Source organism: Burkholderia sp. MSMB617WGS, from assembly GCF_001532025.2.
GTDB lineage: Bacteria > Pseudomonadota > Gammaproteobacteria > Burkholderiales > Burkholderiaceae > Burkholderia > Burkholderia savannae.
Genome location: NZ_CP013457.1, coordinates 3,547,694 through 3,603,825, shown reverse-complemented (window position 1 = coordinate 3,603,825; position 56,132 = coordinate 3,547,694). Strand labels below are relative to the sequence as shown.

Genomic DNA, 56,132 nt, shown 5'->3' with positions numbered 1-56,132 from the left:
TCGCGCCGGTCGGGGCGGCGACGGCGCGCGGGCGTGCGCGTGCTCATGCACGACGTGCGGCCGCGCAGCCGCGGGACGCGAGGCTTGCCGCGATGACGAAGGCTTCGAGCGCGAGATGCGCGCGCCGCGCGGCGCGCGCCGCCGACGATGCGGGACGCACTGCCGGCGAGCGTGCGGCGGCATGGGGTCGAGTGGCGGCGCGCGAATCGAAGCGACGCGCGCGGGCCCGCCCGAACGGGGTGGCAGCGACGATGCCGGCCAAACGGAAACGGGGATTCTTCATGTCTCCTCCACCGGTGTGGATGCGGCCTGTGAGCGACCGTGTGAAAAGATCTTATGAAACCTTCGATTGGTGTTCAAGTGGTATCAATTTGGAATCGGATTGGCATTGAGTTTGATAAAAAGGGGGGGATTGAACGGCGTGTTGGCGGGCGCGTTCGGCGCGCCTGAAACGCATGCGCCGGCATACGCCGGCATGCGCCGTCGCGTTGCGGCGAAGGCAGGCAGATTGCCGACGAAGCGCCGTTCAGGTCAGCCGGTGAAGGGAAGGGGGCGGCGCAGGACGAAGGCGGGAACGGCATGCGTGCGGACAGGAAGCCGATGCGCGGTTCGTCCGCCGCAAGAAAATAGCCGGAAAGCGACGCGCCGGAACGCGCGGCGTCGCGTCGCCGCGGGCCGCGAGCGGTGGGCGCGACGAAGACGTCGTCAGCCCATACGCGCCGCGGCCGACGCGCGGCGACGATTCGCGCCGAGGGCGTATTTTTCGTGCGCGCACGGCAAGAAACAAAAAGCCCTCGCACGAGGCGAGGGCGTGTCCTGCTTCATGGCGACGCGCGCTTTGCATCCGGAGCGAACCAGCGCCGGACGCACGACGCACGACGAACGACGAACGACGCACGACGAACGACGACATCCGCTCGCGTCCGCCGCACCGCCGCGTCGCCGCCGCGCTGAACCGGCCCGACGCGCGCGCGGCGCTCAAGCGTCGCGTTTCTGCCGCGCTTCGAGCCACATCGCATTGATGATGCCGAACGCGAGCGCGACGCCGATGCCGAGAATCCAACTGAAGTACCACATGATCCGACTCCTTCGAAACTTGCGACAATCTTGCGAAAAGCCGGCCGCACGATGCGGCGCACGCGGCGGCCGGCCGGACATCAATACATCGAGTGCCGGTTTTCCTCGAGCGCGCGCGGCGTCACCTTGCCGCGCAGCACGCGATACACCCAGCCGGTGTAGAGCAGGACGATCGGCAGGAACACGATCACCGCGACGAGCATCACTTCGAGCGTGAGCCGGCTCGACGTCGAATCCCAGACCGTCAGGCTGCTCTTCGGATCGAGCGACGACGGCATGATGAACGGGAACATCGAGAAGCCCGCCGTCAGGATCACGCCGGTGATCATGAGGCCCGTGCAGATGAACGCGGTCTTCTCGAGCTTCGAGCCGGCGAGCAGCATCGCGAGCACGCCGCCCGCGATGCCGACGACGGGCGCGGCGATCATCCACGGATACAGGCCGTAGTTCACGAGCCAGAGGCCCGGGGCCGCGGAAACCTGCTTGAGGAGCGGATTCGCGACGGTGTCGACGGGCGCCGCCTGCGTGATCTCGAAGCCGCCGATGAACGATGCGATCAGCGCGCCCGCAAGCGCGAACAGCACGACGGCGACGAGCGACGACACGCGCAGCGCGATCGACGCGCGCTTCGCGATCGCGCCGTCCGTCTTCATCTTGACGAACGCGGCGCCGTGCGCGACGAGCATCGTGAGGCTCACGAGCCCGCAGAGCAGTGCGAACGGATTCAGCAGCGCCCAGAAGCTGCCGTGATAGGTGACGCGCATGTCGGTGTCGAACGCGAACGGCACGCCTTGCAGCAGGTTGCCGAACGCGACGCCGAACACGAGCGCGGGCACGAAGCCGCCCACGAAGAGCGCCCAGTCCCACCCCGCGCGCCAGCGCGGATCGTCGCGCTTGCTGCGGTAGTCGAAGCCGACGGGCCGGAAGAACAGCGCGAACAGCACGAGCAGCATCGCGAAGTAGAAGCCCGAGAACGACGCCGCGTAGACGAGCGGCCACGCGGCGAACATCGCGCCGCCCGCGGTGATGAGCCAGACCTGATTGCCTTCCCAGGTCGCGCCGACCGTGTTGACGATGATGCGGCGCTCGTCGTCGGTCTTGCCGAGGAACGGCAGGAGCGCGGCCGCGCCCATGTCGAAGCCGTCCGTCAGCGCGAAGCCGACGAGCAGTATGCCGACGAGCAGCCACCAGATCACTTTGAGAGTTGCATAGTCCATGACGATTCCTTGTGCGAATTCGATGGCGGCGTCAGGCGGCCGAGCCGGCGACGGCCTGGTCGAGCCGGCGCTTCTCCTGTTCGTGGTGATAGCGGCCGGTGTGCAGCGACGACGGGCCGAGCCGCGCGTACTTGAACATCAGCGTGATCTCGATGATGAAGAGCGCCGTGTAGAACACGATGAAGCCCGCGAGGCTCAGGTACAGATCGGTTGCGGTGAGGCTCGACGCGGACAGGTGCGTCGGCAGGATGCCCGCGATCGTCCACGGCTGGCGGCCCACTTCGGCGACGACCCAGCCGAACTCGGCGGCGAGCCACGGCAGCGGAATCGCCCACACCGCGTAGCGCAGGAACCAGCGGCGGTTGTCCTGCAGCAGCTCGCGGCGCGCGCAGAACCAGAACGCGGCGATGAAGGTCGCGAGGAACAGGAAGCCGAGGAACACCATGATCCGGAACGAGAAGAACACGGGCGCCACGGGCGGAATCGTCTGCTTGGCCGCGGCCTTGATCTGCTCGGGCGTCGCATCGGTCACGTTCGGCGTGAACTGCTTGAGCATCAGGCCATAGCCGAGATATTGCTTGTGCTGGTCGAAGGTCGACTTCGTCTCGGCGCTCGTGTCGCCCGCCTTCAGCTTCTGCAGCGCGCCGTACGCGATCATCCCGCTCTGGATGTGCTCTTCGCTGCGCTTGGCGAGCTCGCGCAGGCCGATCACCGGCTCGTCGATCGAACGCGTCGCGATGAGGCCGAGCGCATACGGGATCTTGATCGCGTAGTCGGTGCGCTCCTCGGCCTGGTTCGGCAGGCCGATCAGCGTGAACGACGCGGGCGCCGGCTGCGTTTCCCATTCGGATTCGATCGCGGCGAGCTTGATCTTCTGCACTTCGCCCGTCGTGTAGCCGGATTCGTCGCCGAGCACGATCACGCACAGCGTCGACGCGAGGCCGAAGCCCGCGGCGACCGCGAACGAGCGCAGCGCGAAGTCGGTGTCGCGCTTCTTCAGCAGATACCACGCGGACACGCCGAGCACGAACATCGCGGCCGTCACGTAGCCGGCCGACACCGTGTGCACGAACTTCACCTGCGCCACCGGGTTGAAGATCACGTCGAAGAGGTTCGACAGCTCCATGCGCATCGTCTGGTAGTTGAACTCGGCGCCGACCGGGTTGTTCATCCAGCCGTTGGCGACGAGAATCCACAGCGCGGACAGGTTCGAGCCGAGCGCGACGAGGAACGTGACGATCAGGTGCTGGACCTTCGACAGGCGGTTCCAGCCGAAGAAGAACAGGCCGACGAACGTCGATTCGAGGAAGAACGCCATCAGCCCTTCGACGGCGAGCGGCACGCCGAAGATGTCGCCGACGTAGTGCGAGTAGTACGACCAGTTCGTGCCGAACTGGAATTCGAGCGTGATCCCCGTCGTCACGCCCATCGCGAAGTTGATCCCGAAGAGCTTGCCCCAGAACTGCGTCATGTCCTTGTAGACCTGCTTGCCGGTCATCACGTAGACGGACTCCATGATGACGAGCAGCCAGGACATGCCGAGCGTGAGCGGGACGAAGAGGAAATGGTAGAGCGCTGTGATGCCGAACTGCAGACGCGACAGATCGACGACTTCGCTACTTATCATGGCGGTCTCCCTGAGTGGGTGCGTATGGCGTCGCCGACAGCAGCTTTGCTGCGACGACGGCAGGCGGCAACGACATGTGCTCGGCCTGCGGATGGTTGAAGAATGCGTACTTGAGCGCGACGAGCAGGATCAGCTTGAAGAGCAGCACGATCGAGAGGTCGCGCGCGAGGGTCGGGCCACGGGCCCAGGCGGCGACCCGAGCGCGCCAACCCGCCCGAGGGGCGGGCGGCGTGTCGTGGGGCGACGCCTTTTTGTTGACGAGAGTCAAAGCCATGATGTCCGGGATAACGCGGTTGGCGCAAAACTGGCCGGTCTCGTGACGCGTTTCGCATACGCGCTGCATCTGTTGGCCGGTCCTCCCAATTGTAGGAGGCGTCCCGGAAAACCCTTAGTGCCGCGCTGCGGCACTCCGTCGCGAAGCGATCGCAGAAACTTGAGCTGGCTCAAGATCTGCGCGAATCGCGATGCGCCGGATGAAATTTTTCATAATGTTGGTCAAGCATGCGCGCGTCGCGCACGGTTTCGCGGCGCACAAAAAAAGCCCGCTGTCGTCGGACAGCGGGCTTTTTCATTTCGGGCGGCCGCGGCGGGCCGGATGTTCGGGCTTGAGCGCGCTTACGCGTACGCGGCGAGCGCCGTGCGCATCTTCTTCATCGCGCTCGCTTCGATCTGGCGGATGCGCTCCGCCGATACGCCGAATTCGGCGGCGAGGTCGTGCAGCGTCGAGCCGCCCGAGCCGTCGTCGTCGACGTTCAGCCAGCGCGCCTCGATGATCCGGCGGCTGCGCGCGTCGAGCGATTCGAGCGCGCGCGCGATGCCGTCCGTCTGCAGCATGTCGCGCTGACGCGCGGCGAGCACGGCGGTCGGCTCGTTGTGCGAATCGGCGAGATAGGCGATCGGCGCGTACGACTCCTCGCCGTCGTCGATCTGGCCCTCGAGCGCGACGTCGCCGCCCGACAGGCGGGTTTCCATCTCGGCCACTTCCTCGCGCTTGACGTTCAGCTCCTGCGCGAGGCCGTCGATTTCCTCCGGCGTGAACGCCTGCGTGCCCTTCTTGTGGCTGCGCAGGTTGAAGAACAGCTTGCGCTGCGCCTTCGTCGTCGCGACCTTCACCGTGCGCCAGTTGCGCAGGATGTATTCGTGAATCTCGGCCTTGATCCAGTGGATCGCGTACGACACGAGGCGCACGTTCTGGGCGGGATCGAAACGCTTGACCGCCTTCATCAGGCCGATGTTGCCTTCCTGGATCAGGTCGCCGTGCGGCAGGCCGTAGCCGAGATAGTTGCGCGCGATCGACACGACGAGCCGCAGGTGCGACAGCACGAGCCGGCGCGCGGCGTCGAGGTTGTTGTCCTCGTGGTATTCGGTCGCGTACTGACGCTCTTCCTCCGCCGTCAGCAGCGGAATCCGGTTCACGGCCTGAATATAGGCGTCGATGTTGCCCAGCTGGCCGGGCAGCATCGAGTGGGATGCGAGCGCCAGCGAGCCTGCCGATGCGGCCTTAGCGGACGCCGGGCGCAAAGTGTTCGGAAGGGTCAATGCGTTGCTCACGTAGAAAACTCCTTTGGAATCAGGGACGAGCCCCATTGCCGGGGCGATTCCTCGATGAATCTTAGCACTCCATCTAGCGGAGTGCTAATCCTTAGAAGGAACAGGGTCGTCGGAGTTCCCGAATTGCTATCGCTTTTGAGGGGGCGATAGCTCTTTCTGCGGCACTGCCCGCGCCCGCTGTCCGTAAGTGTTTGTTTTACGGGCATTTCAGGTAAAGGTTCCTGATTCTTGTCAATTCGGCAGAAAACCATTTCGTCAGACGGTGCCGATCGAAAAAGTCCTTTACCATAAGATGCTGTTCTCTCGAGCCCTAGCGTGTGAATTGCGGCGAGGCTCTATTCAACCAGAGAAGTTGGAGAAAGAGATGAACGATAAGAACGGCGGTCGGGCGGGGCGGATCATCGTGCAGATCGCAGTGGCAACGGCGCTCGCCGGCGGTTCCGGGGCCGCCTTCGCGGATCGCTGGGGATTGCAGCTCGGCGGCGGCGTCGCCGATCACGACATGAAGAAGGGCGACATCGGCGTGGTCTGGGACCCGAACTGGACCTGGTGGGAAATCGGCGGCTGGCACTTCGCGTTCGTCGCCGAGGGGCACGTGTCTTACTGGCGCTATACCGGCGATCACGCGATCAACGACAGCGTCTGGGAAGTCGGCGCGACGCCGATCATACGATTCATCAAGAGCGCGGGCTACGTGCGGCCGTTCGTCGAGGTGGGCGCCGGCGTGCGCTTCCTGTCGCATCCGACGATCTCCCAGAACTATTCGATGTCGACGTCGTTCCAGTTCGCCGACATGGTCGGCATCGGCGCGCAATTCGGCAATCGTCAGCAGTATCAAGCGGGTGTCCGTTTACAGCACGTGTCGAACGCGGGTATCAAAGACCCGAATCCTGGTATAAATTTCAGCCAGCTCTACGTGCAATACAACTTCTGATCGGCGCGCCGGACGCGCGCATGCAGTCGAGGAGCATGGCGATGGCGGCAAAGGTGATCGATGCGATTCGCGCGCTCGAGCGCGACCGGTTTCGTGCGATGGTCGACGGCGACGGCGAGGCGCTCGACGCATTGCTGTCCGACAACGTCTATTACGTGCACACCAACGGCAAACGCGAGACCAAGCAGCAGTTCATCGACGCGATCACGGCAGGGCGCCGTCGCTATCGGCAGATCGAGATCCAGTCGCAGGACGTGCTGCCCGTCGGCGATGCCACGTGCGTCGTCGCGGGGCGCGCGCTGATCGAGATGGAGACGAACAACGGCGGCCTCGTGTTCCCGATCGCCTACACCGCGATTCAGACGCAGGAAAGCGGCCGCTGGCGGCTGCTCGCATGGCAGGCGACGCGCTGCGCGACCGAGAGCTAAGGCCCCGTTTATTGCCGTTTCTTCGCCCTGCTATCGGCGTGAACGGGCCATGGGCGCGAAGCACGCGTTCGTCCGCCAGCCCGCACGCAACTGCCGCTTGCAATCGCCGCCTGCAATCGCCGCCTGCAATCGCCGCCTGCTTTTGCGCCTCTTTCCTGGTCCTTTCTCGACCGTTTTTCTCAGCCGTCGCTCTCAGCCGTCGTTCTCGGCCGTTCTTCCGGCCCCTCGTCGGGGCCCTTCGTCGCCGTGCGGTTTCGTGAGCCGCCCGGCGTGCGCCGGCGCGCCGCGGATCGCGCGTCGCACCGGTTGTCGCGCGGCGGCGTGCGCCGCGCGAGGTTCGTCCTGTCGTTCGCCCGCCGTTGCGCGCGGCGTCAGGCGGCCGCGCGCCGCTCGTCGCAGCTCCACGCCGAGCGGTTGATCGCGCTCGCGACCGCATCCGTCGCGGCCGCGACCGGATCGCGATGCACGCCGGCGCCGTGGCGCAGCGCGGCGTCGCCGACCTTCGCGCCGACGAACACCACGGTGTCGCCGCTCGCGGTGCGCTCGACTTCGCACGACGCGACGCCGATCGCGACGCCCGCCGCCGCGGCGAACGCGGCCGCGGCCTGCCGCGCCGCGCCTGGCGCGTCGTCCGCGCGAGCGAGCGCGATTTCGCGGTCATGCCAGCTCGCCGACGCGCCCGCGCGCGCGGCGGGGCCCATCGTCCGCAGGTATTCGCGCGTGAAGAGCTCGCAGATCGCGTCGCCCGTCACTTCTTCGCCCGAAGCGTCGGCGAGCGCCTGCACCGCATGGCTGAATTCGATCTGCACGCGGCGCGGCGGCGCGAAGCCCATGCCGCGCTCGAGCAGGTACGTCGCGCCGCCCTTGCCGGACTGGCTGTTGACGCGGATCACCGCGTCGTAGCTGCGGCCGAGATCGGCGGGATCGATCGGCAGATACGGCACTTCCCAGATCGCGTCGGGCTTTTGCTGCGCGAGGCCCTTGCGGATCGCGTCCTGATGCGAGCCGGAGAACGCGGTGAAGACGAGGTCGCCCGCGTACGGGTGGCGCGGATGCACGGGAATCTGGTTGCAGCGCTCGACGACGCGGCGCACCGCGTCGATGTCCGAGAAATCGAGCCCCGGATCGATCCCCTGCGTGTAGAGGTTCAGCGCGAGCGTGACGAGATCGACGTTGCCCGTGCGCTCGCCGTTGCCGAACAGGCACCCCTCGATGCGGTCCGCGCCCGCGAGCAGCGCGAGCTCGGCCGCCGCGACCGCGGTGCCGCGATCGTTGTGCGGATGCACCGACAGCACGATGCTGTCGCGGTAGCCGAGATTGCGGTCCATCCATTCGATCTGGTCGGCGAACACGTTCGGCGTCGCGGCCTCGACGGTCGCGGGCAGGTTCACGATCATCTTGTGATCGCGCGTGGGCCGCCAAGTCTGCGCGACCGCGTCGCAGACCTCGCGCGCGAACGACAGCTCGGTCATGCTGAACGTCTCGGGCGAGTACTGGAACGTCCAGTGCGTGCCGGGGCGCGCCTGCGCGTGCGCCTTGATGATGCGCGTGCCCTCGACCGCCAGCGCCTTCACGTCGTCCTTCGACATTCCGAACACGATGCGGCGGAACGACGGGCAGATCGCGTTGTACAGGTGCACGATCGCGCGCGGCGCGCCTTCGAGCGCATCGAACGTGCGCGCGATCAGATCCTCGCGCGACTGCACGAGCACTTCGATCGTCACGTCGTCGGGAATGCGCCGCTCGTCGATCAGCTTGCGCACGAAATCGAAGTCGGTTTGCGACGCCGACGGAAAACCGACTTCGATCTCCTTGAAGCCGATCGCGACGAGCATCTCGAAGAACTCGAGCTTCTGCTCGATCGTCATCGGCTCGATCAGCGACTGGTTGCCGTCGCGCAGATCGGTGCTCATCCAGATCGGCGCGCGCTCGATCGTGCGGCTCGGCCATCGGCGTCCGTTGATGCGGACGGGTTCGAACGGTCGGTATTTGTCGGCGGGGTTGCGCTTCATCGTTGCCTCGGGCGGTCAAGTCGCGAGCGAAGACGGACGGCATGACGCGCCGGTGGGCGCCGCCTGCGCACGTGCATGCCCGATGGCACGACGACGCGGAATCTTCGCGATTCGCCCGTCGGATCGACGAACGAAAGCTGACGACTACGGGTTGTAAAAAACTGCGAGAAAGAAACTGCGGGGAACTGCTAGGGGAGGGACCGCGCCGGGACGACGCGGCGCCACGACAGCTTTACGCTAGTCGTAGCGATAGCGGCCGCGCTAGGCGGCCGGAGGTAATTCGGAGGGTGTTCTGGAAGGAACGCATGACGACAACTCTATGCGAAGTCGACGGCGGCTGTCAATCGTCGGGGTATTCGAAGGCGGCGGGCGGCATGTCCGGGGGCGGCGCGCCGCCCGCCGGCGCTCCGAGGCTCATTCGGCTCATTCGACGATCCGCGCGAGCCGCACGATCGTCTCGACCTGCGTCGCGACCGCGTCCGGAATCGGGATCTCGCCGCGCATCACGGCGTCGGTCCACGCGGCCGTCGTTGCCGCGTCGCGCGACGCGGGCAGCTCGACGGGCGGCGCGTCGGGCGACGAGCGCACCGGTTCGACGACCGTCTCGCAACGGCCGTCGTGCAGCCAGTCGACCTGCACCTGGCGGCGCGTGTCGGCGACCGCCTCGCCCTCGGTGCCGCGCGCGAGCAGCGCGCCGCCCGCGCCGGCCGCCGGGTGTTCGCGGAACAGCTCGACGAGGCTGTCGCGATACGGCGGATGCGTGTAGTTCACGAGCCGTAGCCCGGCGGGCTCGAACGGCTGCAGCAGCTTGACGACCGTGTGCGTCGAGTTGCGCACGCCGAGCACGCGCCGCAGCGCGAGGAGCCGCGCGAGCTTCGGCGCGAGCACGTCGATCGGCGCGAACGCGGCGCGGCGCTCGGCGAGCGTGTCCTCGATTTCGTCGTGCGACCCGCCGGGCGCAATCGCCAGCTCGGTGAAGATCTCCGCGCTCGTCACGCGGCCCGGGTCTTCCGTCACGCCGTGCACGAGCACCGGCACGCCCTCGCGCGCGAGCAGCAGCGCGAGCAGCGGCACGAGATTCGGCTGCCTGCGCGCGCCGTTGTAGCTCGGGATCGATACCGTGTGGAACGCGGCGTCCTGCACGTGCAGCGGCTCGAACGACGCCTGCGCGGCGGCGAGCATCGCCGCGAGCTCGGCGGCCGTCTCGCCCTTGAGCCGGTACGCGATCAGGATCGCGCCGAGCTCGACGTCGGATACGTGCCCGTCGAGCATCGCGCGGTAGAGCGCCAACGCGTCGTCGTACGGCAGCGCGCGTGCGCCGTTCGGTCCGCGCCCGATCTCCTTGATGAAGCGGGCGCACGGGAAGTGGTCGGGCAGGGCGGCGTTGGCGTCGGTTTCGGTCATCGAGGGGAAGGGGCCGCGGCCGTCGCGGTTTCGGCGATCAGGCGGCGCAGCTCGGGTATGCAGGAACCACACTGAGTACCGCATTTGAGCCGTTCTTGCAAGTTCGCGAGCCGCTCGCCGGGCGCCGCGGACGGCGCATCGGCCGTCAGCACGGCGCCGATCTCGCGCTCGCTCACGCCCACGCAGTTGCAGATCGTGCGGCCGCGCGCGGGCGCCGTTTGCAGCGGCACGCGGCCCGCGAACAGCAGCAGGCGGCCGAGCGCGCCGACGCCCGCGCCGCTCTCGACGTACTCGCGCAGTGCGGCCGCGCCGTCCTCGGTCGCGCCCGCCGCGCCGGCGACCGAGAACGCGACGAGCGCGCCGTCGACGATTCGCACGCGCCGGCCGGTGCCGCGCCGCGCGTCGCCGTAGCTCATCACGTCGGCCGCTTGCGCGGGCAATTCGAAGAGCGCCTCGATTTCGCGTTGCAGCTCGGCGGGCGCGGGCTCGTACGCGGCGACGCGCCACGCGAGCCCCGTGTAGCCGTCGGTGCCGAACGGCACGCAGCTCGCATACGGGAAGCGCGCGAAGAACGCGCGCGCGGCCCGCTGGCGAGCGAGCATCGCGTCGGCCGGCACGCGCGCGGCGATCAGCCAGCGCCACGGCAGGTCGGCCTTCAGCAGCTTGATCGCCGCGTGCTTGAGCTCGGGCTGCTGCGAGTACGGATCGCGCGCGGGCGTCGTGAGCGCGTTGATGCCCATCGCCGCGCGATTGCCCGCGACGCCCGACACGTATTCGTCGCCCCAGTGCATCGGCGCGAACGCCTGACCGGGGACGATCGCGTCGTCGGCGCGCGCGGGCAGGAGCGCGCTGCCGCGCCGCGACGTCAGATGGACGAAGTCGTGCGGGCCGAGCGCGAGCCGGGCGCAATCGCCGGGATTGAGCTCGACGCAAGGCTGCGGCGCGTGTGCGAACAGTTTCGCGACCGAGCCGGTGCGGCTGCCGCCGTGCCATTGGTCGCGCAGGCGGCCCGTCGTCAGCGCGAAGCGGTAGCGCGCGTCGAGCGCCTCGGCGACCGGCTGATACGGCGCGGGCACGAAGCGCGCGCGGCCGTCGGCGGTCGGAAAGCGGCCGTCCGCGTACAGGCGCGCGAGCCCGCGCTCGGCGCCCGCCGGAAACGGCCATTGCTGCGGGCCGTCGCGCGCGAGCAGCGGCCACGACAGCCCGCCGATGTCGCAATCGCGGCCGACCGTCGTCGCGCGGTGTTCGTTCCACACGGCTTCGGCGTGCGCATGCGCAAAGAGGGTCGGGCGGCCGGGCGCGAGCCGCGCTTCGAGCCGGCGGCCCACGTCGGCGGCGATTTGCCAGTCGGCGCGCGCGTCGCCGTACGGCTGCGTCGCCGCGCGCACGCGTGAAATGCGCCGCTCGGAGTTCGTCACCGTGCCTTCCTTCTCGCCCCACGTGGCCGCGGGCAGCAGCACGTCGGCGTAAGGCGCGGTGCCCGTGTGCGCGTACGCGTCCTGCAGCACGACGAACTCCGCGCGTTCGAGCCCCGCGCGCGTGACCGTCTGGCTCGGGATCGAGTGCGCGGGGTTCGTGCAGACGATCCAGATCGCCTTCAGCGTGCCCTCGGCGAGCCGCTCGAACATCTCGACCGCGGTGAGGCCCGGCTTCGCCGGCAGATCGGGCACGCCCCAGAGGCGCGCGATTTCCGCGCGGTCGGCCGGGTTCGCGAGATCGCGGTGCGCGGACGCGAGCGTCGCCATGCCGCCCACCTCGCGGCCGCCCATCGCGTTCGGCTGGCCCGTCAGCGAGAACGGCCCCGCGCCAGGCTTGCCGATCTGGCCCGTCGCGAGATGCAGGTTGATGAGCGCGACGTTCTTCGTCGTGCCGGTCGCCGACTGGTTGAGCCCCTGGCAGTACAGCGACAGCGACGGCCCCGCGCCGAACCAGCGCGCGGCCTGCACGATGTCGTCCGCGCGCAGCCCGCAAACCTGCGCGGCCGCGGCGGGCGTCGCGTCGCGCACCGAGTCGCGCAATGCGTCGAAGCCTTGCGTGTGCGCGCCGATGAACGCGGAATCGAGCGCGCCGTCCCAGATCAGCACGTGCAGCATCGCGTTGAACAGCATCGTGTCGGTGCCGGGCTGCAGCGCGAGATGCAGCGTCGCGTCGCTCGCCGAATCGGTGCGGCGCGGATCGGCGACGATCACCTTCATCTGCGGATTGCGCGCGCGCGCGGCTTCGAGCCGCCGGTACAGGATCGGATGCGCGTACGCGGGATTCGCGCCCGCGATCAGCACGGTGCCCGCATGATCGAGGTCCTCGTAGCTGCACGGCGGCGCGTCTGCGCCGAGCGTCTTCTTGTAGCCGACGACGGCCGAGCTCATGCAAAGGCGCGAGTTCGAATCGATGTTGTTCGTGCCGACGAGCCCCTTCGCGAGCTTGTTGAAGACGTAGTAGTCCTCGGTCAGCAGCTGGCCGGAGATGTAGAAGCCGACCGCGTCCGGCCCGTGCTGCTCGACGATGCGCGCGAAGCGCAGCGCGACGTGATCGAGCGCGTCGTCCCACGACACGCGCGTGCGCGCCGCGTCGCGCGACAGGCGCAGCTCGGGATGCGTCGCGCGCGTCTGCGCGTAGCGCTCGGGCGTCGCCGTCAGATGCAGCGTGCTGCCCTTCGAGCACAGGCGCCCGAAGTTCGCCGGATGCTCGGGGTCGCCGCGCACGCCGACGATCCGGTCGCGGCCGTCGGCGTCGCGCCGGGTCTCGATCACGACGCCGCAGCCGACGCCGCAATAGCAGCACGTCGAGCGCGTTTCGCGCACGGCGTCGGGCGTGTCTTGCGCGGCGGGCTGCGCGAGCGTCTCGATCGTCATGCGGCGGCGCCCGGCGACACGAGCGCGACTGGCTGCGGCGCGCTGTCGATGCCGAGCGTCGCGAGCTCGGCGCGATCGAGCAGCACCGCGTCGCCGTCGCGCTTCACGCTGAAGACGGTCGTGCAGCCGTCGTCGGGCGGCAGCGCGCAGCCGCTCGCGAACGCGAGGTTCAGGCCGTGCAGCGGACACGTGACCTGCTCGCCGTGGACGATGCCTTGCGACAGCGGGCCGCCCTTGTGCGGGCAGCGGTCGAGCAGCGCGAACACCGCGTCGCTCGCGGTGCGAAAGAGGGCGATCGGCGCGCCGGCGTCACGCGTGAGAACGCGTGCGCCGAGCGGCGGGATGTCGTCGAGCCGGCAGACGGCGATCCATTCGGGTTGCGTGGCGGACATGATTCGAATTCCTTGCTGATTGACTGGGCTCGGATGCGGCGCGATGCGCGGCGTCTCACGCATCGGCGGGCGCGACCGCGATCGGGATGAACTGGCGCAGATCGACCCGCGCGTCGTTCGTGTCGTGCCACGGATCGGGCTCGTCCTTCAACGCGAACTGCAGGCGCTCCCAGAGCGCGCGGCGGTTGTCGGCGTCGTCGAGCACGCGCGCCTTCACGTGATCGATGCCGACGCGCTCGAGATAGTGCACGGTGCGCTCGAGATACCAGCCTTCCTCGCGATAGAGCTGCAGGAACGCACCCGCGTATTCGAGCACTTCCTCGTGCGTCTTCACCTTGCAGAAGAACTGCGCGACCTCGGTCTTGATGCCGCCGTTGCCGCCGACATAGATCTCCCAGCCCGAATCGACGCCGATCACGCCGACGTCCTTGATCCCCGATTCCGCGCAGTTGCGCGGGCAGCCGGACACCGCGAGCTTCACCTTGTGCGGCGCGTACATCCGCCACAGCGCGCGTTCGAGCTGCTGGCCCATCAGCGTCGAATCCTGCGTGCCGAAGCGGCACCATTCGGAGCCGACGCAGGTCTTCACCGTGCGCAGCGCCTTCGCGTACGCGTGGCCGCTCGGCATGCCGAGATCGCGCCACACGCCGGGCAGATCCTCCTTCTTCACGCCGAGCAGGTCGATGCGCTGCCCGCCCGTCACCTTGACGGTCGGGATCGCGTACTTGTCGACGACGTCCGCGATCCGGCGCAGCTCGCTAGCGGTCGTCACGCCGCCCCACATCCGCGGCACGACCGAATACGTGCCGTCCTTCTGGATGTTCGCGTGCGCGCGTTCGTTGATGAAGCGCGACTGCGGATCGTCCTTCGCGTCGTGCGGCCAGGTGCTGATGCAGTAATAGTTGAGCGCCGGGCGGCAGCTCGCGCAGCCGTTCGGCGTGCGCCATTCGAGAAAGCGCATCGCGTCGGGCACCGACAGCAGCTTGTGCTCGCGAATCGCCGTGCGTACTTCGGCATGCGTATGATCGGTGCAGCCGCATATGGGCTTCGCCTTCGGCGACGCCGAGTAGTCGCCGCCCAGCGTCGACATCAGGATCTGCTCGACCAGGCCCGTGCACGAGCCGCACGATGCGGACGCCTTCGTGTGCTTGCGCACGTCGTCGAGCGTGAAGAGGCCCTTTTCCTTGATCGCCGAGACGATCGTGCCCTTGCACACGCCGTTGCAGCCGCACACCTCGGCGTCGTCGGCCATCGACATCGCGCGCGTCGCGCCGCTGTGGCCGGTGTCGCCCAGGCTCGTTTCGCCGAACATCAGCGTGTCGCGGATGTCGGCGATGTTGCGGCCTTCGCGCAGCAGCCTGAAGTACCACGCGCCGTCCGCCGTGTCGCCGTACAGGCACGCGCCGACGATCTTGTCGTCCTTGACCACGAGCTTCTTGTAGACGCCCGCGATCGGGTCCGACAACGTGATGTCTTCCGTGTCGCCGCCGCCGAGGAAGTCGCCCGCGGAGAAGAGATCGATGCCCGTGACCTTGAGCTTCGTCGACGTGACCGAGCCGGCGTAGCGCCCGATGCCGAACTGCGCGAGATGGTTCGCCGCGACCTTCGCCTGCTCGAAGAGGGGCGCGACGAGGCCGTACGCGATGCCGCGATGGCTCACGCATTCGCCGACCGCGTAGATGCGCGGGTCGTAGGTCTGCATCGTGTCGCTGACGACGATTCCGCGGTTGCAATAGAGCCCCGCGCTTTCGGCGAGCGCCGTGTTCGGGCGGATGCCGACCGCCATCACGACTAGGTCGGCCTTGCATTCGCCGCCGTCCTTGAAGCGCACCGCGCGCACGCGGCCGCTTTCGTCGCCGACGAGCGCCTGCGTTTCCTTCGGCATCAGAAACGTCAGGCCGCGCGCCTCGAGCGACGCGCGCAACAGGCTGCCCGCGGTCGCGTCGAGCTGGCGCTCGAGCAGCGTCGGCGCGAGGTGAACGACCGTCACGTCCATCCCGCGCAGCTTCAGGCCGTTCGCCGCTTCGAGGCCGAGCAGGCCGCCGCCGATCACCACCGCGTGCGTGTGCCGTGCGGCGGCGTCGATCATCGCCTGCGTGTCGGCGATGTCGCGATAGCCGAGCACGCCGTCGAGATCCGCGCCCGGGATCGGCAGCATGAACGGATTCGAGCCGGTCGCGAGCAGCAGCCGGTCGTACGCGGCCTCGGTGCCGTCCTCGGCGATCACGGCGCGCTTCACGCGATCGATCTTCACGATCTTCTTGCCGACGTGGAGCGTGATGCCGTGCGATTCGTACCACGCGTAATCGTTGAGGACGATCTGCTCGAGCGTCTGCTCGCCCGCGAGCACGGGCGACAGCAGAATCCGGTTGTAGTTCGGATGCGGCTCGGCGCCGAACACCGTTATGTCATACAGATCGGGCGCCAGCTTGAGCAATTCTTCGAGCGTGCGCACTCCGGCCATGCCGTTGCCGACCATCACCAGCTTCATCTTCCGCATCGGGGATCTCCTGACTGGGCCGCTTGTCGTGGGGGCCCGTGATCGATTCACGGAAAATAGCAATCGCCATGCCACTTTTTATTTGGCCGCTATTTAAAAGGAAGGCGGGGGATCGGGCGGCGATCGCGCGCGTGCGCGTGGTGCGCCGGCGCACGGCTGGCGAGCCGTTTCGCACGCGAAGCGTGCATCGCGGCGGCGACGCACCAGCAAAGTGCCGCCGGATCGGCGGCGCGAAACCGGCGCGGCGCGAGCCGCGTTACACTTTCGGCCGTTGCCGCGGCGTTCGGCTCGACGACGCCGGCGGGCGCCCGCAACGCGGCGGCGCGTTGCCCGCCGCCCGTCGCGCGCGAACGCCGGCGAGAAGATCGACGATCGAGACTATGAGGGACACTGATGAAGCTCTATAGCTATTTCCGCAGTTCGGCGGCGTTTCGCGTGCGTATCGCGCTGCATCTGAAGAAGCTGCCGTTCGACTACGTGCCGGTGCATCTGCTGCGCGACGGCGGCCAGCAATTGACGGACGAATATCGCGCGCTCAACCCCGACGCGCTCGTGCCGACGCTCATCGACGGCGATTCGCCGCTGCAGCAGTCGCTCGCGATCGTCGAATATCTCGACGAAGCGTATCCGGACGTGCCGCTGCTGCCGAAGGCGCCCGTCGACCGCGCGTACGTGCGCGCGATCGCGCTGCAGGTCGCCTGCGAGATTCACCCGCTCAACAATCTGCGCGTGCTGAAGTACCTGAAGCACACGCTGAAGGTCGACGACTACGCGAAGGACGCGTGGTATCGCCACTGGATCGAGGACGGCTTCAAGACGCTCGAGACGCGTCTTTCGAGCGACCCGCGCACGGGCAAGCTGTGCTTCGGCGATACGCCGACGCTCGCCGATCTCTGCATCGTGCCGCAGGTGTTCAATGCGCAGCGCTTCTCGATCGGCCTCGAGCGGTTCCCGACGATTCGGCGCATCCACGATCACGCGATGACGCTCGACGCTTTCAGGGCGGCCGCGCCCGCCGCGCAGCCGGACGCCGAGTGAGCGCGGCGTCGGCCGCGCGCCCATGAAAAACGGGCGCCTCGGGGCGCCCGTTTCGTTGCGTGGCGGGCCGGATCGCCGGAATGGCGACCGGCTGGCGCCGCGCGGCGCGGATTAGCCGAGCAGCGCGTCCGAGAATTCCGCCGCGCTGAACGGCTGCAGATCCTCGACCTTCTCGCCGATGCCGATGAAATACACCGGAATCGGCCGCTGCCGCGCGATCGCGGCGAGGATGCCGCCCTTCGCGGTGCCGTCGAGCTTCGTGACGATGAGGCCCGTGAGGCCGAGCGCGTCGTCGAACGCCTTCACCTGCGTGAGTGCGTTCTGGCCCGTGTTCGCGTCGATCACGAGCAGCACCTCGTGCGGCGCGCCGTCGTGCGCCTTGCCGATCACGCGCTTCACCTTCCGGAGCTCCTCCATCAGATGCAGCTGCGTCGGCAGGCGGCCCGCGGTGTCGGCCATCATCACGTCGATGTTGCGCGCGCGCGCGGCGCTGACCGCGTCGAAGATCACCGCGGCCGGGTCGCCGCTCTCCTGCTGGACCACCGTCACGTTGTTGCGCTCGCCCCAGATCGCGAGCTGTTCGCGCGCGGCCGCGCGGAACGTGTCGCCCGCCGCGAGCATCACCGACTGGTCGAAGCTCTGCAGATGCTTCGCGAGCTTGCCGATGCTCGTCGTCTTGCCCGCGCCGTTCACGCCCGCGATCATCATCACGAGCGGCTGCGCGCGCCCGAGCACGAGCGACTTCTCGAGCGGCTCCAGCAGATCGACGAGCAGGTCGCGCAGCGCGTCCTTCACCTGCTGCGGATCGGTGAGGCGGCCCGTGCGCACCTTTTCGCGCAGCGCGCCGAGCAGATGCTCGGTCGCGTCGACGCCGGCATCCGACATCAGCAGCGCCGTTTCGAGCTCCTCGTAGAGCGCCTCGTCGATCTTCGTGTTGACGAACACGTTCGTGATGCTCGAGCTCGTCTTCGAGAGGCCGGACTTCAGCCGCGCGAGCCACGATTTCTTCGCGGTCGGCTCGGGCGCGGGCGGCGGCACGATCTCGACCGTCTCGACGACGCCGTCGCGGCCGTTCGCCGACGGCGTGACCGTCATCACGACGGACGGCGCGGGCTCGGCGGCCGCGCGCGCCGGCGCGGCGGCGGGCGGCTGTCGGACCGGCGATTCCGGCGCACTGACGGAAGGGGCGGCAGGCGGCGTTGCGGGCGCGGGCGTCTGTGTGACGGCGCGCGACGGCGCCTCGTCGCGCGGGAGCGCAGCGGCGGGGGCGGGGGCGGCGGGCGCATCGACCCGCGCGGCCTCGGACGCGGCCGGGCCGCCGGTGTCGTCCTGCGGCGCTTCGGGCGCTTGCTGCGGCTCGGCCGGTGCGGCGTCGGGCGCTTTCTTGAATCGTTTGAAGAAGCTGAACATGGTTTCGCTTGCGGAAGAGGCGGCGCGCGGCGCCGGGTGCGCCGGTCGGCAGGGCTTGGTGAGCGAGCCCGGCGGCGCGCGTGCGGCGTGCTCGCGCGCCGGAAACGGGACATTTTATCAGGCGCCGGGGCTTCGCCGCGCGGCAGCGGCATGGCCTGCGCGCCGCTTGTGGTAACGTGCGCGTCATCGCGGCGCATCGCGCCGCTTCCGATCGGTTGATTCCGTTTCCAACGTTTCCGTCACGAATTCTTCGGTATGTCCCGTTCCTCTTCGGCGCGGCCGCCGGCGCAGCGAGCCCCAGCGGCCGGCCGCGGCAAGCCGCACACGATCCGCATCATCGGCGGCGACTGGAAGCGCACGCCGCTTCCGGTGCTCGACCTGGACGGCCTGCGTCCGACGCCCGACCGCGTGCGCGAGACGCTCTTCAACTGGCTCGGCCAGGATCTCGAAGGCCGGCGCTGCCTCGATCTGTTCGCGGGCAGCGGCGCGCTCGGCTTCGAGGCCGCGTCGCGCGGCGCGGCGAGCGTCGTGATGGTCGAGCGCCATCCGCGCGCCGCGCAGCAGCTTCGCGCGCTGAAGGACAAGCTCGCCGCGCGCGCGATCGAGATCGCGGAAGCCGACGCGCTGCGCATCGCCGCGGGCCTCGCGCCGCGCTCGTTCGACATCGTGTTCGTCGATCCGCCGTTCGGCGACGCGGCCGCGTTCGCGCGCGCGCTCGCGCTCGCGCCGGATCTCGTCGCGCCGGGCGGCTATCTGTATGTCGAGACGGGCGCGCAGCTCGATGCGTCCGCGCACGCGTCGCTCGCCGGCTGGCAGGTGACGCGGCACGGCAAGGCAGGCGCCGTCCACTATCATTTGCTGCAACGCGAAAATGATGAATAATGCGCGTTCCAAACGAGGCGCCGCGCGCAGCCGCGACGTGCGCCCATGTCGGCGGCCGCGCGCGACGCGCATGGCCGTGACCCCAATTGGCTCGATGACAGGAGGAGCGACATGGTAGTCGCCGTGTACCCGGGTACGTTCGATCCGCTCACGCGAGGCCACGAGGATCTCGTTCGGCGCGCGTCGAGCATTTTTGATACGCTGGTTGTCGGCGTCGCCGACAGCCGCGCGAAAAAGCCGTTCTTCTCGCTCGAGGAGCGTCTGAAGATCGCCAACGAGGTGCTGGGCCATTACCCGAACGTGAAAGTGATGGGCTTCACCGGGCTCTTGAAGGACTTCGTGCGCGCGAACGACGCGCGCGTGATCGTGCGGGGCCTGCGTGCGGTGTCGGATTTCGAGTACGAGTTCCAGATGGCGGGGATGAACCGCTACCTGCTGCCGGACGTCGAGACGATGTTCATGACGCCGTCGGACCAATACCAGTTCATCTCGGGCACGATCGTGCGCGAGATCGCGCAGTTGGGCGGCGACGTCAGCAAGTTCGTGTTTCCGTCGGTCGAGAAATGGCTGACGGAGAAGGTGGCCGCGATGGCCCAGGAGCCGTCCGCGTGAGCGCCGCGCGCGCGGCAGGCGGCCCGAAGCGGCCGGCCGCGCGCCGGCGGAAGTGAGACCAGTATGGCTTTGATGATTACCGACGAGTGCATCAATTGCGACGTGTGCGAGCCCGAGTGCCCGAACGGCGCGATTTCGATGGGCCCGGAAATCTACGTGATCGACCCGAACAAGTGCACCGAGTGCGTCGGCCATTTCGACGAGCCGCAGTGCCAGCAGGTGTGCCCGGTCGAGTGCATTCCGCGGGACCCGAGTCGTCCCGAGACGAAGGACCAATTGATGGCGAAATATCGGGCGCTGATCGCGGCGGAGAAGAACGGCGCGTGATGCGCCGCGGCGATTGACGGGCGAAGCGCGCCGGCGCGGAAAGGCGGCGGCGGGCTGTCCGCCGCCGTACCGCCGCCGCTATCGGTTTCGCTCGTGTTCGTACGTGTTTGTGCGGTTCGTCGCGAGTCCGCGCCGGCGAGCCGCTACGCGAGCAACTCGCGCAGCGCCGCGACGAGCGTGTCGCACTCGGCGTCGGTGCCGACCGTGATGCGCAGGTGCTGATCGATTCGCGGCAGCTTGAAGTGCCGCACGAAAATCTCCCGCTGCTTCAGTTGCGTGGCAAGCGTCGCCGCATCATGGCGCGGATGGCGCGCGAACACGAAGTTCGCCGCCGACGGCACGACGTCGAAGCCGAGCGCGGCCAGCGCGCCGACGAGCCGCTCGCGGCTCGCGATCACCCGCTTTCGCGTGGCCTGGAACCACGCGTCGTCCTCGTAAGAAGCCTGTGTCGCGGCCTGCGCGAGACGATCGAGCGGGTAGGAGTTGAAGCTGTCCTTCACGCGCGTGAGCGCATCGATCAGCGCGACGTCGCCGAACGCGAAACCGACGCGCATGCCGGCGAGCGAGCGCGCCTTCGACGCGGTATGCACGACGAGCAGGTTCGGGTAGCGGGAGATCAGCGACACGGCCGATTCCGCGCCGAAGTCGACGTACGCCTCGTCGATCACGACGACCGAGCTCGGATTCGCGGCGACGATCCGCTCGATGTCGGAAAGCGGCAGCGCGCGGCCCGTCGGCGCGTTCGGGTTCGGGAACAGCACGCAGCCGGCGTCGTCGAGATAGTCGTCGACGACGATCGAGAAATCGTCGGCGAGCGGCACCGTCTCGCACGCGACGCGATAGAGCCGCGCATAGGTCGGGTAGAAGCTGTACGTGATGTCCGGGAAGCGCAGCGGCTTGTCGTGCCGCAGGAGCGCCTGGAACACGTGCGCAAGCACTTCGTCCGAGCCGTTGCCGGCGAACACCTGCTCGGGCGCGACGCCGTGATGCGCGGCGACCGCCTCGCGCAGCTTGCGCGCGACGGGGTCCGGATAGCGGCGCAGCGCCTCGCCCGTGTCGCCGAGCTCGCGCCGGATCGCGTCGACCGCGCGCGGCGACGGCGGATACGGGTTCTCGTTCGTGTTCAGCTTGACGGGATGCGCGAGCGCCGGCTGCTCGCCCGGCACGTACGGCTCGAGTTGATGGACGATGTCGCTCCAGTAACGGCTCACCACGTGGCTCCTGATGCGGTAAAACAACCAGCTTAACCGATGCGCGCGCGGCGCGAGGAGGCGGGAAGAACGCCCGACTCAGGCGCCGTTGCGATGCAGCTGCATCATCGCGCGCTCGGTCTCGCCCTTGACGACGGTGGGCATCACGGCGAGCGCGCGTTCGATCGCGGCGTCGATCACGTCCTGCTCATCCTTGCGCGGCGGCTTCAGCACGAAGTTCGCGACATCGGGTTTCGCGCCCGCGCGCGCGCTTTCGGGAATCAGGTCGCGCGGATGGCCGATGCCGATCCGCAGCCGCCAGTACTGCTGCGAAGACAGATGCGCGGAGATGTCCTTGAGGCCGTTGTGGCCGCCGCTGCCGCCGCCGAGCTTCAACTTGACCGCGCCGGGCGGCAGGTCGAGCTCGTCGTGCGCGACGAGGATTTCGTTCGGCAGGATCTTGAAGAAATGCGCGAGCGCGACGACCGATTGGCCGGAGCGGTTCATGTACGTCTGCGGCTCGAGCAGATGCACTTCCTCGCCGTGGAGGCGCGCTTTCGCGTAGAAGCCATGAAAGCGCCGCTCGTCGCGCAGCGTCGCGCCGGCTTCGCGCGCGAGCTGGTCGACGAGCCAGAAGCCTGCGTTGTGGCGCGTCGCGGTGTATTCCGCCCCGGGATTGCCGAGGCCGACGATCAGTTTGATCATGATGAACGCTTGCCCGTCAGGGCTCGCCCTGGCGGGCTGCAAAAATGAAAAACCCGCCGGGCAAGCCGCGGCGGGTCGTCGACCGTCGTGCGAAACGGTTCGAAAGGCGGGTTCGAAGGGCGCTTAGGCGGCCGGCGTTTCGCCTTCGCCCGCAGCCGCTTCTTCCGACACGGCGCCAGCCGGGATCGTCGCCGAAGCGACCACCGGGTTTTCCGCGTCGCCGTGCGCGGTCAGCGCGACGCCGTTCGGCAGCGCGATGTCCTTCGCGTGCAGCGACTGGCCTGCTTCGATCTTCGACAGATCGACTTCGAGGAATTCCGGCAGGTCGGCCGGCAGGCACTCGATTTCGATTTCCGTCACGACGTGCGACACGACCGCGCTCGACAGCTTCACGGCCGGGCTCGTTTCCGCGTTCAGGAAGTGCAGCGGCACCTTCGTGTGCAGCTTCTTCTTCGGATCGATGCGCTGGAAGTCCACGTGCAGCACGAGCTGACGGAACGGGTGGTATTGCACGTCACGCAGCAGGACGCGTTGCGACTTGCCGGCCACTTCGAGGTCGAGGATCGACGAGTGGAAGGCTTCCTTCTTCAGCGCGTGCCACAGCGCGTTGTGATCGAGCTCGATCATTTGCGGGGCGGTTTCACCACCGTACACGATACCCGTGGTCTTACCGGCGTTGCGCAGGCGGCGGCTCGCACCCGTACCTTGCTGTTGGCGCTCGAAAGCGACGACTTTCATGTGTTTCTCCATTTGCTGCCCGCGACCAGGCAGTAAAACGGGGCCCCGCGACTGCATGAGGCCCCCGATCGAATGGCCGGGGGTTCGTCGGTCCCGGCCGATTGTGCAAAAAGCGAAGCTCGTCGCTTCGCTTTTGCGCTAAACCATTTTGCGGCGGATCGCTTTACGATTCCGCGAACAGCGACATCACCGAATCGCCGCGGCGAATCCGCGAGAACGTTTCGGCGAGAAGGCCCGCGCTCGACAGCGAGCGGATCTTCGGGCACGAGAGCGATTCGGCGGACAGCGGAATCGTGTCGGTGACGACGAGCTCGTCGAGCGCCGAGGCGGCGATCCGGTCGCCCGCGCCGCCCGAGAGCACCGGGTGCGTCGCGTACGCGAACACCTGCTTCGCGCCGCGCTCCTTCAGCACTTGCGCGGCCTTGCAGAGCGTGCCCGCCGTGTCGACCATGTCGTCCATGATCACGCAGGTGCGGCCTTCGACTTCACCGATGATGTTCATCACTTCGGCGACGTTCGCCTTCGGACGACGCTTGTCGATGATCGCGAGATCGCAGTTCAACTGCTTCGCGAGCGCGCGGGCGCGCACGACGCCGCCGACGTCCGGCGACACGACGAGCAGATCCGAGTAGTTCTGCTTGCGCAGGTCGCCCAGCAGGATCGGCGTCGCGTAGATGTTGTCGACGGGGATGTCGAAGAAGCCTTGAATCTGGTCGGCGTGCAGATCCATCGTGATGATCCGCTCGACGCCGGCGATTTCCAGCATGTTCGCGACGACCTTCGCGGAGATCGCGACGCGCGCCGAACGCGGACGGCGATCCTGGCGCGCATAGCCGAAGTAGGGGATGGCGGCGGTGATCCGGCCTGCGGATGCGCGCTTCAACGCATCGACCATGATCATCAGTTCCATCAGGTTGTCGTTCGTCGGCGCGCACGTGGATTGCAGGACGAAGACGTCCTTGCCGCGCACGTTTTCCTGGATTTCGACCTGGATCTCGCCGTCGGAGAAACGGCTGACCATCGCTTTGCCGAGGGGAATACCAAGAATTTTGACGACTTCCTGAGCAAGCGCGGGATTGGCGTTGCCAGTAAAAACCATCAGGCCGTCATGGCTGCTCATCGTGCACCTGCTTCGGGCTTAGGCGGGAAATGCGGGAAAGAAATTTTGGCAGGGGAGGAAGGACTCGAACCCTCGCATGCCGGAATCAAAATCCGGTGCCTTGACCAACTTGGCGACTCCCCTACACTTAACTTTGAGCTCCACCGGAAGTGTAGGCCATCCGATGGCGCAAAAACTTTATGACGCGAAAGCGAAGAGTGGATGCTCACTCAAGCTCTCGGCAATTGCGCTGTTCCAGCCGGCCGGCAGTTTGGCTTGCGCCGCTTCTGCTTCAGCCTTGCTCCTGAACGCTGAAAACACGCTGGCTCCAGAGCCGGTCATCCGCGCGGGGGTCAGATTATAAAACCATTCGACCACCTTTGCAACTTCCGCGTACTTGCTCGTCACAACTTGCTGCATGTCATTCCGGCCGAAGCTGTCCGGCCATCCTGCGTCGCGGCTTTGCTGTGCAAGAAAGTCCGTAATTGTGATGGGCTTTGAATCCCTTGTCAACGATTTATCGGAGAAAATCGCTGCGGTCGGAACATGAACCCGTGGCGTCACAACCAGGAACCAACGAGCCGGCAATTGTACCTGCTGCAATGCTTCTCCGATACCCTCCGCGAACGCATTTTTTCCGAACACGAAAAAGGGCACGTCGGCGCCGAGCTTCACCGCGAGCGATTGCAGTTCCTCTCGCGGCAAATCGAGTTTCCACAGGCGGTTGAGCGCAAGCAGCGTCGTCGCCGCGTCCGAGCTGCCGCCGCCGAGGCCCGCGCCCATCGGCAGGCGCTTGTCGATCTCGATGTCGACGCCGGCTTCGACGCCCGCGTGCGCCTTCAGCAGCGACGCCGCGCGCACGACGAGATCGGTTTGCTCCGGCACGCCCGGCACGTCGGTTTTGCGTGACACCTTGCCGTCGTCGCGCAGCGTGAAATGCAGCGTGTCGCCCCAGTCGAGCAGCTGGAATACGCTTTGCAGTTCGTGATAGCCGTCCGGGCGGCGGCCCGTGATGTGCAGGAACAGGTTCAGTTTCGCCGGGGCGAGGCAGTCGCGCAGCGAGCGGGTCGTATCGGTCATGCTTGAGGAAACGTTGTCGGGCAAAAGCGCGCGTTCAGTGGTCGAGCACGAGCTTGATGTCGAGCGGCGGCGTTTGCCGCACCAGGTTGATGCGCTTCACGCCGGCGGCGGGCGCATCGGCGTACGCGACGTAATCGATGGTCCAGCCGTCCTGGCGGATCTCCTTGATCCGCGTGCCGTCCTGCGGGTCGCGCACCGTCGTCGCGGGCGTCGCCGGCGCGGGCGTGGGCAGCAGCCAGTAGCGCAGGCCGTCGAGCGGCAGCGCGAAGCCGAGCGCGCGCTGCATCAGCTCGCCGACGTCGGGCGCGTATTGCGGCTGGCGATTCGGCAGTTCGAGCGACGCGCCGCTCGGCGCCGACTTCACGACGGCCAGCGTCTGGCCGAGCGGGCTGCGCAGTTCGAGCGACACGCTCGCGTCTTGCTCCTGCCAATCGAAATTGCCGTAGACGTTGCGCGGATTGCCGAGCTGATCCTGGTACTGGACCGCGAAGCGGCCCGTGTAAGCGCGGTTCTGCTCGGTTTGCAGCGCGTTCGGCGCGATGGAGGCGCTCGCTCGCTCGGGCTGCGTCGCGCAGCCGGCGAGCGCGATGGCGGCCGCCGCGGCGAGGACAAAGCCGCGCGCGGCGTGCGCACGCGACCGGGCAAAACGCGGCGTCGTCATCAAAGTCCGTTCACCTGAAAGCGCTTGAGCGTCTGCACGAGCGTATCGTTGTCGGGCTCGAGCTTCTGCGCGGCGCGCCACGCGGCGCGCGCTTCGTCCTGCGCGCCGCTTTTCCACAGCACTTCTCCGAGATGCGCGCCGATTTCCGCGTTCGGCTGCAGGTCGTAAGCGCGCTTCAGGACCTTCGTCGCGCCTGCCGTGTCGCCGAGGCGGTACTTGATCCAGCCGAGGCTGTCCATGATGAACGCGTCGTTCGGCGCGAGCGAGCTGGCCTTCTCGATCAGCTTATCCGCTTCCTGCAGGCGCAGATTGCGATCGGCGAGCGAATAGCCGAGCGCGTTGTATGCCTGCGGATTGTCCGGCTGCGCGCGCATCAGCAGGCGCAACTGCTGCTCCATCATCGTGTACTGGCCGATCTTCTCGCAGGCCATCGCGTAGTCGTAGCGCAGATCGGGATCGTCCGGGTAATCCTCGACCGCCTGCGCGAGCCGGTCCGCAGCTTCCTTGTAGCGCTTCGACGTGAAGAGGATCGACGCGTCGGTGCGCGCGATCACCGCGGCGTCGCGCGGGTCGGACACCTGCAGGTTAGCGAGCAGCTTGCGCGCCTCGTCGACCTTGCCCTGCTTCTGCAGGAGCTGCGCGCGCGTGACCTGCGCGGGCACGTATTGCTGGCTCGATTCGTCGACCTTGTCGAGCCATTGGCCGGCGAGCGCATCGTTGCCCTGGTCGAGCGCGATCTGCGCGAGATAGACGTACGCCTGGCCGACGTCCGCCCCAGGCTTCTTCTGCGCGACCTTCACGTATTGCTTCAGGTACTTGGTCGCGTCGTCGAGGTGCTTCTGCTGGATCTTGATGAGCGCGATCGCCATGAGCGGCGTCGGGTCGCCCGAATCGTTGCGGCGCATCGCGTCGAACTGCTTCTGCGCGTCGTCGAGCCGATCGTCGGCGAGGTAGAGCTGCGCGAGCGCGAGGCGGCCGTCGCGCGATTTCGGATTCTGCTGGACGAACTTCTCGAACGATTCGATCCCGGTCGCGCGCTCGCCCGGACCCATCTGCGACAGCATCAGCGCGGCCGGCAGATAGTCGGGCTTGAGCCGCAGCGCCTCCTTCAGCGATTGCGTCGCGCCGTTCTTGTCGTCGGTCGCGAGCTGCTGGCGCGCGATCGCGATCCGCGCCTCCGGCCGGTTCATATCGTTCTTCAGCAGATCCTGAAGCACCGTCAGGCCGCCGACGCGGTTCGGGCCGCGCGCGAGCAGCGCCTGCAGCGCGATGATCGCTTCGCCGCGGTTCGCGCCCGTCGCGCGCGCGAGCTCCTGCGCGAGCATCGGCTGCGCGTCGGCCGGCTTGCCGCCGAGCACGAGGAGCGCGGCGTCGACCTGCGCGGCGCGGGGCGAATCCGGCGAATACTCGCGCCACAGATTCGCGGCCGTCAGCGCGTCCGCGGGGCTCTGCGCGGCGAGCGCGATCTCGGTCGCGCGCTGGGCCATCCGCGGATCGCGGGTGTCGCGCGCGAGCGCGAGGTAGGTCTGGTACGCGGGGGCCGGGAGATTGCGTTGCAGCGCGACCTCGGCCGCGAGCACCTGGTAGACGATCTGGCTCGTCAGCGAGACGTTCGGCAGATCCTTCTGCTCTTCCGGCAGCATCGACGCGAACGCGGCCCGAGGGGCGTCGTCGCCTGCGTCGTCCTGCGCGTGAGCGGGGAACGCGGCGAGCGCCCACGCCGCGACGAGCGCGGCGCCGATCGCGCGGCGCACCGGGACGGCGCGCGGGCCGCGCGCAGCGGCAAGGCGCTTCTGGGACAGCTTCGAGGGCAAGGTCATGGAAATCCGTTCAATGTTTCAGCCGATTGTAACGCGCTCGCTACAATACGCGCACCAATGCCATTAGCCAGATAGAGACCCGTAAAACATGCCAGAGTTGCCGGAAGTCGAGGTTACGCGCCGAGGCATCGAGCCGTTCGTCGCCGGGCGACGCGTGAAGCGCGTCGACGTGCGCACCGCGATGCTGCGCTGGCCCGTGCCCGCGGGCTTCGCCGAGATGCTGAAGTCGCGCGAGGTGCTGAGCGTCGAGCGGCGCGGCAAGTACCTGCTGTTCGAAGTCGACGCCGGATGGTTCATCGTCCATCTCGGCATGACAGGCACGCTGCGCGTGCTGCCGAACGACGCGCCGCCGCCCGCGCCCGCGAAGCACGATCACGTCGACTGGATCTTCGACGAGTTCGTGCTGCGCTTTCGCGATCCGCGACGCTTCGGCGCGGTGCTCTGGCATCCGCGCGACGCGGGCGACGTGCATGCGCATCCGCTTCTCGCGAGCCTCGGCGTCGAGCCGTTCTCGGCCGCGTTTACCGGCGAGCTCCTTTACAAGCGCACGCGCGGGCGCAAGGTGGCCGTCAAGCAGGCGCTGCTCGCGGGCGACATCGTCGTCGGCGTCGGCAACATCTATGCGTCCGAGAGCCTCTTTCGCGCCGGCATCCGGCCGACCGCGGCGGCCGGGCGCGTGTCGCTGCCGCGCTACGAGCGCCTCGCCGAGGCCGTGCGCGCGACGCTCGCCGACGCGATCGAGCGCGGCGGCAGCACGCTGCGCGACTTCGTCGGCAGCAACGGCGAAAGCGGCTACTTCCAGCTCGACTGCTTCGTCTACGATCGCGCGGGCGAGCCGTGCCGGGTGTGCGGCTCGCCGATCCGCCAGATCGTCCAGGGTCAGCGGTCCACTTATTTTTGTCCGAATTGCCAGCGTTGAAATAAATCTTGAAACCGCCCCGCATTCCCCCCGCGCCGCCCGCCGTCACGCCGCTTCACGCCGCCTTCGCGCCGACGCTGATCGCATGGCAGCGCAAGCACGGCCGTCACGACCTGCCGTGGCAGAACACGCGCGAACCGTACCGGATCTGGCTGTCGGAGATCATGTTGCAGCAGACGCAGGTGTCGACCGTCGTGCCGTACTACGTGCGCTTTCTCCAGCGCTATCCGGACGTCGCCGCGCTCGCGGCCGCGCCGATCGACGACGTGATGGCGCTCTGGGCCGGGCTCGGCTACTACTCGCGCGCGCGCAATCTGCATCGCTGCGCGCAGGCGGTCGTCGAGCTGCACGGCGGCGCGTTCCCGGCGTCGCCCGAAGCGCTCGCCGAGCTGCCGGGCATCGGCCGGTCGACGGCCGCGGCGATCGCGTCGTTCGCGTTCGGCGCGCGCGCGACGATCCTCGACGGCAACGTGAAGCGGGTGCTCGCGCGCGTATTCGGCGTCGAGGGCTTTCCGGGCGACAAGCGCGTCGAGAACGAGATGTGGGCGCTCGCCGAGTCGCTGCTGCCCGATGCGGCCGAACAGGCCGACGTCACCGCGTACACGCAGGGCTTGATGGATCTCGGCGCGACGCTTTGCGTGCGCGGCAAGCCCGATTGCGCGCGCTGCCCGTTCGCGGGGGACTGCGCCGCCGAGCGAAGCGGGCGGCAACGCGAACTGCCCGCCGCGCGCCCGAAGAAGGCGGTGCCGACGCGCCGTACGTGGATGCTCGTGTTGCGCGACGGCGATGCGGTGCTGTTGCAGCGGCGTCCGCCCGCGGGCATCTGGGGCGGCTTGTGGAGTCTGCCCGAAGCGGACGGCGACGCCGCGCTCGCGCGGCGTGCGCGCGAATTAGGCGGCGCGGCGCTCGCGGCGCTCGCGCCGTTCACGCATACGTTCACGCACTTCAAGCTCGAGATCGAGCCGAGGCTCGCCGAGCTCGCCGGCGCGATGGGCGGCGCGCTGCAGGCGGCCGACGACGAGACGGCATGGGTTGCGCTCGACAAGCTCGACGCGTACGGCGTGCCGGCCCCGGTGCGCAAGCTGCTCGACGGGTTGAGCGGGTCGTTGCTTTAGGCGGGGAGCGGTCGCGCGGACGCCGAGGGGGCGGGCGATTCGATGCGGCGAACACGTGCGGCGAAAACATGTGACGTCGACGGCGAAGCGCAAGGGCGGCGGCCGCGTCCGGCTCGCTTTCATAGCGGAGCGACGGCGCTTGCCGGGATTGCCGTGATTACCGCGAGCGTCGTGCGCGAACGCGTGAGTTGCGCGGACGAATCGAGCATTCGATCGGGCCGCGCACGCGGCTCGTGCCTGGAACGCCGATAACGGCAACGACGCCGAACGCATCAGGTCGGCTTGCCGCGATGCCCGCGGGGCAACCGCGCGCATTGCGCGTCTACAGCCAGCCGTGACGATTCAGTTCGCGATGAACCGCGTCGATTCGCGCGCCGACGTCGGGAAACTCCATCAGCTTCTGCCGCGCGCGCAGATCGAGCGGCAGCACTTCCGCGAGCCGGTTCGACACCCACGTCGGATCGCCGAAGCGAAACGGCTCGACGAACGGCAATTCGGCGTCGGATTTGCGCAGCACGTCGACGATCCGCTCGAGCGCTTCCGCGCATGCGCCGAATTGCGCGAGCGCTTCGTCGCCTTCGAGCGGGATGTCGTCCTGCATCGGCTCGGCGATGCCCACGAGGAGGCCGTTCGCCTCGACCCGATGCGACAGCAGCTCGAAGCGCTGCGTGCCGATCGTGCGCAGGAACAGCATGCCGAATTCGCCGGTGTCGCATTCGACGATGCGCGCCATGCAGCCGATCGTCTCGGGCACCGATACTTCGCCTTCCTGAGCGACTTCGGGGCCGCTCTTCAGCAGGCACACGCCGAATGGCGCCTCGTCGCGCATGCACGCGCGCGCCATGTCCAGATAACGCGCCTCGAAGACTTTCAGGGGCAACTGTCCGCCCGGAAACAACACCGTATGCAGTGGAAACAGCGGCAAATCGATGAGGGTGGTCGACAGAGAGGACATGGCGGGCACGCGAAAAGTGAGCGGCGCTAGGTGACGAGCCGCGACGACGCGTCCACGGCGACGGGCGCGTCACGATGCCGCACGATCACGTTGGCCTGCCTCGAAAGACGCGCGGCGAGCGTCTCCGCGAGGAACACCGACCGATGCTGGCCGCCCGTGCAGCCGATCGCGACCGTCAGGTAGCTGCGATTATCCTCGCGGAAATGCGGCAGCCACTTGACGAGAAACGACTCGATGTCGTCCAGCATTTGATGGACGACAGGCAATGCGTCGAGAAACGCGACGACAGGCTGGTCGACCCCGGTGAGCGGGCGCAGCTCGTGGTCATAGTACGGGTTCGGCAGCGCGCGCACGTCGAACATGAAATCGGCGTCGAGCGGCACGCCGCGCTTGAAGCCGAACGATTCGAACATCAGCACGAGATCGTCGTTCTTCTGCTCGATGAAGCGCTTGACCCACGTGCGCAGCACGTTCGCGCGCAGATTGCTCGTGTCGATCTGGTGGCCGAATTCGGCGAGCGGCGCAACGAGATCGCGTTCGCGCTCGATCGCCTCTTCGAGCGATACGAGGAGGCCCACGTCCGCGTCGTGCGACGGCGAGCCCGACAGCGGATGGCGGCGGCGCGTCTCGGAGAAGCGCTGGATCAGCGCCTGCGTGCTCGCGTTCAGGAACAGCACGCGCACGTCGTGCTCGCGCGACAACGCGCGGATGAGGCCGGGCATTTCGTCGAGCGACGCGCTCGAGCGCGCGTCGATCGCGACGGCGAGCCGGTTCTGGCCTTCGTTGGCGAGGTAGCGGGCGAGCTCGGGCAGCACGTGCGGCGGCAGATTGTCGACGCAATAGTAGCCCGCGTCCTCCAGCGCGTTCAGCGCGACGGACTTGCCGGAGCCGGAGATGCCGGTGATGAGGACAATGCGCATGGAAAGAGAAAATCCTGACGTTTCATCATAGCACCGGCTCGTTGCGCCAGCGTGGCGAGCGGGAGCCGGCGCGGGTTACACGAGCTTGCCGGGAAACTGGCTGTCCGGGTCCTGCATCGCGAGGCGCTGGCGGTCCATGAAGTCGCGCAGCGTGTCGATGCCGCGCAGCTGCAAGATCGTGTTGCGCACCGCCGCCTCGACGAGCACTGCGAGGTTGCGGCCCGCCGCCACCTGGATCGTCACCTTGCTGATCGGCAGCCCCAGCACGTCGACCGTCTGGCTTTCGAGCGGCAGCCGCTGGAACTCGCCGTCCGGCCGGCGCACGAGTTGCACGATCAGCTTGAGCTTCATCTTCCGGCGCACGGCCGTTTCGCCGAAGATCGTCTTGATGTCGAGGAGGCCGAGGCCGCGCACTTCGAGCAGGTTTTGCAGCAGCGGCGGGCAGCGCCCTTCGACGAAATCGGGGCCAAGTCGGACGAAGTCGACCGCGTCGTCGGCGACGAGCCCGTGGCCGCGGCTGATCAGCTCGAGGCCGAGCTCGCTCTTGCCGAGGCCCGAATCGCCCGTCAGCAGCACGCCCATTCCGAGGATGTCGAGGAACACGCCGTGCAGCGTCGCGCGCGGCGCGAGGATGCGCGACATGTAGAGGCGCAGGCTGTCGATTACCGCGGCGGCCGACATCGGCGTCGTGAAGAGCGGCGTCGACGAGCGCGTGCAGCGCAGGACGAGCTCGGGCGGCGCGGCGGCGCCGCCGGCGACGACGAGGAACGGCGGCTCGAGGGCGATCAGCTCGGCCATGTGGCGCGAGCGGTCTTCGTCGGTCTGGCGCTGGTAGTAGTCGATTTCGGCTTCGCCGAGCACCTGAATCCGGTTCGGGTGGATCAGGTTCAGGTGGCCGACGAGGTCGGCGCTCGACGTCGCGTTCGCGACCGTATCGGCGGAAAACCCGCGTTCCCAGCCTTCATGCCCCGTCAGCCAGCTGAGCTTCAGCATGGCTGCGTTGTCGTCGAAGATGCTCTGGGCGTTGATGCTGGACGTATCCATGAGTCCGTCACTCCAAGGAGCCGGCGCCCGGACGCTGCAACGACGGTTGCGGCGCCGGCCCGGCGGCGGGCGGCTCGACTCGGCGGCGCGGGCCGCGACGCAATGGGGAACGAACCGCCCCGATCAGCTTAAGGTTGCCACTGAGTCAGGAGTTGATGCAACTCGTCGCGATCCGGTTCGGTGTGCAGACGCTCGCGAGTGTCGCGGTCGGACAGCAGTTGGGCAATTTCGGAGAGGATTTCGAGATGCGCCTGCGTCGCCTGCTCGGGCACGAGCAGGAAGATCAAGAGCGACACGGGCTGGCCGTCCGGCGCCTCGAACGGGATCGGCTCGGCAAGCCGCACGAACGCGGCGAGCGGGTGCTTGAGCCCCTTGATCCGGCCATGCGGAATGGCGACGCCTTCGCCGAGGCCCGTCGAGCCGAGCCGCTCGCGCGCGAACAGATTGTCGGTGACGGTGCTGCGGGCGATGCCGTTCTGATTCTCGAAGATCAGCCCGGCTTGTTCGAAGACGCGTTTCTTGCTGGTGACGGAGAGGCCGACGACGACGTTCTCCAAAGGCAGGATTTTGGCTAGGCGATTCATGTTGGCAGGCATAGGGGCGGCCTGGGGTCTCCTCGCGGCGGACTGATTTTCCATGTCGGTCAAAAAGGACGGCGTTTGGCGACGGAGACCTGTGAAGCGCGGCGAACCGGTTCATCGCCCCCGATAATAACCGACACATTATAGAGCACTGCAGACGGCGCCGCGCACCGTGCAAAGCGCCGGGAATCGCCCGGGCGCCGCACATGCGCGCGTCGCGCCACAGCGGTTTGCACAATAAAAAACCGCCCGTCGAGGCGGGCGGTTCGGCCGGCGCTGTCGCGCCGCGCTCATTGCGGCGGAAGTTCGATCTGTTCGACGGCCTGATGCTTGATCGGCTCGTGCGCGTGCGTCTGCAGGCGCTCCATGTGCTTGACGACCTGGCGGTCGAGCTTGTCGATCAGCAGATCGATCGCCGCGTACATGTCGCCGTTCGCGCTTTCGACGAAGATGTCCTTTCCCTTCAGATGCAGCGTGATTTCCGCCTTTTGCCGCTTGTCCTTCTCCTTGTGGTTGTCGACCGTGAGGATCACAGCGCCATCAATGACCTGATCGCTATGCCGTAGCACCCTATCGAGCTTGGTGATCACGTATTCGCGGATAGCAGGCGTGACTTCGAGATGGTGTCCACTGATCTTCAGGTTCATAGTGCTTCTCCAAGCTAATGACCACCTTCCGCATAGAGGCGGCATGCCTGCCGGTTCCGCTTGCCGCCGCTCGGCGCGCGAGCGAATCGGTCGGCAGGCTTTGCCGTCGACTATGCGGCGGCCGGAAAACACCCGCCGCGTGGCGACGGGCTACAAAGACTTGCGCAGATTCACCGCCGGGATCTTGAGGGCTTCGCGATATTTGGCAACCGTGCGGCGCGCGACCACGAACCCTTGTTCCGCTAGCAGCTCGGCTATACGACTATCCGAAAGAGGGGATTTGGGGTCTTCGGCTCCTATCAGTTGTTTGATGAGGGCGCGGATGGCCGTCGACGACGCGGCACCTCCGGTGTCTGTCGAAACGTGCGATCCGAAGAAGTACTTAAATTCAAGTGTGCCGAACGGGGTCAGCATGTACTTGCCGGTTGTCACACGGGAGACAGTCGATTCGTGTAGGCCCAGCGTATCAGCTATTTCCCGCAAAACCAAGGGGCGCATCGCAATTTCGCCGTGCGCGAAGAAATTCTTCTGACGTTCGACAATCGCCTGCGCGACGCGCAGGATCGTCTCGAATCGCTGCTGAATGTTCTTGATCAGCCAGCGCGCTTCCTGCAGTTGCTGCTTGAGCGAGCCCGTGCTCGGATCGCCGCGGCTGTTGCGCAGGATGTTCGCGTACAGGTGGTTGATCCGCAGCCGCGGCACGACTTCCGGATTGAGTTCCGCCTGCCAGTTCTGGCCCGTCTTCTTCACGATGATGTCGGGCACCACGTAGTCCGCTTCGGCCTTGCCGTACGCCGCGCCGGGGAACGGCTCGAGCGAGCGGATCAGCGCGTGCGCGTCGCGCAGTTCGTCGTCGGTCGCTTTCAGTTGCTTGCGCAAGCGCGTGAAATCGCGCGCGGCGAGCAGCTCGAGATGCTGCGACACGATATCGAGCGCGAGCGCGCGCGTAGGGGACGGATCGAGGCGCAGCAGCTGCAGCTTCAGGCACTCGGATGCGGAGCGCGCGCCGACGCCGGCCGGATCGAAGCTGTGCAGGAGCGCGAGCGCCGCGCTCAGTTCGTCGACGTCGACTTCGAGCTCCGCCGGCAGATCGGAAAGCACTTCATCGAGCGGCGCCGCCAGATAGCCGTCGTCGTCGAGCGATTCGATCAGGAACGTGACGAGCGCGCGATCGCGCGGGCTCGCCTGCGTGACGCGCAGTTGCGCCATCAGATGGTCGCGCAGCGAGGTCGACGTTTCGTGGATCTGCATCGGCGGCAGATCGTCGTCGTCGGAGGCGGCGGGCGAGCGGCCGAAGTCGTCGAGGTTCCATTGGTTCGCGTCGCCGCTGTCGGCCGAATAGCTGTCGTATTCGTCGACGCCGGCGGGCTCGTCGCGCTCGGTGCGCTCATTCGTCGCACTCGTGCCGTTCGACGCGCCCTGCATCGGCTCGGGTGCGGGCGACGCGGGCGTCTGCGCGATCACCGAGCCGTCGGCCGCGACGCGCAGCGGGCTCGCGATCCAGTCGTCGTCGTTTTCGAGCAGCGGGTTCTGCGCGATCGCCGTCGCGACTTCCTGTTGCAGTTCGAGCGTCGATAGCTGCAGCAGCCGGATCGACTGTTGAAGCTGGGGCGTGAGCGCGAGATGCTGCGACAGGCGGAGTTGGAGGCTGGCTTTCATGGCAAAAAGGGAGTCATGCCGGAAGTTTGCCACGAGGGCGGCGCGTTGAGGCATTCGGGATGACGCTTGGCGCGCGAATGCGCACGCCCGGCGCATGCCGAACGTGCGGAGGGACGGCGCGGATCGCGCCTGGGAAAGGACGGCCGCGGGATCGTGTCCCGCGCCGCTCACATGCGGAAGTGCTCGCCGAGGTAGACGCGCCGCACGCTTTCGTTTTCGATGATTTCCTTCGGAGCGCCGGACGCGAGCACCGAGCCGTCGCTGATGATGTACGCGTGATCGCAGATGCCGAGCGTCTCGCGCACGTTGTGATCGGTGATCAGCACGCCGATATTGCGCTGCTTCAGGAACTTCACGATCTTCTGGATTTCGAGCACCGCGATCGGATCGACGCCCGCGAACGGCTCGTCGAGCAGAATGAAGCTCGGGTTGCTCGCGAGCGCGCGCGCGATCTCGACGCGGCGGCGCTCGCCGCCCGACAGCGACAGCGCCGGATTGTCGCGCAGGTGCGCGATCTGCAGCTCTTCGAGGAGCGCCTCCGCGCGCGCGCCGATCTCGTCCTTGGACAGCCGCTTGCCGTTGTCGCCGTGCTGCAGTTCGAGCACCGCGCGGATGTTCTGCTCGACGGTCAGCTTGCGGAACACCGACGCTTCCTGCGGCAGGTACGACAGGCCGAGCGACGCGCGCTTGTGGATCGGCATCAGGCTGATCGGGCTGCCGTTCAGCGAGATGTCGCCCGCGTCGAGCGGCACGAGGCCGACGATCATGTAGAACGACGTCGTCTTGCCGGCGCCGTTCGGGCCGAGCAGGCCGACGACTTCGCCGCTCTTCACGTCGAGCGATACGTCCTTGACGACGGTGCGCGAGCCGTAGCGCTTCTTCAGGTTGCGCACGACGAGCGAGCTCGACGTGCCGGCCGGCTGGCGATTGGGGAGCGCGTTCACGGGTTCGGTGCTCCCTGCAGGCTGTTCGACGGCGAGAGCTGCGCGGGGCCGCCGGACAGCGGCGCCGGGCCGCTGTTCTTCGGCGTCAGCATCGCGCGCACGCGCCCGCCCGGGTTGCCCGGCGCGACGACGTCCTTGCCGCCGCGCGCGGTGTAGAAGTCGCGCTGGCCGTCGTAGGTGATCACGCTGCCGTGAACCGTGTCGGCGACGGTGGACAGGCCTTGCAGGCGGCGCACGGTCGCGTTCGTCGTCAGCGTGGTCAGATCCTGCTTGCCGTCGTAGTCGATTCGCTCGGCGTCGCCGTCGATGTATTCGTCGAGGCCTTCGCGCTTCTGGCGAAACGATGCGTGCTTCTTGCCGGAGGCCGTCGCGGTCGCGTACTGGTAGCCCTGCGCGTCCTGGCGCACCTCGACGCGGTCGCCCTTGATCAGGATCGTGCCCTTCGTGATGACGACGTTGCCCGTCGCGACCGTGACCTGCTTCAGGTCGTCATAGGTCAGGTTGTCCGCTTCGACGTTGATCGGCTTGTCGCGGTCGGCCTTTTCGGCATGGGCTGCGGGCGCGACGCCCGCGAGCGGCGCCGCGACGAGCGCCGCCGCGAGCACCGCGCGGACGACGCGGCGTGCGCCGCTCTGGAATAAACAAGGGAACGATTCGTTCATGCAGTCCCGCGTGGTGAGTTACTTGGGTTGGCCTGGAGCGCCGCCGGACGCGTCGGAAGAGGCGATCGTGCCGCGCACGTTGCCGTAGAGTTCGATGACTCGGGTGACGTTGTTGTACTTCATCCCGGCGGCGGCGTTCGCGATCGACAGGCCGCGCTGAAGTTTAACCGGCTTTTCGGTCTCGATCACATCGTCGTTGACCAACACCCGGAAATGCTCGGAATCCGCCTGCATCGGCGGGTCGCCCGCGCCCGCCGCGCGTACGATCCGCGCTTCGTCATACAAATCGACGATCGACACGTCGCCGTTGACGACGCCGCGCTTGGCGGTCGCGGTCACGGTCGGCTTGCCGGGCTGGAACGCGCGCAGCGCGGGCTGAGTCAGGTCGCTCGTCTCGTCGTCTTCGTAGTGGACGAGGCCCGCCGCCGCCAGCCGGTACTGGGTCGAGCCCGTCTGGTCGAGCTCGGTGACGGAGAAATTGTCCGCGAAATAGTCGGGCGTGTGCGATTTCGGCCGCACGACCGCCTCGCCGGGCGGCGGCAGCGTCGCCTGCAGCAGCCAGTACGTGCCGCCCGCGAGCGCCGCCATCGCGACGAGCGGGATCATCGAAGTCAGCCGGAATTTGCCGTCCATCCGCTCAGACTCCGCAGGCGGCCGCGAGCAGCGCGTCGTAGCGGTGCTGCGCGCGCAGGATCGTGTCGCACACTTCGCGCACCGCGCCGTGGCCGCCGCGAGCCTCGGCGACCCAGTGCGCGCGCGCGATCACGTCCGGATGCGCGTTCGCCGGCGCGGCCGCGAAGCCGCAGCGCAGCATCACCGCGAGGTCGGGCCAGTCGTCGCCCATGTAGCCGCACTCGGCGGCCTCGAGGCCGAGCGCGCGCAGCAGCTCGCCGAACACGGCGAGCTTGTCCTCGACGCCCTGATGCAGGTGCGCGATCCGCATTTCCTTCGCGCGCGCGGCGACCGCTTCCGAGCGGCGGCCGGTGATGATCGCGGTCGCGACGCCGGCTTCGCCGAGGAGCTTCACGCCGTGGCCGTCGAGCGTGTTGAACGACTTCATCGTGTCGCCCGTCGCGGTGAAATGGAGGCCGCCGTCGGTCAGCACGCCGTCGACGTCGAAAATCATCAGCTTCACGCGGCTCGCGCGCTCGGCCGCCGTGACAGGGGGCGCAGACATCAAATCACCTTCTTCGAGAACAGATCGTGCATGTTGAGCGCGCCGATCAGCGCGCCCCGCTCGTCGACGACGAGCATCTGGTTGATCCGGTGGCGCTCCATCAGTTCCACCGCCTCGACGGCGAGGTGATCCGGCGCTATCGTGCGCGGATTGCGCGTCATCACGTCGGCGATCGGCAGGCGGCGGAAGTCGCCGTCGCGCTCGAGCACGCGGCGCAGATCGCCGTCGGTGAAGATGCCGGCCACGCGGCCCGCGTCGTCGACGACGGCCGTCATTCCCATCCGCTTCGCGGTGATCTGGAAGAGGGCGTCGGCGAGCGTCGCGCCGAGCGGCACGGCGGGCACCTCGTCGCCCGTGCGCATCACGTCGCGCACGTACGTGAGGAGGCGCCGGCCGAGCGCGCCGCCCGGATGCGAGCGCGCGAAATCGTCGGAGCCGAAGCCGCGCGCGTCGAGCACCGCGACGGCGAGCGCGTCGCCGAGCGCGAGCGCGGCCGTCGTGCTGGCCGTCGGCGCGAGGTTCAGCGGGCACGCCTCCTTCGCGACGCCCGCGTTCAGGTGGACGTCGGACAGCGTCGCGAGGCTCGACGCCGGGCGGCCCGTCATCGCGATCAGCTTCGCGCCGAGGCGCTTGATGAGCGGTAGGATTGCGACGAGCTCCTCCGATTCGCCGGAGTTCGAGATCGCGATGAACACGTCGTCCTTGGTGACCATGCCGAGATCGCCGTGGCTGGCTTCGGCCGGGTGAACGAAAAACGCGGGAGTGCCGGTGCTGGCGAGCGTCGCGGCGATCTTGCGGGCGATGTGCCCCGATTTGCCGATCCCGGACACGACGACGCGGCCGCGGCAATTCAGAAGCAGCCCGACCGCGGCGACGAATTCGCCGTCGAGCTGGTCGGCGAGCGCGCGCACGGCGTTCGCCTCGATGTCGAGCACGTCGCGGGCGAGCGCGAGCGCCCGATCATCATTGATTTTCGCTATCATGCGCGGAGTATAGCAAAGGCGTTTGTTCGCCGCGCCGGGCCCCTTGCGCCCATCTTCCCGAGTAGTCTCCCGGCCCAACCCGGCGTCCGTCATGCGGCGCCGACGACGAACGAGGACGCTTCGCCCGTGATTTCCCCGCTCGAAATGACGCTTCTGCTGCTGCTTGCCTCGGTGGCGGGCGTCGTCGTGTTCCGATCGCTGAACCTGCCGCCGATGCTCGGCTATCTGACGGTCGGCATCCTGGTCGGCCCGCATGCGCTGGGCTTCGCGGCCGATCTCGAGCGCGCCGAGCACCTCGCCGAATTCGGCGTCGTGTTCCTGATGTTCTCGATCGGCCTCGAGTTCTCGTTGTCGAAGCTGCGCGCGATGCGCCGGCTCGTGTTCGGGCTCGGGCTCGCACAGGTGCTCGGCACGATCGCGGTCGCGCTGCTGCTCGGCGCGCTCTTCGAGCGCTGGATGCATATCACGTGGGAAGGCAGCGTCGCGCTCGGCGGCGCGCTCGCGATGTCGTCGACGGCGATCGTCTCGAAGATGCTCGCCGAGCGGCTCGAGATCGAGACCGAGCACGGCCGCAACATCTTCGGCGTGCTGCTGTTTCAGGATCTCGCCGTCGTGCCGCTGCTCATCGTGATCGCCGCGTTCGGCGGCGAGTCGTCGAAGGATCTCGCGATGTCGCTCGGGCTCGCGGCGGTGAAGATCGTCGTCGCGCTCGCGCTGCTGCTGATCGTCGGCCAGCGCTTCATGACGCGCTGGATGAACGTCGTCGCGCGGCGGCGCTCGCAGGAGCTGTTCGTGCTGAACCTGCTGCTCATCACGCTCGGCGCCGCGTTCATCACCGACCGCTTCGGGCTGTCGCTCGCGCTCGGCGCGTTCATCGCCGGGATGCTGATCTCCGAGACGCCCTACCGGCATCAGGTGGAGGAGGACATCAAGCCGTTTCGCGACGTGCTGCTCGGCCTCTTCTTCGTGACGACCGGGATGCTGCTCGACCCGAGCGTGATCTGGCGGCATCCGTTCCTCGTGCTCGCGTTCTTCGCCGGCCAGGTGCTGCTCAAGAGCGTGATGATCACGGGGCTCGCGCGCGCGTTCGGCGCGACGCCCGGCGTCGCGATGCGCACGGGGCTCGGGCTCGCGCAGGCGGGCGAATTCGGCTTCGTGCTGTTGAACCTGATCCTCGATCGGCATCTGGTCGACGCGACGCTCCTGCAGTCGATCCTCGCGTCGATGCTGTTGTCGATGCTTGCCGCGCCGTTCCTGATCCAGAACGCGGACCGGATCGTGATGCGGCTGTCCGCGGCCGAATGGATGCAGCAGTCGCTGCAGATGACGCGGATCGCCACGCAGAGCATCAAGCAGAAGGGCCACGTGATCATTTGCGGCTACGGCCGCGCCGGGCAGAACCTCGCGCGGATGCTCGAGCAGGAAGGGATCGCGTACGTCGCGCTCGACCTCGATCCGGACCGCGTGACGGCCGCCGCCGCGGCGGGCGAATCGGTCGTGTTCGGCGACGCGGCGCGCCGCGAGTCGCTGCTCGCGGCGGGCATCCACCGCGCGGCGGCCGTGGCCGTCACGTACGCGAACACGCCGTCCGCGCTGCGCGTGCTGCACAACGTGCACGAGCTCGAGCCGACGCTGCCCGCGATCGTGCGCACCGTCGACGACGCCGATCTCGAGAAGCTGCTCGCCGCCGGCGCGACCGAGGTGATCCCGGAGATCGTCGAAGGCAGCCTGATGCTCGCGTCGCACACGCTCGTGCTGATGGGCGTGCCGATGCGGCGCGTCGTGCGGCGCGTCGAGGAGATGCGCGACGAGCGCTACAGCCTGCTGCGCGGCTACTTCCACGGCGCGGACGACGCGGACGACGACGACCACGAGCAGGTGCGGCTACAATCGGTGCCCGTCGACGCGCGTTCGGACGCGGTCGGCCGCTCGCTGGCCGAGCTGGGGCTGTTCGCGCTCGGCCTCGAGGTGACCGCGATCCGCCGGCACGGGATTCGCGGCGTCGAGCCCGACCCCGAGACGAAGCTGCGCGCGAGCGACATCGTCGTGCTTCGCGGGCTGCCGGAAGCGCTCGCGGAGGCCGAGGAGCGGCTGTCGCGGCACCGGCGCGACGGCGGATCGGCCGCCGCGGCATGAGGCCGCGCGGCCGCTGATTTTTTGGCGTGGTTTTGGGGTAGTCGAGCGATCGGCGGGCGGCGCGAGATTCCGGCGCCGTTTTTTTCGGAGATTTTCATGATGTCCACGTCGTCGGACGCGCAGCTCGATTCCGTCGAGTTCATTCGCAGCCGCATCCGCACGGTGCCGAACTGGCCGCAGCCGGGCGTGATGTTCCGCGACATCACGCCGCTTCTGCAGAGCGCGAAGGCGCTGCGCGTGCTCGTCGACCTGTTCGTCGAGCGCTACGTCGACGCGAAGCTCGACTACATCGCCGGCCTCGACGCGCGCGGCTTCATCATCGCGCCGATCGTCGCGTACGAGCTGTCGGTGGGCTTCGTGCCGATCCGCAAGGCGGGCAAGCTGCCGTACAAGACGCAGCGCGAGTCGTACGCGCTGGAGTACGGCACCGCGGCCGTGGAGATTCACGAGGACGCGTGCCGGCCGGGCGAGCGCGTCGTCATCGTCGACGACCTGATCGCGACGGGCGGCACGATGCTGGCGGGCAAGAACCTGCTCGAGCGGCTCGGCGCGGTCGTCGTCGAAGGCGCGGCGATCGTCGATCTGCCGGATCTCGGCGGCTCGGCGCTGCTGCGCCAGGCCGGCCTGCCGCTTTATACCGTGACCGAATTTTCCGGACACTGAGCGCGGCGCGCCGTCAGCCCATCCGGTTCAAGTTGCAGTCAACGCCAGTTCATCGTCCACCGATACAAGCGAGCTCACGATGCCGAACTTCATGCTGTTCCTCGCCACGTCGATCGCGATTACCGTCGCGCCCGGCCCCGACAACCTGCAAGTGCTCGCACGCGGCATCTCGCAAGGCCGCGCGGCCGGCGTCGTCGCGGCGCTCGGCTTCGCGTCGGGCGTGCTGTTCCATACGACGCTCGCCGCGTTCGGCGTGGCCGCGCTGCTGCGCTCGTCGCCCGTCGCATTCCATCTGCTCAAGCTCGCGGGCGGCGCGTATCTGATCTGGATCGGCATCAAGGCGCTGCGCAGCAAAGGCCTCGCGACCGCGCACGAGCGCGCGCCGCAGCCGCTGTCGACGATCTTCCGCCAGAGCGTGATCGGCAACCTGCTGAACCCGAAGGTGACGCTCTTCTTCGTCGTGTTCCTGCCGCAGTTCGTCGATCCGCACGGCGCGCAGCCCGTTGCGCTGCAGATGCTCGAGCTCGGCGCGCTCTTCATGGCGCAGACGGCCATCGTGTTCTCGGTGTTCGGCGCCGGCGCGGGCGTGATCGGCACGTGGCTCAAGCGCCGCCCGCGCGTGGGCGTGTGGCTCGACAGGCTCGCGGGCGCGGCGTTCATCGCGCTCGGCCTGCGTGTCGCGCTGAAGGACTGACGGAGCGCGCGATGACGTTTCCGTGCATCGCCGCCGCGCGCCGCTTCGATCCGGCCGCGCACGTGCCGTTCCGGATCGCCGGCCGCCGGGTCGGCTGGCTGCGCCGCGACGACGTCGCGCGCCTTGCGCGCTGGCCCGACGTGTTCGAGTTTCCGGCGGGATGCGTCGAGCTCGCCGCGCGCTACGACAGCGTCGACGCGCGCAGCATGGCGCTCGCGAGCCCGATCGGCGCGCTGGCGGCGGAAGGCGCGATTCCCGGCTGGCGCGACGAGATCTACGCGATCCGCAACCGTTTCGACGATCCGCCGCTTGCGTACATCGAGCGGGCGGCGTCGCGCTTCTTCGGTACGATGACGTACGCGGTGCATCTGAACGGCGTCGTAGAATACGCGCCTTCGGCGCCGCTCGCGATGTGGCTCGGCCGCCGCAGCGCGACGAAGGCGACCGATCCGGGCATGCTCGACAACGTCGTCGCGGGCGGCATCGGCTGGGGGCTCGGGATCGAGGACACGATCGCGAAGGAATGCTGGGAAGAAGCGGGCATTCCGGCCGAGCTCGCCGCGCGCGCGATTCCCGGCCGCGTCGCGCACGTGCTGTGCTCGCTGCCGGAAGGCACGCAGGCCGAGCAGATCTTCGTCTACGATCTGCCGCTGCCCGCCGATTTCGCGCCCCACAATCAGGACGGCGAAGTCGCCGAGCATCTGCTCGCCGGCGTCGACGAAATCGTCGCGTGGCTGCGCGCGGGAGAAGCCACCGTCGACGCGAGCCTCGCGATGCTCGACAGCCTGCTGCGCCACCGCGCGATCTCGCACGACGACGCGCGCGGGCTCGACGCGCTGTTCGCGCCGCCGCCGCTCGGCTGAGCGCGGCACGAATCCATTGTTCGCAAGATTAGAGTAAGAGAAGGGAGTCCCGGTCATGTCGGCCGATCACAGCTTTATCCTGAAACTGTCGTGCCCGGACCGGCGCGGCATCGTTCACGCGGTCTCGGGCTTCCTGCTCGAGCGCGGCAGCAACATCCTCGATTCGGCGCAGTTCGGCGACAGCCGCACCGGCGAATTCTTCATGCGCGTGCATTTCGAGCAGACGGGCGGCGCGCCCGCCGCGGCCGCGCTCGACGGCCTGCGCGCCGAGTTCGCGCCGCTCGCCGAGCAGTTCGCGATGCGCTGGGAGCTGCACGACGCGTCGGTGAAGCCGCGCGTCGTGATCCTCGTGTCGAAGATCGGCCATTGTCTGAACGACCTGCTGTTCCGCTATCGCACGGGCCAGTTGCCGATCGAGATCTCGGCGATCGTGTCGAACCACAAGGATTTCTATCAGCTCGCCGCGAGCTACGACATCCCGTTCCATCACTTCCCGCTCGCCGCGGGCGCGTCGGCCGACGCGAAGGCCGCGCAGGAGGCGCGCGTGTTCGAGGTGATCGACGAGCATTCGGCCGATCTCGTCGTGCTCGCGCGCTACATGCAGATCCTGTCGTCGAACATGTGCGAGCGGCTCGCCGGCCGCGCGATCAACATCCATCATTCGTTCCTGCCGAGCTTCAAGGGCGCGAAGCCTTATTACCAGGCGTTCGACCGCGGCGTGAAGCTGATCGGCGCGACCGCGCACTACGTGACGACCGATCTCGACGAGGGCCCGATCATCGAGCAGGAAGTCGAGCGCGTCGATCACAGCATGACGCCGGACGAGCTGACGGCCGTCGGCCGCGACGTCGAATGCGTGACGCTCGCGCGCGCGGTCAAGTGGCACGTCGAGCATCGGATCGTGCTGAACGGCACGAAGACGGTGGTGTTCCGCTAAGCGGGCCGCGTGCGTCTTCCGGCCGGTCGGCGTGCGTCGGCTCGGCTGCGGGAGGCGCGCGCCGCCTCGCCGCGGCCGAACCGCGACCGAAATAAAGAAGGCCGCGTCCGGTGACGGACGCGGCCTTTGCCTTCTTTGGGTTCGCCGCGGCGCGTTCGCGATGACGCGTTCGCGCGACGCGGCGTCTGCGCGGGCGCGTTCGCGACGATGCGTTCGCTACAGCGTTCGCGCCCGCAACGGAATTCGCCGACGCATCCCGCCGGACGGCCGCGCGGCGCGCGCCGCTCAGATGAGCCGCAAGTAGATCAGCTCGCGCTTGATGTACGCATAGAAGATCGGCGCGGCGATCACGCCGGGCACGCCGAACGCGGCTTCCATCACGAGCATCGCGAGCAGCAGCTCCCATGCGCGCGATTCGATCTGCCCGCCGATGATCCTCGCGTTCAGGAAGTATTCGAGCTTGTGGATCACGACGAGGAACACGAGCGACGCGATCGCCGTGCCCATGCTGACCGACAGCGACACCGCGACGATCAGCGTGTTCGAGATCAGATTGCCGACGACGGGCAGCAGGCCCGCGATGAAGGTGACGAGCACGAGCGTCTTCGACAGCGGTAGCCGCTGATGGAAGACCGGCAGCGCGGCGAGCAGGTAGATCGCCGTGAAGAACGCGTTGAGCGCCGAGATCTTGATCTGCGCGAACACGATCCGGCGGAACGCGTCGGCGAAGCGCGAGATCCGCGTGACGAGCGCGGTCGACAGCGGCTGGCGCGGTTTGTGGCGATCGACGCCGATCGCGATCATCGCGCCGATGATCATCCCGAACAGCACATGCCCGAACCCGCGCGCGACGCTCTTGCCGCCTTGCTGCAACTGATCCATGTGCTTGTTCATCAGGCCCGCCGCCTTCGCGCGCATCTGCTCGGCGTCCACGGGCAGCAGGTTCGCGATCCACTCGGGGGTGCGGGTGCGCGCCTGGTCGATGATCTGCATCACCTGGCCGAGCAGATTCTGCGCGTTCGGCACGGTGTGCTCGAAATGCTCGATGACCGCGATCGTGAGGCTCGCGAGCCCGCCGACGATCGCGGCCGACAGCAGCACGACCGCGAGCCAGCGCGCGCGCTGGCTCGACATGTGGCGTTCGATCGCGGGCGCGATCATGTGGACGAGCTGATAGACGAGCAGGCCGGCCAAGAGGCCGCCGAGCAGCTTCAGGTGCAGGACGAGCCACAGGCCGACGAGGGCGAGGAGGTAGCTGCCGATCTCGATCGCCGAAAGCTTCGGCAGGCTGAAATCGCTCGTCAGCCGGACGCTGCGCAGGTGCGGCTCCCGCGTCTGCGGCTCGCGCGGCGGCTCAGATTGCTTCTCCATGACTATCCCTGTATTCGGAGGCTACTCGGCGCGCTTGTGGCCGCAAGCGGGCGTAACCCTGTATCGCCGCGAAGTATAGCAACGATTATCGACCTAAATATTAGGATCTTGTAAGGAAGAATGTAGCGCCGTATCGGCCGCGCGAGGCCGGCACGGCGCCGCGCGCCGCGCGCGAGCCGGGCGGCCGCCGGACGTTGCGCCCGGCGGCCGCGTCCCGCTTACTTGCCGCGCTTGAGGAGCGGCGCGAGGTACTTGCCGGTGAAGCTCGCCTTCGTCTTCGCGATCTGCTCGGGCGTGCCTTGCGCGATGATCTGGCCGCCGCCCGCGCCGCCTTCCGGCCCGAGATCGATCACCCAGTCGGCCGTCTTGATCACGTCGAGGTTGTGCTCGATGATCACGACCGTGTTGCCCTGGTCGCGCAGCCGGTGGATCACTTCGAGCAAGAGCGCGATGTCGTGGAAGTGCAGGCCGGTCGTCGGCTCGTCGAGGATGTACAGCGTGCGGCCCGTGTCGCGCTTGGAGAGCTCCAGCGACAGCTTCACGCGCTGCGCCTCGCCGCCGGACAAAGTCGTGGCCGACTGGCCGAGCCGGATGTACCCCAGGCCGACGTCGAGCAGCGTCTTCAGCTTGCGCGCGACGACGGGCACCGCGCCGAAGAACCCGTACGCGTGCTCGACCGTCATCTCCAGCACTTCGCTGATGTTCTTGCCCTTGTATTGGACTTCGAGCGTCTCGCGGTTGTAGCGCTTGCCGTGGCAGACGTCGCACGGCACGTAGACGTCCGGCAGGAAGTGCATCTCGACCTTCAGCACGCCGTCGCCCTGGCACGACTCGCAGCGCCCGCCCTTCACGTTGAACGAGAAGCGGCCCGGATCGTAGCCGCGTTCCTTCGACGCCGGCACGCCCGCGAACAGCTCGCGGATCGGCGTGAAGACGCCCGTGTAGGTGGCCGGGTTCGAGCGCGGCGTGCGGCCGATCGGCGATTGGTCGACGTTGATCACCTTGTCGAAGTGCTCGAGGCCCTCGATCGACTCGTGCGGCGCCGGCTCCGTGGCCGAGCCGTACAGGTGGCGCGCGACCGCGTTGTACAGCGTGTCGTTGATGAGCGTCGACTTGCCGGAGCCCGATACGCCGGTGATGCAGGTCAAGAGGCCGACGGGCAGATCGAGGTCGACGTGCTTCAGGTTGTTGCCGTGCGCGTCGACGATGCGCAGCATCCGCTCGGGATCGGGCCCGATTCGCTCGTCCGGATACTCGATCGTGCGCTTGCCGACGAGGTACTGGCCCGTCAGCGAATCGCCGTTCGCCTGAACCTGCTTCGGCGTGCCTTCGGCGACGATCGCGCCGCCGTGCTCGCCCGCGCCCGGGCCCATGTCGACGACGTAATCGGCCGTGCGGATCATGTCCTCGTCGTGCTCGACGACGATCACCGAGTTGCCGAGGTCGCGCAGGTGCTTGAGCGTCGCGATCAGGCGGTCGTTGTCGCGCTGGTGCAGGCCGATCGACGGCTCGTCGAGCACGTACATCACGCCGGTGAGGCCCGAGCCGATCTGCGACGCGAGCCGGATGCGCTGCGCCTCGCCGCCCGACAGCGTTTCCGCGCTGCGCTCGAGCGACAGGTAGTCGAGGCCGACGTTGTTCAGGAACGTGAGCCGCGCGACGATTTCCTTGATCACCTTGTCGGCGATCTCGCGCTTCGCGCCGTCGAGCGTGAGGCCGTCGAAGTAGCCGAGCGCGTCGCGCAGCGGCCAGCCGCTCACTTCGTAGATCGCGCGCGCGTAGTCGCCCTGGCCGACGCGCACGAAGCGCGCCTCGCGGCGCAGGCGCGTGCCGTCGCACGACGGGCACGGCTGGTTGTTCTGATACTTCGCGAGCTCCTCGCGCACCGCGGCCGAATCGGTCTCGCGGTAGCGTCGCTCGAGGTTCGGGATGATCCCTTCGAACACGTGCTCGCGGATCGTCGTGCGGCCGCGCTCGTTGATGTACGAGAACGGGATCGTCTGCTTGCCCGAGCCGTACAGCAGGATCTTCTTGATCTTCTCGGGCAAGTCCTCGAACGCGGTGTCGATGTCGAAATCGTAGAACGCCGCGAGGCTCTGCAGCATCTGGAAGTAGAACTGGTTGCGCCGGTCCCAGCCCTTCACCGCGCCCGCCGCGAGCGACAGCGACGGGTGCGCGACGACCCGCTTCGGATCGAAGAACGTGATCTGGCCGAGGCCGTCGCATTCGGGGCACGCGCCCATCGGGTTGTTGAACGAGAACAGGCGCGGCTCGAGCTCCTGCAGCGAGTACGAGCACACCGGGCACGCGAACTTCGAGCTGAACAGGTGTTCGCGGTCGGTGTCCATCTCGAGCGCGATCGCGCGGCCGTCGGCCAGGCGCAGCGCGGTCTCGAACGATTCGGCGAGCCGCTGCTTCATGTCCGGGCGAACCTTCAGGCGATCGACGACGACGTCGATCGTGTGCTTGTCGTTCTTCTTGAGCTTCGGCAGCGAATCGACTTCGTGGATCTTCGCGACGCCTTCGTTCGCCGCGCCGCCGCCCGAGCGGACGCGAAAGCGCACGAAGCCCTGCGCCTGCATTTCCTCGAACAGCTCCGCATGCTCGCCCTTGCGGTTCGCGACGACGGGCGCGAGGATCATCAGCTTGGTTTCCTCGGGCAGCGCGAGCGCCGCGTCGACCATCTGCGACACGCTCTGCGCCTCGAGCGGGATCTCGTGATCCGGGCAGTACGGCGTGCCCACGCGTGCGTACAAAAGCCGCAGATAGTCGTGAATTTCGGTGACGGTGCCGACCGTCGAGCGGGGATTGTGCGACGTCGCCTTCTGCTCGATCGAGATCGCGGGCGACAGGCCCTCGATCAGGTCGACGTCCGGCTTCTCCATCAACTGCAGGAACTGGCGCGCATACGCCGACAGGCTCTCGACGTAGCGCCGCTGGCCTTCGGCGTACAACGTGTCGAACGCGAGCGACGATTTGCCCGAGCCGGAGAGGCCCGTGATCACGATCAGTTTGTGCCGCGGAAGGTCGAGATTGACGTTCTTCAGGTTGTGGGTGCGCGCCCCACGGATACGTATTTGTTCCATGAACCCGGCGGAAGATGAGAGAACCAAACCTGCTACTATAACGACTTTTCGAGTCCGTCGTTTCAGGCTCCCAACCAATTCCCGCGCCACCCGGCAGCGGGCTTTCGCGACGCCCGGGCCGCAGCGAGGCGGCGCGCGGCGGCAGGCGGCCGGCCCGGATCTCCCGCCGCCCGGCAGCGGGCGGACCACCGATTCAATCGAACACACGCCCGATGTCCAATCCGTCCGCTACCTCCACTCGCATGAGCGCACCCGAGCTGCGCGCGACCGCGTCGCTCGCGGCGATCTTCGCGCTGCGCATGCTCGGTCTGTTCATGATCATGCCGGTGTTCTCCGTCTACGCGAAGACGATCCCGGGCGGCGACAACGTCGTGCTCGTCGGCATCGCGCTCGGCGCTTACGGCGTCACGCAATCGCTGCTTTACATTTTTTACGGCTGGGCGTCGGACAAGTTCGGGCGCAAGCCGGTGATCGCCGCGGGCCTGCTGATCTTCGCGCTCGGCAGCTTCGTCGCGGCGTTCGCGCACGACATCACGTGGATCATCGTCGGCCGGGTCATCCAGGGAATGGGGGCGGTATCGTCGGCGGTGCTCGCGTTCATCGCGGATCTGACGTCCGAGCACAACCGAACGAAGGCGATGGCGATGGTGGGCGGCTCGATCGGCATGTCGTTCGCGGTCGCGATCGTCGGCGCGCCGATCGTGTTCCACTGGGTCGGAATGAGCGGGCTCTTCGCGATCGTCGGCGCGCTGTCGATCGCGGCGATCGGCGTCGTGCTTTGGGTCGTGCCGGACGCGCCGCGGCCCGTGCACGTGCCGGCTCCGTTCGCCGAAGTGCTGCACAACGTCGAGCTGCTGCGCCTGAACTTCGGCGTGCTCGTGCTGCACGCGACGCAGACCGCGCTCTTTCTCGTCGTGCCGCGCCTTCTCGTCGACGGCGGGCTGCCCGTCGCGTCGCACTGGCAGGTCTATCTGCCGGTGATGGGGCTCGCGTTCGTGATGATGGTGCCGGCCATCATCGTCGCGGAAAAACAGGGAAAGATGAAGCCCGTGCTATTGGGCGGAATTGCGGCTATCCTGATCGGCCAACTGTTGCTCGGCATGGCAACGCATACGATATTGATTGTCGCGGCAATCCTGTTCGTCTACTTCCTGGGCTTCAACATTCTGGAGGCGTCGCAGCCGTCGCTCGTGTCGAAGCTCGCGCCGGGTTCGCGCAAGGGCGCGGCCACGGGCGTGTATAACACGACGCAGTCGATCGGGCTCGCGTTGGGCGGCGTGGTCGGCGGCGTGCTGCTGAAGCACGGCGGCGCGGACACGGTGTTTTTCGCGTGCTCGGCGCTCGTAGCCGTGTGGCTTATAATCGCGGCCGGCATGAAACAGCCGCCGCGCAAAGCCTGACACGCGAACGCCCTTCGAAGCGCACGGCGTGTTGCCGCTCCGGCACACGCCGGCCGATGAAGCCGTGAACGGTTTTGCCGCGCTGTTTGGCATCGAATCAACTGGAGAAACACATGGCATCCGTCAACAAGGTCATTCTCGTCGGCAATCTCGGCGCCGATCCCGAAGTGCGTTATCTGCCGAGCGGCGACGCGGTGGCGAACATCCGCCTCGCGACGACCGATCGCTACAAGGACAAGGCGTCCGGCGAATTCAAGGAAATGACCGAATGGCACCGCGTCGCGTTCTTCGGCCGCCTTGCCGAGATCGTCAGCGAGTATCTGAAGAAGGGCTCGTCGGTGTACATCGAGGGCCGCATCCGCACGCGCAAGTGGCAAGGCCAGGACGGCCAGGACCGTTACTCGACCGAAATCGTCGCGGACCAGATGCAGATGCTCGGCGGCCGCGGCGGTTCGGGCGGCGGCGGTGACGAAGGCGGCTACGGCGGCGGTGGTTACGGCGGCGGCCGCGATACGGAGCGCAGCGGTGGCGGTGGTCGCGCGTCGGGCGGCGGCGCGGCGGGCGCGCGCAACGGCGGCGGTGGCGGTGGCGCGAGCCGCCCCAGCGCGCCGGCGGGCGGCGGTTTCGACGAGATGGATGACGACATTCCGTTCTGAGACGCCCCGACCGTCTCTCTTCGAAGCGGTAGCCAGAAAGCTCGCAGCCCTCGTGGTTGCGGGCTTTTTTGTTGGCAGTGCGTCGCGGCGCGGGCTAGCCGCCGGCCACGGCCGGCAGGATGGTGATCGTATCCCCGTCCCTCAGACGAGCAGAAAGGCCGCCGTTGAAGCGGATGTCGTCGTCGTTGACATAGATGTTGACGAAGCGATGCAGTTGATCGCCCTGCATCAGTCGTCGTTGCAGGCCCGGGTAGTTCCGCTCGAGGTGGGCGATGGCTTCGATGACGGTCTGGCCGTGCGCTTCGACGTATTTCTGATCGCGCGTCAGCGAGCGCATGATGGTCGGAATCTGAATCGTAATAGTCATGGCGGGCAAGAAAAGGGAATCGGTTGGGCGGGAAGCGGGGGCGTCGGCAACACGGCGAGGTTGCCGACCGATGCCTTCCGCAGTTGTTTCGGCCGCGCGAACGCTCTGCATGTGCCTTCGCGCGCGCCCCGGCCGCAATGCGTCGGCGTCGCGCGCCGGATTCGTCTGCATCGCAACGGTTGCGTCGACGCCCGACGCGCTCAATATGACGGCAGCGACGGATCGATCAGGCGGACCCAGGCGAGCACGCCTCCGTCGAGATTGCTGACGTCCGTGAAACCGGCGCGCCGCATCGCCTGCACGACTTCTTGCGAGCGGGCGCCGCCTTTGCAGTAGATGACGGTTCGCCGAGATTTGTCGAGCGTCGTCATGCCGCCGGCGAGCATCTGCTGTTTCGGGACGAGCCGCGCGCCCGGAATGCGAACGAGATCCCACTCGTTCGGCTCGCGCACGTCGATGAGCTCGAGCGGCGCGCCGGCGTCCAGCAAGCGCTTGAGTTCCGCAACGTCGACGCCGGGTGCGATCGTCTCCCCGTTCGGCGGCTGCCGCACGGCGGGATTGCAGAAGTGCCGATAATCGGCGAGCGCCGTGATCGGCTGGCGCCCGGGCGCACGCCGCAGCGGCAGGAACCGGCAGCGCATCTCCAGCGCGTCGTAGACCGCAAGCCGGCCGAGCAGCGAATCACCCGCACCCGTGATGAGCTTGACGGTTTCGGTCGCCATGATCGACGCGATCGATGCGCACAGCACGCCGAGCACGCCGCCTTCCGAGCACGACGGCGCCAGTTCCGGCGGCGGCGGCTCGGGATACAGATCGCGGTAATTGACGCCGATGCCGCCCGGCGCCGCTTCCCAGAACACCGACGCCTGCCCCTCGAAGCGATAGATCGATCCCCAGACATACGGCCTGTCGGCCAGGACGCAGGCGTCGTTGACCAGGTAGCGGGTCGCGAAATTGTCGGTGCCGTCGACGACGATGTCGTATTGCCGGAACAACGGCACGGCGTTGTCGTTGTCGAGCCGTTCGTCGTGAGCGCGCACGTCGACATGCGGATTCAGATCGAGAATCGCGTCGCGTGCGCTGTCGGTCTTCAAACGGCCGACCGTCGACATTCGGTGGATGACTTGCCGCTGCAAATTGGAGATATCCACGCGATCGAAATCGACGATGCCGAGCGTACCGACGCCCGCCGCCGCGAGATAGAGCAGCACGGGCGAGCCGAGCCCGCCCGCGCCCACGACGAGCACCCGGCTTCCCTTGAGGCGCTGCTGACCTTGCAGGCCGATCTCGGGAAGCAGGATGTGCCGGCTGTAGCGGGACAATTCCTCGCGGGATAACGGCGGGCGTCTCGTGACGAGCGGGGGCAGTTTCATGGGGCGTGGTCCGATTGCGATTGAAGGCGGTGGGGGGCGCGATGAGCGCGCCGATTCGCTGCCGGTCGACGCGGCCGAGCCTCGACTTCCGATCGCGGTTCACCTCGCGCGTGTGCGGGAAGATGGCGCCTGCGGCCGGATGCCGTGGCTCGGCGTTCGTGCCGAGCGCTTCCCGGATGACTGCTTCGGGGCGACGCTTTCCCGAACGGCAGTTTTCGGCGTCGACGTCGAAGCGTTTGATCCGCGCGCCGGTCGCTGCCCGATCGAATCCCGGTGCCGCAGGCGGACGACGATGAAGCGGCGGAAGGCGCGGACGACGCGGATGCGCGCATCGCGCTGCGTTCCGCCGGGCTCGAGCCGCGTTCGAAGAAGACGGCGGCGATCACGCACGGGGCCGCCACGTCGCGCGCCCGCGATCGCTCCGGACGGGCGAGCTGCCGAGAACCGCGGATGCGGAGGTTCGACGAGCGCATGGGATCGGCGATCACGATGTCGATGGCGGCGTCCTAGTTTTCCCGCTTCAGAAACCAGTCGCTTTGCGACAACGCCGAATCCCCCATGCCGATTTCCATGTACGCCTTGCCGCTTCGGCGGCCGATCTGCAGGCAGGGAAACGGGTATTTCCCGAGCGGGTTGTTCGTATAGAAAAACGGGATTCGGCTGCGATGCGGCTTCAATATGTCGGGCCCGCACACCACGTCGTCGTAGTGATCGAATGCGAATCGCGGGTGCCCGATATCGAAGTCGTCAATGCAGATCACGCCGTGATCGATCAGCTCCAGCTCTTGCCCGAGCGGCCAATCGTCGTACCAGTGCGCGTCGAGATAGACGAAGGGGCGCTGATATTTCGGCAGATGGCGGCGGAGAAATTCGCGGGAATCCGCATGTGTGGCGGTGACGTTTGCCTGCGCGCGCAACCGGACTTGCGCGAACTTCGCGTTGTCGGGATCGATGTCGCAGGTCAAGACGGGCAGGTCTGGGTAAGCGTGGCTGAGATAGGCCGTTGTGTCGCCGCGGAAGCTGCCGGTTTCCAGTATGGCGTCGCATCGATGGAAGCGAATGAGGTAATCGGCCTGGAGCGCCACGGTGATGTCGAAGCCGAACGGCCCTCCGCCGTCGCTCAGATGATCTCCGCCCGTTCGCTCGACTTTGTAGAAATTGCTGTAGACGTTGGATGCGTTCATGGTGGCAGCCGAAGCAGTGAGTGGATCGATGGGGACTAGCGAGAGAAGAGCCAGGTTCGTTCGTTGATCTGCGTGCGTACCGGATAGCCGGCATCCGAGAAGATCGATCCGATTTCGGACTCGGTGTAGCTTTCCCGGTGCGGCGAGGTGGCGGCCATGTACGCGTTGTCGATGAAGCAGGGGCGGGGCCCGGTGCGCGCGTCGTTCAGGAATCGATTGATGACGAGCATCTTGTCGACGTGCTCGAACGTGTTCCGGGCCCGCTCGAGCAGCATCCGGACTTCGTCGGGCGGAAGATAGTGGAGCGTTTCGCGGAATATCGCCATGTCGACCGCGGGCAGCGGCGCACGGCGATCGTCCTCGCGGGCTGCTCGCCGCAATTCGAACGGATGGCATTGCACGCGCTCGCCGACGCGCATCAGCGACGCGACGCGCCGCGCGACGCTCAGGACGTCGGGCCGATCGAGCAGCACGACGCGGCAGCGCTCGGAAAATTGCGCGAGCGCCATGCCGAATACCCCCGCGCCGCTCGCGAAGTAGGCGACGTGGCTGTCGGGACGCACCTGGCCTCGAGCAACGAGGTCGCTCCAATCCTGCATCGCGAGTCTCGCTTCGTCCGGCCAGGACACCAGGCTCTTTCTCGCATAATGAACCCACTCGGGCTGAAAGGCCGCAGACGTGACGTCGATCGCGGGCGCGTCGTCCCGCAATGCCGAATCGAGGTTGCGCAGCGCTTGGAGCCACTTGTCGTAGATGGCCGCGCAATAGCCCGTCCCGTCCGGATGCAGGAACGTCGCGGCTTCTTCGCTCGCGCTATAGCGCGTGTCCGAATCCCGTTCGACGAGCCCGATCAGGACCTGCGAGTCGAGCAGCACGCTGGCCGCGCGCCGCGATAGCCCGAGCTTCCGCGCGATCGCCTCCGCCGGCGCCGGCGCGCGCGTGAGCGCCGAATACAAGCCGACGCGCAAGGCGGCGAAGAATGCATGAGGCAGGATGCTTTGCGCAAAGATGATTTCCAGGGAGTTCGGGCTCATGGTATGGGTCGATGGAGTGGCGAACCGGATTGCCTGCCAGGCTGATCCGTCAGCCGGCCATCTCGCGGCCGCCGGCGTCAGGCTTGAGGAACGCAGCGGGATATAGCCGCTGATACGCGTTTTCGGCGTCGCGCTCGGTCATCTCGAGAACCTTGCGCGAGTTCGGAATGAAGTAGATCGCGACCGCCGACACGATGCAGATGCCCGCGATCGATCCGAGCGCCGCGTCGATTCCCGCGCGTTGCGTGGCGAACGTGACGAAAGCGATTCCGGGCGTGATCGAAAGAGAGACGAGAAACGATGCGGTGGCGAACATGCGGGTGCGATAGTGCTTCGGCGTGGCCACCGCGCGCAGTCCGCCGATATTGACGAAGATCGTCATCATGAACATCCCGCCGATGAACAATGCGCCGCTCATGACGACGGGCTGACGCGTGACGGTGAACGAAAAGATCATCGCGGCGAGCGCGGCCATCGACAGAAACACGGCATGCTGCTTGCCGACGGCCCGGTTGAGCCACATCACCACGCGCATGCCTCCGACGAACATGCCGGCGCAAAAAATGCCGTCGAAGATGCCGAGCATGCTGGCGGGGAAGTTGAGCACCTGAATGACCAGGTAAGGAAGCGCGACCAGAAAAAACGCGGGGAGCGCGAAGTTCGCCATGCACGTCATGACGCAAAAATAGAAGTCGACCTTCACTTGATAGAAGGTGCGGAGGCCGGCGGCGGTCTTGCGCGCCCATGACGAGAGAAACGACATCGCGCCGGGCTGCTCGGCGCGATTGTCGTCGTCGATTCGAAGCGGAACGAAGATCAAGCAGGAGGCGCCGGCGAATGCCGCCGAGGCGAGCAGGGTTCCGGCCGCGCCGAAGACCGACACCATTGCGCCCGCCATGAGCGGGCCCAGCAGCTTCGTTCCGCTTGCGAGCGCGCCCCGTTGCGCCATGACTCGCGTGACCTGCCCCGCCGGCGCGATGGACGCGATCGCAACGTTGGTCAACGGTTCGATCGCGCCGACGAACAGCGACAGGACGATCGACAAGAGCATCGCGAGCGGGAAATGATACGGACCGAATCCGGCCCACGCCGCGAGGATCGCAATCGTCGCGCCCTGAAGGCACACGGCCGATCGCAGCACCTTCATCGGATTCCACATGTCGCCGAGGGCGCCCACGCCGAGCGTCGACGTGGTCTGGGCGAAGG

53 protein-coding genes and 1 tRNA gene (1 of these 54 cut by a window edge) are annotated in these 56,132 nt (G+C 67.5%); 16 read left to right on the top strand and 38 right to left on the bottom strand.

Features of this window, described 5'->3' with window-relative positions; translation table 11 throughout:
* Positions 1-43: 43 nt before the first annotated feature.
* From WT60_RS33795 to rpoH, 6 genes are all read right to left on the bottom strand, one after another.
* Positions 44-283 (bottom strand): hypothetical protein, encoded by a 240-nt coding sequence (locus WT60_RS33795; protein ID WP_145986818.1) that lies wholly within the window; start codon positions 281-283, stop codon positions 44-46.
* 695 nt (positions 284-978) lie between these two features.
* Positions 979-1,077 carry a cytochrome bd-I oxidase subunit CydX gene (gene cydX, locus WT60_RS17690; RefSeq protein WP_004550904.1) on the bottom strand — a complete coding sequence of 33 codons (99 nt, stop codon included), beginning with the start codon at positions 1,075-1,077 and terminating at the stop codon, positions 979-981.
* Between the two features lie 80 nt (positions 1,078-1,157).
* On the bottom strand, positions 1,158-2,294 hold the full coding sequence (cydB, locus tag WT60_RS17685; protein ID WP_038744474.1) for a cytochrome d ubiquinol oxidase subunit II: 1,137 nt from the start codon (positions 2,292-2,294) through the stop codon (positions 1,158-1,160).
* 31 nt (positions 2,295-2,325) lie between these two features.
* Positions 2,326-3,921, bottom strand: a complete 1,596-nt coding sequence (locus WT60_RS17680; protein WP_059575792.1) for a cytochrome ubiquinol oxidase subunit I — start codon at positions 3,919-3,921, stop codon at positions 2,326-2,328.
* The gene (gene cydP, locus WT60_RS17675; RefSeq protein WP_038744485.1) at positions 3,911-4,195 is read right to left on the bottom strand and encodes a cytochrome oxidase putative small subunit CydP; all 285 of its coding nucleotides are present in this window, start codon (positions 4,193-4,195) and stop codon (positions 3,911-3,913) included. The genes WT60_RS17680 and cydP overlap by 11 nt, the downstream gene beginning before the upstream one ends.
* Before the next feature lie 341 nt (positions 4,196-4,536).
* Positions 4,537-5,472 (bottom strand): RNA polymerase sigma factor RpoH, encoded by a 936-nt coding sequence (rpoH, locus tag WT60_RS17670; protein WP_038744472.1) that lies wholly within the window; start codon positions 5,470-5,472, stop codon positions 4,537-4,539.
* 364 nt (positions 5,473-5,836) lie between these two features.
* Between rpoH and WT60_RS17660 the strand changes: the two genes are divergently transcribed.
* Positions 5,837-6,406, top strand: coding sequence for an acyloxyacyl hydrolase (locus tag WT60_RS17660; RefSeq protein WP_059575794.1), 570 nt, complete (start codon positions 5,837-5,839; stop codon positions 6,404-6,406).
* A 41-nt stretch (positions 6,407-6,447) separates the two neighbouring features.
* Positions 6,448-6,834: a nuclear transport factor 2 family protein gene (locus WT60_RS17655; protein WP_059644345.1), complete on the top strand. Its 387-nt coding sequence runs from the start codon at positions 6,448-6,450 to the stop codon at positions 6,832-6,834.
* Between the two features lie 371 nt (positions 6,835-7,205).
* Here the strand turns inward: WT60_RS17655 and leuA are convergent, their stop codons facing one another.
* A complete protein-coding gene (gene leuA, locus WT60_RS17650; RefSeq protein WP_038744470.1) occupies positions 7,206-8,846 on the bottom strand; it encodes a 2-isopropylmalate synthase in 1,641 nt (546 codons plus the stop codon).
* Here leuA and WT60_RS35725 point away from each other — a divergent pair.
* Positions 8,740-9,003, top strand: coding sequence for a hypothetical protein (locus WT60_RS35725; RefSeq protein ID WP_081989336.1), 264 nt, complete (start codon positions 8,740-8,742; stop codon positions 9,001-9,003). The two genes, leuA and WT60_RS35725, sit on opposite strands and share 107 nt — an antisense overlap.
* Positions 9,004-9,269: 266 nt before the next feature.
* Here WT60_RS35725 and ybiB read toward each other — a convergent pair whose 3' ends face one another.
* The 4 genes from ybiB to nirB are packed head-to-tail and all read right to left on the bottom strand — an operon-like array spanning position 9,270 to position 15,994.
* Positions 9,270-10,250 (bottom strand): DNA-binding protein YbiB, encoded by a 981-nt coding sequence (ybiB, locus tag WT60_RS17640; RefSeq protein ID WP_038744469.1) that lies wholly within the window; start codon positions 10,248-10,250, stop codon positions 9,270-9,272.
* Complete coding sequence (locus WT60_RS17635; RefSeq protein ID WP_060356803.1) at positions 10,247-13,102, bottom strand: nitrate reductase; 2,856 nt, start codon at positions 13,100-13,102, stop codon at positions 10,247-10,249. Before WT60_RS17635 ends, ybiB begins: the two co-directional genes overlap by 4 nt.
* Positions 13,099-13,494 carry a nitrite reductase (NAD(P)H) small subunit gene (locus WT60_RS17630; RefSeq protein ID WP_059575803.1) on the bottom strand — a complete coding sequence of 132 codons (396 nt, stop codon included), beginning with the start codon at positions 13,492-13,494 and terminating at the stop codon, positions 13,099-13,101. Before WT60_RS17630 ends, WT60_RS17635 begins: the two co-directional genes overlap by 4 nt.
* A 55-nt stretch (positions 13,495-13,549) precedes the next feature.
* Complete coding sequence (gene nirB, locus WT60_RS17625; RefSeq protein ID WP_038744466.1) at positions 13,550-15,994, bottom strand: nitrite reductase large subunit NirB; 2,445 nt, start codon at positions 15,992-15,994, stop codon at positions 13,550-13,552.
* A 393-nt stretch (positions 15,995-16,387) separates the two neighbouring features.
* Here nirB and maiA point away from each other — a divergent pair, with 393 nt between their 5' ends.
* Positions 16,388-17,032, top strand: coding sequence for a maleylacetoacetate isomerase (maiA, locus tag WT60_RS17615; RefSeq protein WP_038744465.1), 645 nt, complete (start codon positions 16,388-16,390; stop codon positions 17,030-17,032).
* 111 nt (positions 17,033-17,143) lie between these two features.
* Here maiA and ftsY read toward each other — a convergent pair whose 3' ends face one another.
* Positions 17,144-18,442, bottom strand: coding sequence for a signal recognition particle-docking protein FtsY (gene ftsY, locus WT60_RS17610; RefSeq protein WP_060356804.1), 1,299 nt, complete (start codon positions 18,440-18,442; stop codon positions 17,144-17,146).
* Positions 18,443-18,697: 255 nt separating this feature from the next.
* Between ftsY and rsmD the strand changes: the two genes are divergently transcribed.
* The 3 genes from rsmD (at position 18,698) to WT60_RS17590 (ending at position 20,263) form a co-directional block, all read left to right on the top strand.
* Entirely contained in the window at positions 18,698-19,324 is a 627-nt protein-coding gene (gene rsmD, locus WT60_RS17605; RefSeq protein ID WP_059575811.1) for a 16S rRNA (guanine(966)-N(2))-methyltransferase RsmD, read from the top strand.
* 111 nt (positions 19,325-19,435) lie between these two features.
* Positions 19,436-19,936: a pantetheine-phosphate adenylyltransferase gene (gene coaD / locus WT60_RS17595; protein WP_038744460.1), complete on the top strand. Its 501-nt coding sequence runs from the start codon at positions 19,436-19,438 to the stop codon at positions 19,934-19,936.
* A gap of 63 nt (positions 19,937-19,999) precedes the next feature.
* On the top strand, positions 20,000-20,263 hold the full coding sequence (locus tag WT60_RS17590; protein WP_038744459.1) for a YfhL family 4Fe-4S dicluster ferredoxin: 264 nt from the start codon (positions 20,000-20,002) through the stop codon (positions 20,261-20,263).
* Positions 20,264-20,406: 143 nt separating this feature from the next.
* On the opposite strand, the gene hisC is transcribed toward WT60_RS17590, so the two are convergent.
* The 8 genes from hisC to WT60_RS17550 all read right to left on the bottom strand — a co-directional run bounded on the left by hisC (position 20,407) and on the right by WT60_RS17550 (position 27,556).
* Positions 20,407-21,474, bottom strand: coding sequence for a histidinol-phosphate transaminase (gene hisC / locus WT60_RS17585; RefSeq protein ID WP_059575889.1), 1,068 nt, complete (start codon positions 21,472-21,474; stop codon positions 20,407-20,409).
* A gap of 78 nt (positions 21,475-21,552) precedes the next feature.
* Complete coding sequence (gene pth / locus WT60_RS17580) at positions 21,553-22,158, bottom strand: aminoacyl-tRNA hydrolase (RefSeq protein ID WP_038744458.1); 606 nt, start codon at positions 22,156-22,158, stop codon at positions 21,553-21,555.
* A gap of 123 nt (positions 22,159-22,281) precedes the next feature.
* A complete protein-coding gene (locus WT60_RS17575) occupies positions 22,282-22,896 on the bottom strand; it encodes a 50S ribosomal protein L25/general stress protein Ctc (RefSeq protein WP_038744482.1) in 615 nt (204 codons plus the stop codon).
* A 163-nt stretch (positions 22,897-23,059) separates the two neighbouring features.
* Positions 23,060-24,016, bottom strand: coding sequence for a ribose-phosphate pyrophosphokinase (locus WT60_RS17570; protein WP_038744457.1), 957 nt, complete (start codon positions 24,014-24,016; stop codon positions 23,060-23,062).
* A 46-nt stretch (positions 24,017-24,062) separates the two neighbouring features.
* Positions 24,063-24,139, bottom strand: a tRNA-Gln gene (locus WT60_RS17565).
* A 54-nt stretch (positions 24,140-24,193) separates the two neighbouring features.
* On the bottom strand, positions 24,194-25,075 hold the full coding sequence (gene ispE, locus WT60_RS17560; protein ID WP_059670600.1) for a 4-(cytidine 5'-diphospho)-2-C-methyl-D-erythritol kinase: 882 nt from the start codon (positions 25,073-25,075) through the stop codon (positions 24,194-24,196).
* A 34-nt stretch (positions 25,076-25,109) separates the two neighbouring features.
* Positions 25,110-25,739: a lipoprotein insertase outer membrane protein LolB gene (gene lolB / locus WT60_RS17555; protein ID WP_060356805.1), complete on the bottom strand. Its 630-nt coding sequence runs from the start codon at positions 25,737-25,739 to the stop codon at positions 25,110-25,112.
* Positions 25,736-27,556, bottom strand: coding sequence for a tetratricopeptide repeat protein (locus WT60_RS17550; RefSeq protein WP_060356806.1), 1,821 nt, complete (start codon positions 27,554-27,556; stop codon positions 25,736-25,738). The genes lolB and WT60_RS17550 overlap by 4 nt, the downstream gene beginning before the upstream one ends.
* A gap of 88 nt (positions 27,557-27,644) precedes the next feature.
* Here WT60_RS17550 and mutM point away from each other — a divergent pair, with 88 nt between their 5' ends.
* A complete protein-coding gene (gene mutM, locus WT60_RS17545; protein WP_059575816.1) occupies positions 27,645-28,475 on the top strand; it encodes a bifunctional DNA-formamidopyrimidine glycosylase/DNA-(apurinic or apyrimidinic site) lyase in 831 nt (276 codons plus the stop codon).
* Positions 28,476-28,483: 8 nt separating this feature from the next.
* Positions 28,484-29,590, top strand: a complete 1,107-nt coding sequence (gene mutY / locus WT60_RS17540) for an A/G-specific adenine glycosylase (RefSeq protein ID WP_060356807.1) — start codon at positions 28,484-28,486, stop codon at positions 29,588-29,590.
* A gap of 322 nt (positions 29,591-29,912) precedes the next feature.
* Here the strand turns inward: mutY and WT60_RS17535 are convergent, their stop codons facing one another.
* The 11 genes from WT60_RS17535 to kdsD all read right to left on the bottom strand — a co-directional run bounded on the left by WT60_RS17535 (position 29,913) and on the right by kdsD (position 39,162).
* Positions 29,913-30,545: an LON peptidase substrate-binding domain-containing protein gene (locus WT60_RS17535; protein WP_038744451.1), complete on the bottom strand. Its 633-nt coding sequence runs from the start codon at positions 30,543-30,545 to the stop codon at positions 29,913-29,915.
* Positions 30,546-30,571: 26 nt separating this feature from the next.
* Positions 30,572-31,465, bottom strand: a complete 894-nt coding sequence (gene rapZ, locus WT60_RS17530) for an RNase adapter RapZ (RefSeq protein ID WP_006024491.1) — start codon at positions 31,463-31,465, stop codon at positions 30,572-30,574.
* A gap of 75 nt (positions 31,466-31,540) precedes the next feature.
* The gene (gene hprK / locus WT60_RS17525) at positions 31,541-32,509 is read right to left on the bottom strand and encodes an HPr(Ser) kinase/phosphatase (protein WP_004195225.1); all 969 of its coding nucleotides are present in this window, start codon (positions 32,507-32,509) and stop codon (positions 31,541-31,543) included.
* 128 nt (positions 32,510-32,637) lie between these two features.
* The gene (gene ptsN / locus WT60_RS17520; RefSeq protein ID WP_059575819.1) at positions 32,638-33,147 is read right to left on the bottom strand and encodes a PTS IIA-like nitrogen regulatory protein PtsN; all 510 of its coding nucleotides are present in this window, start codon (positions 33,145-33,147) and stop codon (positions 32,638-32,640) included.
* Positions 33,148-33,380: 233 nt separating this feature from the next.
* The gene (gene raiA / locus WT60_RS17515; protein ID WP_038744450.1) at positions 33,381-33,737 is read right to left on the bottom strand and encodes a ribosome-associated translation inhibitor RaiA; all 357 of its coding nucleotides are present in this window, start codon (positions 33,735-33,737) and stop codon (positions 33,381-33,383) included.
* A gap of 150 nt (positions 33,738-33,887) precedes the next feature.
* Positions 33,888-35,396, bottom strand: coding sequence for an RNA polymerase factor sigma-54 (locus WT60_RS17505; RefSeq protein WP_038744449.1), 1,509 nt, complete (start codon positions 35,394-35,396; stop codon positions 33,888-33,890).
* A gap of 167 nt (positions 35,397-35,563) precedes the next feature.
* Positions 35,564-36,340, bottom strand: coding sequence for an LPS export ABC transporter ATP-binding protein (lptB, locus tag WT60_RS17500; protein WP_038744448.1), 777 nt, complete (start codon positions 36,338-36,340; stop codon positions 35,564-35,566).
* Positions 36,337-37,002, bottom strand: a complete 666-nt coding sequence (gene lptA / locus WT60_RS17495) for a lipopolysaccharide transport periplasmic protein LptA (protein WP_059575821.1) — start codon at positions 37,000-37,002, stop codon at positions 36,337-36,339. Before lptA ends, lptB begins: the two co-directional genes overlap by 4 nt.
* An 18-nt stretch (positions 37,003-37,020) precedes the next feature.
* Positions 37,021-37,635, bottom strand: coding sequence for an LPS export ABC transporter periplasmic protein LptC (gene lptC / locus WT60_RS17490; protein ID WP_038744446.1), 615 nt, complete (start codon positions 37,633-37,635; stop codon positions 37,021-37,023).
* 4 nt (positions 37,636-37,639) lie between these two features.
* Positions 37,640-38,179: an HAD family hydrolase gene (locus WT60_RS17485; RefSeq protein ID WP_060356808.1), complete on the bottom strand. Its 540-nt coding sequence runs from the start codon at positions 38,177-38,179 to the stop codon at positions 37,640-37,642.
* Positions 38,179-39,162, bottom strand: coding sequence for an arabinose 5-phosphate isomerase KdsD (gene kdsD, locus WT60_RS17480; protein ID WP_038744444.1), 984 nt, complete (start codon positions 39,160-39,162; stop codon positions 38,179-38,181). The genes WT60_RS17485 and kdsD overlap by 1 nt, the downstream gene beginning before the upstream one ends.
* Before the next feature lie 126 nt (positions 39,163-39,288).
* On the opposite strand from kdsD, the gene WT60_RS17475 reads away from it, so the two are divergent.
* The 5 genes from WT60_RS17475 (at position 39,289) to purU (ending at position 44,455) form a co-directional block, all read left to right on the top strand.
* Entirely contained in the window at positions 39,289-41,298 is a 2,010-nt protein-coding gene (locus WT60_RS17475; RefSeq protein ID WP_038744443.1) for a monovalent cation:proton antiporter family protein, read from the top strand.
* Between the two features lie 96 nt (positions 41,299-41,394).
* On the top strand, positions 41,395-41,961 hold the full coding sequence (locus WT60_RS17470) for an adenine phosphoribosyltransferase (RefSeq protein WP_038744442.1): 567 nt from the start codon (positions 41,395-41,397) through the stop codon (positions 41,959-41,961).
* 79 nt (positions 41,962-42,040) lie between these two features.
* Positions 42,041-42,655, top strand: a complete 615-nt coding sequence (locus tag WT60_RS17465; protein WP_038744441.1) for a LysE family translocator — start codon at positions 42,041-42,043, stop codon at positions 42,653-42,655.
* Between the two features lie 11 nt (positions 42,656-42,666).
* Positions 42,667-43,518: a DUF4743 domain-containing protein gene (locus tag WT60_RS17460; protein ID WP_038744440.1), complete on the top strand. Its 852-nt coding sequence runs from the start codon at positions 42,667-42,669 to the stop codon at positions 43,516-43,518.
* Positions 43,519-43,573: 55 nt separating this feature from the next.
* Entirely contained in the window at positions 43,574-44,455 is an 882-nt protein-coding gene (purU, locus tag WT60_RS17455; RefSeq protein WP_038744439.1) for a formyltetrahydrofolate deformylase, read from the top strand.
* Between the two features lie 285 nt (positions 44,456-44,740).
* Here the strand turns inward: purU and WT60_RS17450 are convergent, their stop codons facing one another.
* Together WT60_RS17450 and uvrA are read right to left on the bottom strand one after the other, a co-directional pair.
* Positions 44,741-45,826 (bottom strand): AI-2E family transporter, encoded by a 1,086-nt coding sequence (locus tag WT60_RS17450; RefSeq protein ID WP_038744438.1) that lies wholly within the window; start codon positions 45,824-45,826, stop codon positions 44,741-44,743.
* A 218-nt stretch (positions 45,827-46,044) separates the two neighbouring features.
* Complete coding sequence (gene uvrA, locus WT60_RS17445; protein ID WP_059575829.1) at positions 46,045-48,912, bottom strand: excinuclease ABC subunit UvrA; 2,868 nt, start codon at positions 48,910-48,912, stop codon at positions 46,045-46,047.
* Positions 48,913-49,124: 212 nt separating this feature from the next.
* Here uvrA and WT60_RS17435 point away from each other — a divergent pair, with 212 nt between their 5' ends.
* The gene (locus WT60_RS17435; protein ID WP_038744436.1) at positions 49,125-50,312 is read left to right on the top strand and encodes an MFS transporter; all 1,188 of its coding nucleotides are present in this window, start codon (positions 49,125-49,127) and stop codon (positions 50,310-50,312) included.
* A gap of 113 nt (positions 50,313-50,425) precedes the next feature.
* Complete coding sequence (locus WT60_RS17430) at positions 50,426-50,968, top strand: single-stranded DNA-binding protein (RefSeq protein WP_059670605.1); 543 nt, start codon at positions 50,426-50,428, stop codon at positions 50,966-50,968.
* A 94-nt stretch (positions 50,969-51,062) separates the two neighbouring features.
* On the opposite strand, the gene WT60_RS35605 is transcribed toward WT60_RS17430, so the two are convergent.
* From WT60_RS35605 to WT60_RS17400, 5 genes are all read right to left on the bottom strand, one after another.
* The gene (locus tag WT60_RS35605) at positions 51,063-51,506 is read right to left on the bottom strand and encodes a MoaD family protein (protein WP_269434498.1); all 444 of its coding nucleotides are present in this window, start codon (positions 51,504-51,506) and stop codon (positions 51,063-51,065) included.
* A gap of 29 nt (positions 51,507-51,535) precedes the next feature.
* A complete protein-coding gene (gene moeB, locus WT60_RS17420; protein ID WP_060356809.1) occupies positions 51,536-52,708 on the bottom strand; it encodes a molybdopterin-synthase adenylyltransferase MoeB in 1,173 nt (390 codons plus the stop codon).
* A gap of 506 nt (positions 52,709-53,214) precedes the next feature.
* Positions 53,215-53,892, bottom strand: coding sequence for a hypothetical protein (locus WT60_RS17410; protein WP_060356811.1), 678 nt, complete (start codon positions 53,890-53,892; stop codon positions 53,215-53,217).
* A gap of 35 nt (positions 53,893-53,927) precedes the next feature.
* Positions 53,928-54,926, bottom strand: a complete 999-nt coding sequence (locus tag WT60_RS17405; protein ID WP_060356812.1) for a methyltransferase dimerization domain-containing protein — start codon at positions 54,924-54,926, stop codon at positions 53,928-53,930.
* Positions 54,927-54,975: 49 nt separating this feature from the next.
* On the bottom strand, positions 54,976-56,132 hold the 3' portion of the coding sequence (locus tag WT60_RS17400; RefSeq protein ID WP_059575835.1) for an MFS transporter. The gene runs 184 nt beyond the window's last position; the window shows 1,157 of its 1,341 coding nt (coding positions 185-1,341); the start codon falls outside the window, past its right edge; the stop codon is at positions 54,976-54,978.

Bases quoted from the DNA above. Each gene is read 5' to 3' on its own strand.
- WT60_RS17680 (WP_059575792.1), bottom strand. From the start codon at position 3,921: ATGATAAGTAGCGAAGTCGTCGATCTGTCGCGTCTGCAGTTCGGCATC.
- WT60_RS17470 (WP_038744442.1), top strand. From the start codon at position 41,395: ATGATGTCCACGTCGTCGGACGCGCAGCTCGATTCCGTCGAGTTCATT.
- pth (WP_038744458.1), bottom strand. From the start codon at position 22,158: ATGATCAAACTGATCGTCGGCCTCGGCAATCCCGGGGCGGAATACACC.
- lptC (WP_038744446.1), bottom strand. From the start codon at position 37,635: ATGGACGGCAAATTCCGGCTGACTTCGATGATCCCGCTCGTCGCGATG.
- hprK (WP_004195225.1), bottom strand. From the start codon at position 32,509: ATGGATACGTCCAGCATCAACGCCCAGAGCATCTTCGACGACAACGCA.
- WT60_RS35605 (WP_269434498.1), bottom strand. From the start codon at position 51,506: ATGCAGACGAATCCGGCGCGCGACGCCGACGCATTGCGGCCGGGGCGC.
- WT60_RS17655 (WP_059644345.1), top strand. From the start codon at position 6,448: ATGGCGGCAAAGGTGATCGATGCGATTCGCGCGCTCGAGCGCGACCGG.
- purU (WP_038744439.1), top strand. From the start codon at position 43,574: ATGTCGGCCGATCACAGCTTTATCCTGAAACTGTCGTGCCCGGACCGG.
- leuA (WP_038744470.1), bottom strand. From the start codon at position 8,846: ATGAAGCGCAACCCCGCCGACAAATACCGACCGTTCGAACCCGTCCGC.
- maiA (WP_038744465.1), top strand. From the start codon at position 16,388: ATGAAGCTCTATAGCTATTTCCGCAGTTCGGCGGCGTTTCGCGTGCGT.
- WT60_RS17435 (WP_038744436.1), top strand. From the start codon at position 49,125: ATGTCCAATCCGTCCGCTACCTCCACTCGCATGAGCGCACCCGAGCTG.
- ftsY (WP_060356804.1), bottom strand. From the start codon at position 18,442: ATGTTCAGCTTCTTCAAACGATTCAAGAAAGCGCCCGACGCCGCACCG.
- WT60_RS17660 (WP_059575794.1), top strand. From the start codon at position 5,837: ATGAACGATAAGAACGGCGGTCGGGCGGGGCGGATCATCGTGCAGATC.
- WT60_RS17430 (WP_059670605.1), top strand. From the start codon at position 50,426: ATGGCATCCGTCAACAAGGTCATTCTCGTCGGCAATCTCGGCGCCGAT.
- lptA (WP_059575821.1), bottom strand. From the start codon at position 37,002: ATGAACGAATCGTTCCCTTGTTTATTCCAGAGCGGCGCACGCCGCGTC.
- ispE (WP_059670600.1), bottom strand. From the start codon at position 25,075: ATGACCGATACGACCCGCTCGCTGCGCGACTGCCTCGCCCCGGCGAAA.
- ybiB (WP_038744469.1), bottom strand. From the start codon at position 10,250: ATGACCGAAACCGACGCCAACGCCGCCCTGCCCGACCACTTCCCGTGC.
- WT60_RS17575 (WP_038744482.1), bottom strand. From the start codon at position 22,896: ATGAAAGTCGTCGCTTTCGAGCGCCAACAGCAAGGTACGGGTGCGAGC.
- WT60_RS17485 (WP_060356808.1), bottom strand. From the start codon at position 38,179: ATGTCTGCGCCCCCTGTCACGGCGGCCGAGCGCGCGAGCCGCGTGAAG.
- WT60_RS17635 (WP_060356803.1), bottom strand. From the start codon at position 13,102: ATGACGATCGAGACGCTCGCGCAGCCCGCCGCGCAAGACACGCCCGAC.
- WT60_RS17505 (WP_038744449.1), bottom strand. From the start codon at position 35,396: ATGAAAGCCAGCCTCCAACTCCGCCTGTCGCAGCATCTCGCGCTCACG.
- WT60_RS33795 (WP_145986818.1), bottom strand. From the start codon at position 283: ATGAAGAATCCCCGTTTCCGTTTGGCCGGCATCGTCGCTGCCACCCCG.
- nirB (WP_038744466.1), bottom strand. From the start codon at position 15,994: ATGCGGAAGATGAAGCTGGTGATGGTCGGCAACGGCATGGCCGGAGTG.
- WT60_RS17450 (WP_038744438.1), bottom strand. From the start codon at position 45,826: ATGGAGAAGCAATCTGAGCCGCCGCGCGAGCCGCAGACGCGGGAGCCG.
- rsmD (WP_059575811.1), top strand. From the start codon at position 18,698: ATGTCCCGTTCCTCTTCGGCGCGGCCGCCGGCGCAGCGAGCCCCAGCG.
- ptsN (WP_059575819.1), bottom strand. From the start codon at position 33,147: ATGGAAAATCAGTCCGCCGCGAGGAGACCCCAGGCCGCCCCTATGCCT.
- WT60_RS17465 (WP_038744441.1), top strand. From the start codon at position 42,041: ATGCCGAACTTCATGCTGTTCCTCGCCACGTCGATCGCGATTACCGTC.
- raiA (WP_038744450.1), bottom strand. From the start codon at position 33,737: ATGAACCTGAAGATCAGTGGACACCATCTCGAAGTCACGCCTGCTATC.
- cydP (WP_038744485.1), bottom strand. From the start codon at position 4,195: ATGGCTTTGACTCTCGTCAACAAAAAGGCGTCGCCCCACGACACGCCG.
- cydB (WP_038744474.1), bottom strand. From the start codon at position 2,294: ATGGACTATGCAACTCTCAAAGTGATCTGGTGGCTGCTCGTCGGCATA.
- cydX (WP_004550904.1), bottom strand. From the start codon at position 1,077: ATGTGGTACTTCAGTTGGATTCTCGGCATCGGCGTCGCGCTCGCGTTC.
- WT60_RS17630 (WP_059575803.1), bottom strand. From the start codon at position 13,494: ATGTCCGCCACGCAACCCGAATGGATCGCCGTCTGCCGGCTCGACGAC.
- kdsD (WP_038744444.1), bottom strand. From the start codon at position 39,162: ATGATAGCGAAAATCAATGATGATCGGGCGCTCGCGCTCGCCCGCGAC.
- rapZ (WP_006024491.1), bottom strand. From the start codon at position 31,465: ATGCGCATTGTCCTCATCACCGGCATCTCCGGCTCCGGCAAGTCCGTC.
- uvrA (WP_059575829.1), bottom strand. From the start codon at position 48,912: ATGGAACAAATACGTATCCGTGGGGCGCGCACCCACAACCTGAAGAAC.
- WT60_RS17460 (WP_038744440.1), top strand. From the start codon at position 42,667: ATGACGTTTCCGTGCATCGCCGCCGCGCGCCGCTTCGATCCGGCCGCG.
- WT60_RS17535 (WP_038744451.1), bottom strand. From the start codon at position 30,545: ATGTCCTCTCTGTCGACCACCCTCATCGATTTGCCGCTGTTTCCACTG.
- WT60_RS17405 (WP_060356812.1), bottom strand. From the start codon at position 54,926: ATGAGCCCGAACTCCCTGGAAATCATCTTTGCGCAAAGCATCCTGCCT.
- coaD (WP_038744460.1), top strand. From the start codon at position 19,436: ATGGTAGTCGCCGTGTACCCGGGTACGTTCGATCCGCTCACGCGAGGC.
- WT60_RS17410 (WP_060356811.1), bottom strand. From the start codon at position 53,892: ATGAACGCATCCAACGTCTACAGCAATTTCTACAAAGTCGAGCGAACG.
- WT60_RS17590 (WP_038744459.1), top strand. From the start codon at position 20,000: ATGGCTTTGATGATTACCGACGAGTGCATCAATTGCGACGTGTGCGAG.
- WT60_RS17570 (WP_038744457.1), bottom strand. From the start codon at position 24,016: ATGAGCAGCCATGACGGCCTGATGGTTTTTACTGGCAACGCCAATCCC.
- moeB (WP_060356809.1), bottom strand. From the start codon at position 52,708: ATGAAACTGCCCCCGCTCGTCACGAGACGCCCGCCGTTATCCCGCGAG.
- mutM (WP_059575816.1), top strand. From the start codon at position 27,645: ATGCCAGAGTTGCCGGAAGTCGAGGTTACGCGCCGAGGCATCGAGCCG.
- WT60_RS17550 (WP_060356806.1), bottom strand. From the start codon at position 27,556: ATGACCTTGCCCTCGAAGCTGTCCCAGAAGCGCCTTGCCGCTGCGCGC.